The organism is Saprospiraceae bacterium (assembly GCA_016717265.1).
Lineage (GTDB): Bacteria > Bacteroidota > Bacteroidia > Chitinophagales > Saprospiraceae > Vicinibacter.
Map to the genome: position 1 here is coordinate 1,153,427 of JADKFX010000001.1, position 57,671 is coordinate 1,211,097.

40 protein-coding genes and 1 tRNA gene (2 of these 41 running past the window's edge) are annotated in these 57,671 nt (G+C 34.1%); 25 read left to right on the forward strand and 16 right to left on the reverse strand.

Translation table 11 applies throughout. From position 1 onward, the window contains the following. The 4 genes from IPO86_04555 to IPO86_04570 form a co-directional block, all read left to right on the forward strand. Positions 1–426: the 3' portion of an isoprenyl transferase gene (locus IPO86_04555; protein MBK9727374.1), read on the forward strand. Its footprint begins 318 nt before the window's first position; only the last 426 of its 744 coding nucleotides appear in the window; its start codon lies off the left edge, out of view; the stop codon is at positions 424–426. Positions 427–795: 369 nt separating this feature from the next. Beyond that, on the forward strand, positions 796–3,330 hold the full coding sequence (bamA, locus tag IPO86_04560; GenBank protein ID MBK9727375.1) for an outer membrane protein assembly factor BamA: 2,535 nt from the start codon (positions 796–798) through the stop codon (positions 3,328–3,330). A 136-nt stretch (positions 3,331–3,466) separates the two neighbouring features. Next, entirely contained in the window at positions 3,467–5,581 is a 2,115-nt protein-coding gene (ligA, locus tag IPO86_04565; GenBank protein MBK9727376.1) for an NAD-dependent DNA ligase LigA, read from the forward strand. A 103-nt stretch (positions 5,582–5,684) separates the two neighbouring features. Then, complete coding sequence (locus IPO86_04570) at positions 5,685–9,338, forward strand: T9SS type A sorting domain-containing protein (GenBank protein ID MBK9727377.1); 3,654 nt, start codon at positions 5,685–5,687, stop codon at positions 9,336–9,338. A 195-nt stretch (positions 9,339–9,533) separates the two neighbouring features. Here the strand turns inward: IPO86_04570 and IPO86_04575 are convergent, their stop codons facing one another. After that, a complete protein-coding gene (locus IPO86_04575) occupies positions 9,534–10,523 on the reverse strand; it encodes a GSCFA domain-containing protein (protein ID MBK9727378.1) in 990 nt (329 codons plus the stop codon). Between the two features lie 113 nt (positions 10,524–10,636). Here IPO86_04575 and IPO86_04580 point away from each other — a divergent pair, with 113 nt between their 5' ends. From IPO86_04580 to IPO86_04615, 8 genes are all read left to right on the forward strand, one after another. Beyond that, positions 10,637–11,950, forward strand: coding sequence for a hypothetical protein (locus IPO86_04580; GenBank protein ID MBK9727379.1), 1,314 nt, complete (start codon positions 10,637–10,639; stop codon positions 11,948–11,950). Further along, the gene (locus tag IPO86_04585) at positions 11,947–13,026 is read left to right on the forward strand and encodes a trypsin-like peptidase domain-containing protein (protein ID MBK9727380.1); all 1,080 of its coding nucleotides are present in this window, start codon (positions 11,947–11,949) and stop codon (positions 13,024–13,026) included. Before IPO86_04580 ends, IPO86_04585 begins: the two co-directional genes overlap by 4 nt. A 102-nt stretch (positions 13,027–13,128) precedes the next feature. Then, complete coding sequence (locus tag IPO86_04590) at positions 13,129–14,193, forward strand: PorP/SprF family type IX secretion system membrane protein (protein MBK9727381.1); 1,065 nt, start codon at positions 13,129–13,131, stop codon at positions 14,191–14,193. Between the two features lie 116 nt (positions 14,194–14,309). Next, positions 14,310–14,738: a polymer-forming cytoskeletal protein gene (locus IPO86_04595; GenBank protein ID MBK9727382.1), complete on the forward strand. Its 429-nt coding sequence runs from the start codon at positions 14,310–14,312 to the stop codon at positions 14,736–14,738. A 14-nt stretch (positions 14,739–14,752) separates the two neighbouring features. Next, a complete protein-coding gene (locus IPO86_04600; protein MBK9727383.1) occupies positions 14,753–14,968 on the forward strand; it encodes an AtpZ/AtpI family protein in 216 nt (71 codons plus the stop codon). Continuing rightward, on the forward strand, positions 14,965–15,345 hold the full coding sequence (locus IPO86_04605; GenBank protein MBK9727384.1) for a hypothetical protein: 381 nt from the start codon (positions 14,965–14,967) through the stop codon (positions 15,343–15,345). Before IPO86_04600 ends, IPO86_04605 begins: the two co-directional genes overlap by 4 nt. Before the next feature lie 141 nt (positions 15,346–15,486). Continuing rightward, positions 15,487–15,741 carry a 30S ribosomal protein S20 gene (locus IPO86_04610; protein ID MBK9727385.1) on the forward strand — a complete coding sequence of 85 codons (255 nt, stop codon included), beginning with the start codon at positions 15,487–15,489 and terminating at the stop codon, positions 15,739–15,741. 96 nt (positions 15,742–15,837) lie between these two features. Beyond that, complete coding sequence (locus IPO86_04615; GenBank protein ID MBK9727386.1) at positions 15,838–16,398, forward strand: TetR/AcrR family transcriptional regulator; 561 nt, start codon at positions 15,838–15,840, stop codon at positions 16,396–16,398. Between the two features lie 35 nt (positions 16,399–16,433). Here IPO86_04615 and IPO86_04620 read toward each other — a convergent pair whose 3' ends face one another. The 6 genes from IPO86_04620 to IPO86_04645 all read right to left on the reverse strand — a co-directional run bounded on the left by IPO86_04620 (position 16,434) and on the right by IPO86_04645 (position 23,536). Further along, on the reverse strand, positions 16,434–17,174 hold the full coding sequence (locus tag IPO86_04620; GenBank protein MBK9727387.1) for a glycosyltransferase family 2 protein: 741 nt from the start codon (positions 17,172–17,174) through the stop codon (positions 16,434–16,436). Positions 17,175–17,226: 52 nt separating this feature from the next. Then, positions 17,227–17,643 carry a DUF5606 domain-containing protein gene (locus IPO86_04625; protein ID MBK9727388.1) on the reverse strand — a complete coding sequence of 139 codons (417 nt, stop codon included), beginning with the start codon at positions 17,641–17,643 and terminating at the stop codon, positions 17,227–17,229. Between the two features lie 6 nt (positions 17,644–17,649). Beyond that, complete coding sequence (locus tag IPO86_04630) at positions 17,650–19,635, reverse strand: dehydrogenase E1 component subunit alpha/beta (GenBank protein MBK9727389.1); 1,986 nt, start codon at positions 19,633–19,635, stop codon at positions 17,650–17,652. Between the two features lie 292 nt (positions 19,636–19,927). Further along, on the reverse strand, positions 19,928–20,641 hold the full coding sequence (recO, locus tag IPO86_04635) for a DNA repair protein RecO (protein MBK9727390.1): 714 nt from the start codon (positions 20,639–20,641) through the stop codon (positions 19,928–19,930). Between the two features lie 46 nt (positions 20,642–20,687). Then, positions 20,688–21,911: an OmpA family protein gene (locus IPO86_04640; GenBank protein MBK9727391.1), complete on the reverse strand. Its 1,224-nt coding sequence runs from the start codon at positions 21,909–21,911 to the stop codon at positions 20,688–20,690. A gap of 428 nt (positions 21,912–22,339) precedes the next feature. After that, positions 22,340–23,536 carry an acyl-CoA dehydrogenase family protein gene (locus tag IPO86_04645; protein ID MBK9727392.1) on the reverse strand — a complete coding sequence of 399 codons (1,197 nt, stop codon included), beginning with the start codon at positions 23,534–23,536 and terminating at the stop codon, positions 22,340–22,342. Positions 23,537–23,607: 71 nt separating this feature from the next. On the opposite strand from IPO86_04645, the gene IPO86_04650 reads away from it, so the two are divergent. The 9 genes from IPO86_04650 (at position 23,608) to IPO86_04690 (ending at position 37,133) form a co-directional block, all read left to right on the forward strand. Continuing rightward, entirely contained in the window at positions 23,608–23,967 is a 360-nt protein-coding gene (locus tag IPO86_04650) for a dihydroneopterin aldolase (GenBank protein MBK9727393.1), read from the forward strand. Positions 23,968–24,280: 313 nt separating this feature from the next. Then, positions 24,281–29,866 (forward strand): hypothetical protein, encoded by a 5,586-nt coding sequence (locus IPO86_04655; protein MBK9727394.1) that lies wholly within the window; start codon positions 24,281–24,283, stop codon positions 29,864–29,866. Between the two features lie 211 nt (positions 29,867–30,077). Beyond that, complete coding sequence (locus tag IPO86_04660) at positions 30,078–31,097, forward strand: T9SS type A sorting domain-containing protein (GenBank protein MBK9727395.1); 1,020 nt, start codon at positions 30,078–30,080, stop codon at positions 31,095–31,097. Positions 31,098–31,177: 80 nt separating this feature from the next. Then, positions 31,178–32,317, forward strand: coding sequence for a cystathionine gamma-synthase (locus IPO86_04665; protein ID MBK9727396.1), 1,140 nt, complete (start codon positions 31,178–31,180; stop codon positions 32,315–32,317). 81 nt (positions 32,318–32,398) lie between these two features. Continuing rightward, entirely contained in the window at positions 32,399–33,088 is a 690-nt protein-coding gene (locus IPO86_04670; GenBank protein ID MBK9727397.1) for a succinate dehydrogenase cytochrome b subunit, read from the forward strand. 8 nt (positions 33,089–33,096) lie between these two features. After that, entirely contained in the window at positions 33,097–35,100 is a 2,004-nt protein-coding gene (locus IPO86_04675; GenBank protein MBK9727398.1) for a fumarate reductase/succinate dehydrogenase flavoprotein subunit, read from the forward strand. Positions 35,101–35,270: 170 nt separating this feature from the next. Then, entirely contained in the window at positions 35,271–36,014 is a 744-nt protein-coding gene (locus IPO86_04680; GenBank protein MBK9727399.1) for a succinate dehydrogenase/fumarate reductase iron-sulfur subunit, read from the forward strand. Between the two features lie 55 nt (positions 36,015–36,069). Beyond that, positions 36,070–36,146 (forward strand) — tRNA-Asn (locus IPO86_04685). Positions 36,147–36,200: 54 nt separating this feature from the next. Next, positions 36,201–37,133, forward strand: coding sequence for a sugar kinase (locus IPO86_04690; GenBank protein MBK9727400.1), 933 nt, complete (start codon positions 36,201–36,203; stop codon positions 37,131–37,133). A gap of 140 nt (positions 37,134–37,273) precedes the next feature. Here IPO86_04690 and rlmN read toward each other — a convergent pair whose 3' ends face one another. After that, entirely contained in the window at positions 37,274–38,323 is a 1,050-nt protein-coding gene (gene rlmN / locus IPO86_04695) for a 23S rRNA (adenine(2503)-C(2))-methyltransferase RlmN (GenBank protein MBK9727401.1), read from the reverse strand. A gap of 91 nt (positions 38,324–38,414) precedes the next feature. Between rlmN and IPO86_04700 the strand changes: the two genes are divergently transcribed. After that, the gene (locus IPO86_04700; GenBank protein MBK9727402.1) at positions 38,415–39,437 is read left to right on the forward strand and encodes a DUF3089 domain-containing protein; all 1,023 of its coding nucleotides are present in this window, start codon (positions 38,415–38,417) and stop codon (positions 39,435–39,437) included. A gap of 266 nt (positions 39,438–39,703) precedes the next feature. Here IPO86_04700 and IPO86_04705 read toward each other — a convergent pair whose 3' ends face one another. From IPO86_04705 to rpoN, 7 genes are all read right to left on the reverse strand, one after another. Continuing rightward, a complete protein-coding gene (locus IPO86_04705; GenBank protein MBK9727403.1) occupies positions 39,704–41,455 on the reverse strand; it encodes a PKD domain-containing protein in 1,752 nt (583 codons plus the stop codon). A 132-nt stretch (positions 41,456–41,587) separates the two neighbouring features. Continuing rightward, positions 41,588–43,294 carry a T9SS type A sorting domain-containing protein gene (locus IPO86_04710; GenBank protein ID MBK9727404.1) on the reverse strand — a complete coding sequence of 569 codons (1,707 nt, stop codon included), beginning with the start codon at positions 43,292–43,294 and terminating at the stop codon, positions 41,588–41,590. Beyond that, a complete protein-coding gene (locus IPO86_04715) occupies positions 43,291–43,686 on the reverse strand; it encodes a T9SS type A sorting domain-containing protein (protein MBK9727405.1) in 396 nt (131 codons plus the stop codon). Before IPO86_04715 ends, IPO86_04710 begins: the two co-directional genes overlap by 4 nt. Further along, complete coding sequence (locus IPO86_04720; protein MBK9727406.1) at positions 43,679–44,917, reverse strand: ABC transporter permease; 1,239 nt, start codon at positions 44,915–44,917, stop codon at positions 43,679–43,681. The genes IPO86_04715 and IPO86_04720 overlap by 8 nt, the downstream gene beginning before the upstream one ends. A gap of 84 nt (positions 44,918–45,001) precedes the next feature. Next, positions 45,002–45,799, reverse strand: a complete 798-nt coding sequence (locus IPO86_04725) for an inositol monophosphatase (GenBank protein ID MBK9727407.1) — start codon at positions 45,797–45,799, stop codon at positions 45,002–45,004. A gap of 316 nt (positions 45,800–46,115) precedes the next feature. Beyond that, positions 46,116–47,018, reverse strand: a complete 903-nt coding sequence (locus IPO86_04730; GenBank protein MBK9727408.1) for an alpha/beta hydrolase — start codon at positions 47,016–47,018, stop codon at positions 46,116–46,118. A gap of 21 nt (positions 47,019–47,039) precedes the next feature. Further along, positions 47,040–48,596 carry an RNA polymerase factor sigma-54 gene (rpoN, locus tag IPO86_04735; GenBank protein ID MBK9727409.1) on the reverse strand — a complete coding sequence of 519 codons (1,557 nt, stop codon included), beginning with the start codon at positions 48,594–48,596 and terminating at the stop codon, positions 47,040–47,042. A gap of 174 nt (positions 48,597–48,770) precedes the next feature. On the opposite strand from rpoN, the gene IPO86_04740 reads away from it, so the two are divergent. Beyond that, positions 48,771–50,564, forward strand: coding sequence for an aminopeptidase P family protein (locus IPO86_04740; protein ID MBK9727410.1), 1,794 nt, complete (start codon positions 48,771–48,773; stop codon positions 50,562–50,564). 208 nt (positions 50,565–50,772) lie between these two features. On the opposite strand, the gene IPO86_04745 is transcribed toward IPO86_04740, so the two are convergent. Beyond that, entirely contained in the window at positions 50,773–50,967 is a 195-nt protein-coding gene (locus IPO86_04745; GenBank protein MBK9727411.1) for a hypothetical protein, read from the reverse strand. 308 nt (positions 50,968–51,275) lie between these two features. Between IPO86_04745 and IPO86_04750 the strand changes: the two genes are divergently transcribed. Both IPO86_04750 and IPO86_04755 read left to right on the forward strand, forming a co-directional pair. Then, a complete protein-coding gene (locus tag IPO86_04750) occupies positions 51,276–54,713 on the forward strand; it encodes a hypothetical protein (GenBank protein ID MBK9727412.1) in 3,438 nt (1,145 codons plus the stop codon). Positions 54,714–54,845: 132 nt separating this feature from the next. After that, positions 54,846–57,671 carry the 5' portion of a gliding motility-associated C-terminal domain-containing protein gene (locus IPO86_04755; protein MBK9727413.1) on the forward strand. It continues 1,809 nt past the right edge of the window, so the window shows 2,826 of its 4,635 coding nt (coding positions 1–2,826); its start codon is at positions 54,846–54,848; the stop codon falls past the right edge of the window.

Sequence of the window (57,671 nt, forward strand, 5' to 3'; positions counted from 1 at the left end):
ATTGGGGATCTTTCGATGTTGCCTAAAAGCACCCAGGATGCTTTAAATGCAGGCATGGAAAAGACGAATCAAAATACCCGTATGGACCTCATTCTTGCATTAAATTATAGTTCCAGGTGGGAAATTTTGAAGGCTGTTAATTTAATTGCTCAAAATCTAATGGAAAACAAGATTCAGGCACCAATAAATGAATCTCAATTTTCGTCCTTTTTAAGCACACATGGGATTCCAGATCCCGAATTATTAATAAGAACAAGCGGGGAACACAGGATTTCAAATTTTTTACTTTGGCAATTGGCATATACCGAACTATACTTTACACCGGTTTTTTGGCCTGAATTTAAAAAAGAACATCTTTATGAAGCGATTTTAGATTATCAGGGTCGACAACGAAGATTTGGTAAAATTTCCGAACAATTAAGTTAATTTAAATATTGTAAGTTATTGAATATCAGTAATATAATGTATATTTAAGTATTTTAAAGATTTGAAATTATAGTAGCCATCCTTAAAATTTGCATACTAATCATGAAATCAAGCGGCTCGGGTAATACTTAAAAATCCACCTTAAATATGATATGAATGCAACATTTAGCAGGTTTTTTAATCTTTTCTACAGATCTTTTGAAATATTCACAAAAAATTTGATTTCCGAGAGGTCTGTTACTGTTTTCAGTAACTTAGAACCTAAGATGCTATAAACTTCTTCTATAACAATGACCGTATTAATTACCTTTGCGCCCACAATTCAGTTTCATCTGGATACGTTTAACAACACAGATCTGATCAAAATATATGAGTAAGTGCCTTCTTGTCGTTTTTGGAATTCTATCTCTTTCTTTAAGTTTGAAAGCTCAAAATGAAGAGTTTTTGCCATATGATAATAAATCGTATGAGATTTCAGGTTTAAAAGTTGTAGGTAATCAATTTAGTGATGAAAAAGCCATCATAGGGATTTCAGGCTTGAGAGTTGGTCAGAAAATCAATGTTCCCGGACCCGATATTCCAAATGCGATAAAAGCAATTTATAAACAAAGATTATTTACCCAGGTAGAAATTAAAATTACCAATCAGGTACAAGATGTGATTAGCCTTGAAATTCAAGTTCAGGAAAAGCCAAGATATGCAACGCATTCTTTTAAAGGGGTAAAGAAATCAGCACATGAAGATTTGAATGTAATTGTATCCAATCATCTACCAAAGAATTCTGTGTTTACAAATGAAATAAAAGAGGCATTAATCTCTAGTCTTCAGAATTTCTATATTGAAAAAGGATATCTGGATACAAAGGTTGAAATTCTTGAATTTCCGGAAGATAAAAAACCGAATTCTATTAAAATTTTATTTGACATTAATAAAGGCAAGCGTGTAAAAATTAGCAATATTACATTTTCTGGAAACAAAGAGGTTACTGCTAGAAAATTGCGAAAACAAATGAAGGACACCAAACGGTTTTGGCAAATTTTTAGCAAGTCAAAGTTTTTGGAAGATAAATATGCAGTAGATAAAGATAATATTATAAATTATTACAATAGTGTAGGTTTTAGAAATGCATCGATTTTAGGAGATTCTATTTGGAGGGCTTCCAATGGTAAATTAAAAATTCATATCGATGTGCATGAAGGAAATCGTTTTTATTTTAGAAATATTGCAATTAAAGGAAATTCATTATATCCAGAAAGCCATATTAAAAATGTTTTAGGGATCCAAAAAGGAGATGTTTATAATCAGGAACTTCTTCAAAAAAGATTGAGCTTTGCCCAAGATGGCCGGGATGTGAGTAGTCTTTATATGGATGAAGGGTATTTGTTTTTTAAAGCAGAACCTATTGAAGTTGCTGTGGAGAATGATTCTGTGGATATTGAAATCAGAATTACGGAAGGGCCACCGGCTACCATTGATAAAGTTATTGTAAGAGGAAATGAGCGCACAAATGAAGAAGTTATCAGACGAGAATTGAGAACTCGTCCGGGACAAAAATTTAGTCGCTCCGATATTATTCGATCCCAACGTGCAATTATGGCCTTAGGATTTTTTAATCCGGAAGCACTTGGAATTAATACACCTGTTAATCCACGAAGAGGTACTGTTGACATTGAATATGCAGTAGAAGAAAGACCATCAGACCAATTAGAATTATCTGCTGGTTGGAGTGCATTCGGTTTGATTGGAACATTAGGCGTAGTATTTAATAATTTTTCAACGCGTAATTTTTTTAAAAAATCTTCCTGGAGTCCTTTGCCACAAGGAGATGGTCAAAAACTATCACTTCGCGCACAAGCAAATGGAAGACAGTATCAATCTTATAATTTTTCATTTACAGAACCCTGGCTAGGTGGTACGAGGCCTACATCCTTAACGATTGGAGCAATCTATAGTAGAATAGACAATCGCGCTTTTTCAGTTAACGGGGGACTTTTATCCATTGCTAGAATTAGTGGGGCTTTAGGTTCACAACTTACCTGGCCAGATGATAATTTTGCAGTTTCAACATCTTTAAATTTAGAGCGGATCCGCTTAAATAATTATGCTGGTTTTTCTGCAGGTTCGGTGAATGTTGATAATGGAGATTTTTATAATATAAGTCTTAAAAGTACGGTGGTAAGATCGACTGTTTCAGAACCTTTGTTTCCAAGATCAGGGTCGAGATTATCACTTTCATTGCAATTAACTCCACCGTATTCTTTATTCAGAAGTGGTTGGAATCCAGATAGTATTGGTCCTAGTGAAAAATATAGATGGGTTGAATATCATAAATGGAGAATAGATGGCGAATGGTATTTAAATTTAGTTGATAAATTAGTTTTGGCTTTCAATGCCAAAATTGGAATTTTAGGTTATTATAATAGTAAATTAAAAACCCCACCTTTCGAACGATTTGTTTTAGGAGGTGATGGTTTAAATAACCAATCTTTTACGGTCACTGGTAGAGATATATTTGCGTTGCGGGGTTACGAAGTGGAAGATGTAAAAGCTAAAACCATTGAGGAAAAAATTCTAATTGACCGGAATATAATAAGTACTGAAGATGCAACTATATTTAATAAGTTCACTATGGAATTAAGGTATCCTCTTTCATTAAATCCAAGTGCTACAATTTATGGTGCAATATGGGCACAAGGAGGAAATTCATGGAATTCCTTTAAAGATTATAATCCATTTTCTTTAAAAAGATCGGTTGGTGTTGGTGTCCGGGTATTTTTACCGATGTTTGGTTTGCTTGGTTTTGATTATGGTATAGGCTTTGATAAACCTTGGTTGGATCCTAAAACAACAAGCGTTAAGGATTATGCTAAATTTAGTTTAGTGCTCGGTTTTGAACCGGAGTAATTTAATTGAAAAATGGTAAGTCTGAATTCTTAGATTTTTTAAAAACATCAAAGAACCATTTCTATGGATAAAAGGCAGTGCACATTTTTAAAATGAATTGCCATCCTTATCTTTGCAAAATTCAGATACTGGATTCATGAAATATTCTACAGCCGAAATAAGTGATTTAAATCATCAAACGAAAGCATTATTAAATGGAAAGCTGATTGCAAATGCATTGGATCTGGAAGATCTTCGTTCTATTATTCGATTTCATGAATGGCAATATTACGTCCAAGACAATCCGTTGATTTCTGATTATGAATATGATGTTTTATACAAAATTCTTGAAAAGATAGAAATTCAACATCCAGCTTGGATAACACCAGATTCGCCGACACAAAGGGTATCCAGTGATCTTGTAGATCAATTTCAATCGGTTGAACACTTAAGTCCAATGCTTTCATTAGAAAATTCCTATAATTCACAAGATCTTAATGAATTTGATAACAGGGTAAAGAAGCTTTGTGGTTTGGTTTTAGAGAGTGCTGTGAGTTACTTTGCAGAACCTAAATTTGATGGTGGAAGTATCGCTTTAATTTATGAGAACGATTTTTTAATTCGAGCAGCTACCCGAGGTGATGGGGCCCGCGGTGAAGACATTACACAAAATGCAAGAACCATCCGTTCGGTTCCATTAAAAGCGGAATTTTCAAAATTTGGAATCCAAAAAATCGAATTGCGTGGAGAAGCGGTAATTAGCAAATCCATGTTTCATAAAATTAATGAAGCACGCGAAACAGAAGGTTTGGCTTTATTAGCGAATCCAAGAAATGCTGCAACCGGCGTATTAAGAGTAAAAGATGCCGCCGAAACTTCAAATCGCGGATTGGATGTTTTTATTTTTCAGGTTTCGTTTGTTCTTGGCAAGGATGGTGAAAACGCAATGATGAATCAAAAAAACCATTCTGATTGGATGAAAATTTTGGATTCACTTGGCTTTAAAGTGGCATTACACGAACGAAAGATCTGCAATAATATCGATGAAGTACTAAAGTATATCAATCATTGGGTTGAAAAAAGAGATGCATACACCTATGACATTGATGGGGTTGTAGTAAAAGTGAATGATCTGAAACTACAAGAGAAATGTGATTATACCTCGCATCATCCAAGATGGGCCGTTGCATTTAAATTTCAAGCAAAACAAGCAAGCTCTACTTTGATAAATGTTGAATTTCAAATTGGAAAAATCGGATCTATTACACCGGTTGCAAAAATTGAACCAGTCCAATTGGCAGGTGTTATTGTTTCATCCGTTTCTTTACATAATGAAGACTTTATTAAAGCCAGAGATATTCGATATGGCGATCAGGTTTTAGTAGAACGTGCAGGGGATGTAATCCCTTATATTGTAAAATCATTTACAGAATTAAGAACAGGAAATGAAATGCCAATTGAATTTCCTAGCAACTGTCCTGCTTGTAAAACAAAATTAATTCGCGAAGAAGATGAATCTGCCTGGCGTTGTCCTAATTTTTTATGTGAAGCGCAAGTTGTTCAACGATTAATTCATCATGTTTCAAAAGATGCTATGGATATTGATGGATTTGGAAAGTCTTTAGTTGAACGATTCTATGAGTTAGGTTGGTTGCATACAATGGCGGATATATATAAATTAGATTTTGAAGCAATTGCTCAACTTGACGGTTTAGGGAAGAAGTCTGCTGAAAAATTACAACAGTCTATTGAAAAAGCAAAACATAATCCTATTTATAGATTACTACATGGTTTGTGCATTCATCACTTAGGTAAAAAAGTCAGTAAACTCATTGCAGAGCATTTGGATTATTTGCCAGATCTTGCCAATTGGACTCTTGAAAACTATACTTCTATTAAAGATGTAGGTCCCGTTGTGGGACAAAATATTATAGCATTTTTTTCACAACCGAAGAATGTTGCGATGATCCAGGAAATGGAAACCTTGGGAATTAATATGAAACAGACTGATGAAGATAGACCTAGAATGGTTTCAGAAAACGCCGCACTTTCTGGAAAAAGCATATTATTCACAGGTACTCTAAAGCAATTAGATAGAAAAGAAGCTCAAGGAATAGCAGAAAAAGCCGGAGCCCGAATTTTATCGGCAGTCAGTTCAAATCTAAACATCCTGGTGGTTGGGGAAGATGCAGGTTCAAAACTGACAAAAGCTAGAGCTTTGGGAACCGTTGAGATCTGGACAGAAGAGGATTTTCTTCAAAAAATCGGATGATCTTTGTTAAAATCTGCTAATCTTCTAAAATTCTAAAGGGATCCACCAACGTTTGCCTAATTTTGTCGTTATTAAAGGTACCATAGTAGGTAATATATCAATCATGAAAACAAGACTTTTAGCTACCCTTGCCTTTTTGGCGTTTGCGCTCAATATGAACGCTCAGAAATCATTTTGGTCACTTCCGGCAGATCAACCTGAAATTTCCAAAACCAGTTCCTGGAATCAACTCTCTAATTATCAGGTATTTCAAATTGATCATAAGTCGTTTAGAGACTATCTTTTAAATAATGTGCCATTTGAAAACAAGGCAAACCATGGATTTCCAGTTCAATTTCCAATGCCGGATGGCACTCAACGTACGTTTTACTTGAGCGAATCTCCGGTTATGGAGCCAGAATTAGCAGCAAAGTACCCAGAAATCAAGACGTATAAAGGTACTGATGGTATAAATTATATGAGAATGTCTATTTCGCCTTATAGTTTTCAGGCATTTATCCTTACTCAGGAGGGCGATATAGTTATAGAAGCAATTCATAAATCAAATTTGAATTTATATGGCGTTTTTAATGCTAAAGATTTAGTAATCCAGGATCCATTAAAATTAAGTTGTGGAACTAAAGAACTAGCCAAATTATCGGCCACAGAAGAGCCAGACTTGAATCAAAAAATGCAGTCTAGAAGTAATTTGGGCGCTGGATTACCTGTTGATTTACGCACGTATAGATTAGCATTGGCATGTACAGGAGATTGGGGTCAACAAGCAAATCTTGGAGGAGGTACTTTAGCCACTGCTCTGGATAAAATGGTGGCTTCTCTAAGTTTAATTAATGCTGTTTATGAAAAAGATGTTTCAGTACATTTAAATCTTATTGCAAATAATGATCGATTAATCTTTTTAGATCCTGTTATAGATCCATATCCAACGCCTACTTCCGGTGGCAGTACTTTAGGTATTAATACAGACGTAATTACGGCAAAAGTTGGGAGGGGTACATATGATATCGGCCATGTTTATACGATAACTTGTTCTGATGTTGGAGGCATTGCTTTTCTTGGAAGTGTTTGTGGCGGAATAAAAGGTGGAGGGGTTACCTGTTGGTATACGTCTGATATCGCATATGTAAGTCAACGTATAACTTGTCATGAAATGGGACATCAATTTGATGCATCCCATACGTTTTCAAACTGTAATGGAAATGAATCTGCAACTTCTTATGAACCCGGTAGCGGTACTTCCATTATGTCCTATAGTGGATTATGTGGAGGTGGTTTAAATGTGGAATCAGGAAATTTGCCACATCCAAATTATTTTCATGTAAATTCAGTAGAACGGATTATAAATTTTACAAGAAAATTTGATGGTAGTACTTGTGGAATTTCCACACCAACAACAAATACATTTCCAAATCCAGAAATTTTATTTCCAAGTGGTTTATATATACCTATCAGAACACCTTTTAAATTGTCTGGGAAAGCCACAGATATGGAAAATGATTCTCTTACTTATAATTGGGAACAATATGATGCTGGAGGTTATGGCCCAGTGCTTGGTGAACCAAGTTTGACGGAAGAAGGTCCGCTATTTAAATCTTTGTTTCCAGGTATCAATCCGATACGAATCGTTCCAGCCTGGCTCACCATACTAACGAAAGCTAATTTTGAAAGGACAGAAGTACTCCCTACGATAAATAGACAAATAAATTTCAGATTTACAGCAAGAGACAATCATGCAGGTTCAGGTGGAACTGCATGGAAACAAACTTTTTTTCGGGCAATTCAATCCGCAGGTCCTTTTAGTGTGACCTATCCAAATGATTCACAAACAGACACCCTTTTTACCAATGTATGTAATAAAGTAAGTTGGGATGTTGCAAATACAGATAAATCTTTAGTGAACTGTCAACGGGTAAACATCTATTTGATGCCAAACCGTTTAATTACAAATAATTTAATTCCTTTAGTATTGAATACAGAAAATGATGGAGAAGAATTAATTACAGTACCAGATACTTTAGTGGGCGCTTCCAGAGCAAGAATTTTAGTAGAATCAGCAGAGAATATTTTCTTTGATGTTTCCGATGCAGACATTAAAGTGAGAGCTTCTACTTCCCCTAAATTGAATTTTGGAGTATCTCCAAATAAATTAAAATTTTGTGTCCCGAATTCAACAGATATTGATATCACAGCTTGTGCAACAGCAGGTTTTGGTGGAAATGTCCGATTATATGTTGAAAGTGGCCTTCCGGATAAAGGATTATACCGATTTGAAAATAATACGATCGGTGTTGATGGTTCAACAAAATTGCACCTGGATTTTTCAGAGGTCCGCAACCCAGGTATTTCTAATTTGGTTGTTGTAGCAATTAGTCCAAATGGAGATACCTTAAGAGAAGAAATTGAATTGGACTTAGTGAGTATTGATTATTCAGATTTGAAAACGGTGTTCCCGGCGAGTGGTTTGGCTGGACTAAGTCAAGCCATTGAATTTAAATGGACATTAAGTCAGAATGCAGTTACTTATGAGCTTGAGGTGGCAACTTCTCCGGCATTTGGTAATACTATTATCTACAGTATTAAAGGGATCACTGGATCAAGTTTTAAACCGAATATTTTATTTAATGAAAATCAATTATATTATTGGAGAATTATTCCTGTGAACCGATGTGGCGCAGGATCACCAACGGTTCCATCTCCATTTCATACCATCAATAAGTCTTGTGTTACCACGGAATATCCTGGAAATGTTTTGAGCAGAAGAGCAAACCAAACAGGAAATATGATCGTTCCTATTAAGGATGCCGGAATCATCAGTGATGTAAATTTAAAAGCCTTTAAAGGCTCGGCGATTGGGGTTAATAGCGTAAGCCTTACCTTAGTGAGCCCATTAGGAACCAGAGCAATTTTATTTGATAAAAATTGTGGCGTTACGGATCAATTTGATTGTTCGTTTGATGATGATGGTAGTTTTACTGTTACAAATGGCTGTCCACCAATTCAAGGTAAAATTATAAGACCCATTGAATCTTTAACAAAGTTTAATAGTGAAAATAAAAAAGGAGATTGGAGATTAGAAATTTCAACAGATAATCGATTGAGTGGTTTTGCAGAATTCAATACGTATTCATTAGATATTTGTTCAGAAATCTTAGTTAATAATCCGTTTCTTATCAACAATGTTGGATTGCAATTGAATCCTTCAGAAACAAAGTCCATAGGTCAGGATTTATTGTTATCGCAAGACAATGATAATACGGCAGCTGAACTTGTTTACACGATTGTTTTGACACCTCAAAGAGGTGATTTGTTGATAAAAGGTGTGGTTGCTACGGATGGCTCAAGCTTTAATCAAAAAGATATTAATGATGGTAATTTAAGTTATCGTCATCAAGGTGCCGCCATGGAGTTGGATGGATTTTTATTTACGGTGAAAGATGGTACTGGAGGTTGGTTTGGTTCTGAATTTTTTAGAATTCAAATTGGAACAGTGTCGACAGATGATAAAGAAAAGGAACTTGAAATCAATGTGTATCCAAATCCTTCAAAAGGTTTATTGCAAATAGCGGCAGCTAAAATATTAGATAAAAATGCAAGTCTGCGGATTTTAAATTTGCAGGGCAAGGTCTTATTGCGTAAGAACATTGGCTTGTTAAAAGCAGAACAAGTTAATATTGAAGAATTTTCAGATGGCATTTATATTTTGGAAATACGTTCAGGAAGACATTTTTCTGCTACGAAGCTTGTGTTGAAGCGATAATATTAGAGTATTTATTTTAAGTTCGCTTTAAGAAATTCTTTAAGGTAGTTTGAATCGCATTTTATAAAGTTTGATGATCGCAATGATCTCAAATTTTGAAATTTTGTTACCTGAGTTATTTTGAAATATTTATTGCTGAAAACTATTGGTTGAAATCATTCAGTTTAAATATTTTATGACTTTTTACCATAAATTTTAATGTTCGTTTTGTATATTCTCAATGAATAATTTTTCTGTAGTAAAATCAAATTCCGGAAATCGAACTTGCAATGCTTTCAAACTGGTATCTAGTTTTTGAAGAAAAACGGGAAAGGAATCTGCTCGTTTATTTAGAATTTTATGATGTAACAATTTATGAAATTGATCTAATTCATGAATTGCTTGATGGGTAGATGAACTTAAATAAGATTTTTCAAAGTATGTCCAGATATAGTCGATAGCCATTTTATTTGGATGTACTAAATCTTCTTTAACATATCTATAATCTCTTAAGTCATCCATAAAAATTTCATATGCAGGAAAATAGCTGACAAAATCAAATACATTGCATAATTCTTCGCAGCACAAATGCAGCACCGCTTTGCTTCTGTTGTTTTCAATTATGCCATCTTTAAAATAGCGAACCGGACTGACGGTTAGTATTATTTTAATATCCTTGTTGATTTTTTTTAATTGCGCGAAAACGGCTTTCATAGCTTCCAGGATTTCATCAATTTGAGCTCTTTTTTTTTCAAAATGAGAGGCCGGAAGTTTGTGACAGTTTGCAGCGATCTGTAAATTATTGGTATCCCTGTAATAATGTGCCGATCCGAAAGTAATGACACAAACAGTACCCGAAGCCAATGCGTTAAATGCAGATTCAAGTGGAGGGTTTATAGATTCTAAAACGATGCTTTTGTCGGCGTTTGAATAAGCACTATGGTGGTCTAGTGAGTGGTAAAGTCCATCATTAAAAACTAAATCATCCAAAGAATAATATCGTTGATTTATAATGTGTTGCAATTGGGAAGCAATAGAAAGCGGGTTAAAAACAATCCCAAATGGATGTTCGTGTACTTTAAACTTATAGGTTTTTAAACGGTTCGTTAATTCTTCTGCAAAACAACTTCCGCAGGTATATAGTGTATCCTGGTGGGCTATCTGTATGGGGGCAGCTAAAATTGGAAAAGTTATTTTTGTATACATATTATTTCGATCTCAAAATTAAAGAAATTTAAACCCAAATAAGATATTTATTATATTTTTAAAAAGTATCCTGAATACATCCAGAGGGTATTACCTTTAACACAATTTTTAAGATGAGTTTTTGGGATAAACTATTGGCTGCTAAAAAGCCTGACAAACCTTTGATTTCATTCGGACGTTTTACGGATGCATATAAATCTAAAGATCAATTGGATGCATGGGATCAAAGTTTGAAATTATTTGAAGAGGGAAATCCTTTGGATTCTGTAAAGCGATTAGTAGATTATTTGAGAAATTCAGCATCCGACAATATAATAGTTGAAGCAGCGGAACCTGATTTAATATTTTTAATTTATCATGGGTCAAAGCAGATAAATTGCACTTTGGATGCTCGTTTATTTAAGGCAGAATCAAAAGTAGCTCATTGTAAAGAGTTAAATGTTGGCTTTCTTAGAAAGGCCGTTGAGTATAATTACAATTTGAATTATGCCCGATTTGCTTTAGATAAGGAGAATAATTTATGTTTGTTATTTGACAGTGTTATATCTGAAGCATCACCTTACAAATTATTTTATGGATTGCGAGAACTCGCACTTCAATCAGATAAAGAGGATGATATATTATTAGATGAATTTGAAAATTTGGAACCGCTCCAAAATCAGCATATAAAAAATTTAAGTCCTAAGATTCTTGAAACTAAAATTTCTTTTATTCGTCAGAAAATTCGGTCCATAACGGAGCCGGATGTTTTGGGCAGTTTGAATGTTCAGCGATTTCAAGGTACGTTAACCTATGTATATCTGGCTGCATTTTATGGTTTAGATTATTTGGTAAAGCCGGAAGGTGCTTTGATGGAACTGATTAGTAATTTGCATATTCAGTATTTTGCAACAGCACCGGCTAATACAGAAGCCAAAGTTACCCTTTTAGAACTTGGGATAAAGGAAATACAGGAAATGTCAGATGCAGATTTGCGAAAGGAACTCTATGAAGTGATTTCCACTTTTGGCATTACAAGTCCGGCAAATCAGGAAACCATTGGGCAATTTATTGAGTCTGAAATAAAAGCAATAAATTGGTATGAGGAAAATAATCATGAAGAAATTTGTATAGCAATCTGCAATTATATTGCGGGTTATTGTTTATATAGTTTTGCAATGCCAGCCGTTACCAGAGATTTATTCCATTTCTACTTTGAAATCGTGGAAGCAAACTATTTTAAATCTTTAGGATTTGAAAATAATTATTGGCAAAGTAATCTGAAGACACTTCAAATGGAAGCTATTAATACGGAAATTGAAGGAATTTTTAAAATCCATAGTGAACGATTTCTTAAACTTCCTAAGGCGGTTAATTTTACGGAGACAAGGCCTCATGTATTCTTGAAATCTTATCTTTTATTTATAAAAAACCTTGTAATATCTTGAGAAGTTTGATAGAAAAATATCGGGATGTAGTAATTCAAATTGCCACCCCTTTTTCCGTCGGGACAGGATTTTATTTGAAAGACTATGATTTAATAATTACCAATGAGCATGTTGTGCGAAATAATAAGGATGTTGTCATTGAAGGAAAGGGGGTGAATAGGCTCTTAAGATCTGTACGATATCTGGATCCTAAATATGATCTTGCTTTTATACAAGGACCAGATAAAAGTGCATTATCAGCTGTTAAATTGCATGAAACCGAAGATTTTCAGCAAGGAGATCTTGTAATTGCGGTAGGGCATCCTTTTGGCTTGAAATATACGGCTACACAAGGTATAATTTCTAATACCAGCCATCAGCAAAACGATCTGTTTTATATACAACATGATGCAGCATTGAATCCTGGAAATAGTGGAGGTCCTTTAGTAAATGAAGGTGGCGAAATATTAGGTGTTAATACCTTTATTATTCAAAATGGTCAGAGTATTGGTTTTTCACTTCCTTCCCGGTATGTAAAACAAGCATTGGAGGATTTTAAGGCCGGGAATAAGAATTTAGGGGTTCGATGTTTTTCCTGTGCAAATATTGTTTTTGAACCAAACCCTGAGAAAAAATACTGTCCCTTTTGTGGAACCCGGATCCAAATGATCTCTCAAATTGAAGATTATGTGCCAAAAGGTATCAAAGCCGAAATTGAGGATTGTTTAAAAACTTTAGGATATGATATAAATCTGACCCGGCGAGGTCCTTATAGCTGGGAAATCAACAGAGGATCTGCAAAAATTATGTTGTCATATCACGAAGAAACTGGAATGATAGCAGGAGATGCTTACATTTGTTCTTTGCCAAAGCTAAGAATTAAAGAAATATATATCTTTCTATTGCAGCAGAATTACGAGTTAGAGGGTCTTTGCTTTAGTATTCAGAATCAAGAGATCATTTTATCATTTCAGATTTTCGATCATTATTTCAAACCGGAATCAGGAATTGAATTATTTCAAAAATTATTCGACAAAGCAAATGCATTCGATGATATTTTGATAAATGATTTTGGCGCAGTAATCCGTGTGGATTAAGGACTTAGACATAGTATTTTTTAAAATTTGTTAAAAATTATGAAAATGGGAATGTTATTTGGAGGAAAGGTCATAAATTTATGCACTTATAACGTAGTAGGTATGAAGCACATCGCTATTTTTCTATTGTTTATGGTTACTTGGGGAGCCCAATCTCAGGATATCCATTTTTCGCAATTTTATATGTCACCAACCAATCTTAATCCTGCATTAACAGGGGTTATGAATTGTAAAATGAGGTTTGTGGCAAATTATCGCAATCAATGGGCACCGGTATTAGGATTTGCAAATTCTTTTAATACCTATAATTTATCTTTTGACCAGAAAGTTCCAGTTGGAAGATATGATTATTTTGGATTTGGAGGCACCTTTTGGGGTGACAAAGCGGGTTCTTTGGACTTTAGCACCCTTCAATTTAAATTGTCGGGATCCTATAGTAAACGAATGTCAGGTTCCAGAACTTCTGCAAATTATTTAGTTTTTGGAGCAGAAGCCGGTTTAAATCAACGAGGAGTTAAATTTCACAATGCTATTTGGGGCACTCAAATCAGTACGAATGGAATTGATCCAAATGGAACAAAGGACCCTGCTATTTTTGATCCTAGTTTCCTTTTTGCAGATGTATCTGTAGGCTTATTATGGTTTTCCGTTTTGGATAAATACAGCAATTTTTATGTAGGTGGTGCATTTAGCCATTTGAATGAACCATTGCAAAACAATATTCAATCAGGAACACCAGGATATATTCCTGCACCATTATACTCTAAATTGACAATTCATGGTGGAGGTGTGTTCGAATTAAGTCGTAAAAACAGTATAAATCCAGGGATCGTAGCTTTTTTCCAAGGCCCTTCGTTTGAGTTAAATGCCGGAACAAGTTTTCGATTTGGATCTGGAACAAGCCGCACAAATGAACAATCTTTTCAATTGGGACTTTGGACTCGTTTAGCGAATAAATATAAAACCGCTGATCAAACTGGAATTCATATGGATGCTCTGATTTTGTCAGCGCGATTTGATTACAACAAATATGGCTTTGGTTTAAGTTATGATGTAAATACATCTTCTTTGAAAAAAGCGAATGCAGGTAATAATTCTTTTGAGCTTTCATTTATCTACAATGTTTGTGGACCTGAAAGAAGAGGAATTTATTGTCCTAATTTCTAAATTATAATTGACATAATAATAATAAATGGTGTTCAATAAAGGACACCATTTTTGTTTTATTTGAAAGCTTATAAAAGGATATTTGTAATTTTGTTACCCACCAAAAACAAAAGGATATGTTTGGGAATAAGAATTCAGTAAATGAAGCAGCAAAATCCGCTGCTGGACCCCTTCCACAAGGAGCATTAAACAGTTTAGTGGTTGGCACACAAGTCGAAGGCACAATCACAGCAGAAAGTGATATTCGCATCGATGGCTTTTTAAAAGGAATCCTTTTATGTAAGGGGAAGGTCATAATCGGTCCTAAAGGCACAATAGAGGGGGAAATAAGAGCTCAAAATGCTACAATAGAAGGGCGTTTTAAAGGTATTTTGCAAATTGAAGACCTACTTCAGGTCAAAGAAACTGCAATTGTGGAAGGAGAAATTAATACCGACAAATTGGCAGTGAGTCCAGGAGCTAAGTTTAATGTTACGAGTAAAATGACCACAAATCCAAGATCAAATACTCCTCCGATCATGAAACCGGAAACGATAAAGATGTAATTTCGAACTCCTTGATGGCTAAATTTGATCTAAAAAGTAATAAAATTCTGAAGTATTCCGGACTAGCTACCCAGATATTTGTTTCCTTAGGCTTGGCCGCTTTTTTCGGAAGATGGTTGGATCAAAAATTCGAGTTAACAAAACCCTTATTAACAGCGATTTTACCGATATTAATGTTGGTTTTATTAATGTTTTGGCTTAATTATGATCTTAAAAAATTGGAAAAATGAATTCTAGCAAATTTTATTTGTGGTTAATTCTAACATCCATTTTGAGTTTATGCATCTCAATTTTTGCAGTTTCTGGGCCTAATATCTATGAACTTAATAAGGCGAGTTATATCCTCATAGCTTTTTTTATCTTCTTTACGATCGTCATATTCATGTTTTCAAATCAGGCTGTAAAATCTAGTAATCCATTTCTATTTACGCGTGTTTTTATTATAAGTATAAGTTTGAAATTATTATTCTTATCTATGTTGGTTGTCCTTTTTGTTAAGTTTTTAGTTATAAAACCAAGAGAATTAGTAATTCCATTGCTTTCAAGCTATTTATTATTTACGATTTTAGAAACCTGGGTGTTGATGAAACTGGCAAAAACAAGCTAATTTATTATTATATTATATTAATTTATATGTATAAATTATTAAAAAACAATGACATAATTTAAAATTGCAAAATATTGTTAATTGTAGTTTAAGAAAACCAAGTCTGTATTATCTTTGCAATCCTTAAAAAAATAATATTTTATGGCAAATCATCAGTCAGCTTTAAAACGCATCAGACAAAATTCAGTGAAAAGAATCGCGAATCGGTATTTTAAGAAGACCACCCGAACTGCGATTAAGAAATTAAAAGAGATGTCCGCTAAAGCTGATGCTCAGAAATATTTATCCAGAGTGATAAGTATGATTGATAAATTAGCTAAGAAAAATACCTGGCATAAAAATAAAGCTTCCAATATAAAAAGTAGCTTAATGCGCCATATAGCAGGTTTAAATTAAGACCATTTTAAAAAAAAATATAAAATCGTGCATTGTGTTCTCAATGCGCGATTTTTTTTTGAATTTTGGGTAAAATTAATTTAGAAGCTTCAACTTATGACTAAACTACGAATAAAGGAAGCCGCAGTACGACTATTTTTTGAAAAGGGATATGGGTCTTGCTCTATGCGGGATTTAGCATCCGCAGTTGGCGTCGAAGCGGCGAGTATTTATAACCATTATCCTTCTAAGGAAGATATTTTAGCGACCATTTGCCTGGAGCTCATGGAAAATCAATTAAAAGGTCTTCACAACATTATTCATTTAAGAAGAACGACCGTAGCACAACTTGAACAATTTATAAGTTATTATCTGAAATTTCAAATCGATAACTGGCTAGCTTTTCAAGTGACCCATACAGAGAATAAACATTTGGAATCAAAGCATGAAGCTACATTCAAAAAATTGAGAAAATCATTTGAAAACCAGGTTTTGGAATTAATTAATCGAGGAATTCAGGAAGAAAAATTTTATTCCCTGGATTCAGAAATCGTATTAAACACATTATTATCAGCACTCAGGTGGAGACAAAATTCACCTAAGAAGTTAGAAAAACTGTATCAAAATAAGCTGAATGAAATGTATCAGGTGATTTTAAAAGGAATTGTAAAAAAATAAGTGCGTAAAATTCAAATTGGAAATACAATTACCAATTATTTATACATTTTAAAAGATACTAAACCTATGCGTTGTATAAAATGTATTATGCTCACCATTAAAACACCGAAACCATATTTCAAACTGCGTTTAAAGTTAATTGAAGAAGCGTCATCAAAATATTTTGTTGGACAACTAATTTCTGCTATTTGAAATTTTTTATAAATTATTTGTGATAGCATTTCATTATCAAAAACAAAATCGTCGGAATTTGTATTGAAGGAAATATTTTCTAAAACATTTTTTGAAAAGGCCCGATATCCCGTATGATATTCTGAAAGTTTATAATCTACAAGCCAGTTTTGTATCAATGTTAAAATTCGATTAAACACAAATTTATAATAGGGCATACCACCTTTTAATGCTCCTTTACCTAATATTCTGGATCCTAACACTACAGGGTATAATTCTTCACCAATAATATTAACCATACTTGGGATCAACTTTGGTGTATATTGATAGTCTGGATGAAGCATAATAATAATATCGGCTCCTATTTCAAGTGCTTTATTATAAAGTGTTTTTTGATTTCCACCATAACCTTTATTTTTTTCATGCCGAATACAATATTTGATTCCTAATTGTTTGGCTAATTCAAAAGTAGAATCTTTACTTGCATCATCACAAAGAATTAATTCATCTACCAAATCCATGGGTATTTCATCTATTGTTTTTTTTAATGTTAAGGCAGCATTATAGGCTGGCATAACAACAACGACTTTTTTATTTTTATACATGTTTGTTAAATGGATACCAGGGTTTCAATAAATTTATTTCATGAAACCGAATTTATTCTTCTTCATGCAGGCTCTCTTCTGTGAGTTTAATAAAGCCAAGGGCTTTAAGTTGATGGTACCATTTGGTGCATTTCTTCATATCTTTTACATGTACGCGATACCGGTCATATTCAGGAATAGAAGTTTCAAAAAAACTTTTGTAATCTGAATCCGATGTTTCGGCGTTTGGAACAGGATCTGTGACTTCTTTATCAAGAAACCGTTGATATACATCTTTCAATGGGATATTATCTGAAAGCGTATAAATTCCTATGGATTCAAGCGGTGAGAATTGATATGTTCTGGATGAAAAGAAATTTGATTTTCCATTTATTAAGTCCTCCAGGATGAGTCCGTTAGGTCTTGACGCTACCAATTTGTACAAAGTAGGTTTCCCGCTTACTGCAATAATTTGATCTATTTGTATCATGTTCTATTAATAGGATTGCAAATATCTAAGTTTTTCTTCTAAATTTGAAAAGGCAAGGTATTGATCTTCTAATCTTTTTACAAATGGTATGGGTGTGTCTAAGGAAGCACAGCGAATAACGGGTGCATCAAGATATTCAAAACAATGTTCATTAATCCATGCACTGATTTCACTGCCAATACCACAAAATAAATTGTCTTCATGTAGAATACAAACCTTACCAGTTTTCAAAACACTCTTCCGGATGGTTTCATAATCCAAAGGTACGATGGTTCTCAAATCAATTAAGTCGGCCTGAATTCCAGTCTTTAATAATATATCTTGTGACCATTTGACACCGAGTCCATAGGTAATTAAGGTCATTTCTTCACCGACTTGTAAAAGTTTAGCACTGCCAAATGGGATGGTATAATATCCTTCAGGCACTTCTGCTTCTATAGATCGGTAGAGTGCTTTATGTTCAAAAAACAAAACCGGATTTGGATCTTCAAAGGCAGTCAATAAGAGTCCTTTTGCATCATATGGATTCGAAGGGTAGGCAATTTTTAAGCCTGCAGTATGTGCAAACCAGGCTTCGTTTGTTTGCGAATGGAAAGGTCCTGCTTGCGTCGCTCCACCACAAGGCATTCGGATGACCACATCCGCATTTTGCTGCCATCGATAGTGTATTTTTGCTAAATTATTAACCACTTGATTAAATCCACTACTCACAAAATCGGCAAATTGCATTTCCACCATGGATTTGATGGATTTTAAGCTAAGGCCTAATGCAGCTCCAAGAATTGCACTTTCACAAATAGGGGTATTGCGAACTCTATCTTTTCCAAATTCATTTACAAAACCTTCTGTAATTTTAAAAACTCCACCATAGTCTGCAATATCTTGTCCCATCAAAACAAGATGGTCATGCTTAATCATAGCTTGATGAAGCCCATCTTTAATGGCATCAATGAAACGGATATTTTTAGTATTTTTTATATCTGTTACCGGCGTTTCCATAAACTTAAATGGAGCAAAAACGTCTGCAAGTTCTTGTTGAGTAGATACCGGTTCATCATCCCATGTAAATACAGATTCTACCTCTTCTTGAATTTGTTTTTTGAATTTTTTACGAATCGTTTCAATTTCTGCAGCAGAAATTATTTTTTCATTTAATAGCCAGGATTCATAATTATTTATGGGATCTTTTGCTGTCCATTCCTCGATCTGTTTTTTTGGAACGTATTTTACGCCACTTGCTTCTTCATGTCCACGAATTCTAAATGTTAAACATTCAATTAAAACAGGTCTTGGATTTTGTCGGATGCTTTTTGAAATTTCTAAAATCGTAGTATACACTTCAAGTATATTATTTCCATCGATAGTAATTCCTTCCATGCCATAACCTATTGCCCGATCCGACAAATTCTTACATGCATATTGTTCAGAAGTGGGTGTTGACAATCCATAACCATTATTTTCAATAATAAAAAGCACAGGCAATGACCATACCGAAGCAACATTTAGTGCTTCATGAAAATCGCCTTCGCTGGTACCTCCTTCCCCAGTAAATGCAAGCGCAAGTTTGCGTTCGTTCTTCAAAATGGAAGCTAAAGCAGCACCATTGGCTAAGGTAAGTTGAGGCCCTAAGTGAGAAATCATGCCAACAATACCATGTTCCAAACTACCAAAATGAAAAGAACGATCTCGTCCTTTAGTATAGCCTTTCGACTTGCCTTGCCATTGAGCAAATAATCGATCTAAAGGCATTCCTCTAGAGGTAAAAACACCTAAATTTCTATGGAGTGGAAAAATTAGCTCATCTTTTTCTAATGCTTCTGTACAGCCCACAGAAATGGCTTCTTGTCCAATACCTGAAAACCATTTAGAAATCCTCCCTTGTCTCAATAATAACAGCATTTTCTCTTCAATTAATCTAGGGTAGAGTAAGGCATGATATAATTGAAGCAATTTGCTATCGGGAAGATTTTTTCTATTATAGTCTATTTTCAAGTTTAATAATTTTATGAAAACTGATGCAAAGATGCATTTTGATTTTCAGAAATCAATTAATAATTTATTAAATTACCGTTTAATGGAATCATTCTAATTTAACTAATTTATTTATTTTAGCTATAAAATTTTATATCAAATTATGATTTAAAAATTTTTTTGAATTTGATCCATAACTACCAATCCAGGAATTTGATCATTTAATATTTTTGTATATTTTAAAAATGTCAATTGTATTTTATAAGTTTGATTCTATTCTCTACTTTTGTTTCATTGCGATGCTCCTTGTTATTTAAAATATTCCTTTAAATACTTCAATGGATTTAATATCCTTGAATTGATCAATATGGTGTTTGTAATACAAAATAAGGATGTCTAATATTCTTCTTTTGTCTTCAATATGTTTAATGAATTCCTGCGGTGTTTGTTTTCTAAATAATTGAATTAACAGCGCGCTATCCTTTGGATTGATAATATGCAAAGCATTGCGTTCATAAGGCACAAAGGAGCCATTGATGAGATCAAAGGCATCATTATTTTTAGAATAATTATCTAATGGATTGAATCCAAGGAAATTTGAAAACTCCAATAAAAAATTAAAATGAAGAAATGGATCCAGTATTTCTGTCTGATCAAGTTGAATAAAACTATTTTTGATAAATTGAAATAATTCAGGATTCGCTTGGTGACCTTTAATGGATTTTCTACAAACCTCAAGGATGAATGTTCCGATTGCAGATCGACGAATATCAAATGGAATTCTTTGATACAGGATAGATGGATTTACTTCTTTAATTCTATGAATTTCTTTGTTTTCATTAAAATATACTAATAAATCAACAAGGTTCATTAATTGAAGTATGGAAGCAAGTCGTTGGCTGGATTTACTAAAAACTCCATTTGCAATAAAGGATTGCAAACCTTGGGCTTCTGTATAAATATCTAAAATCAAACTGCTTTCTTTGAATCTGGTAATGCGAAAAACGATGCCTTCAGTTTTTAACATGACATAGGATTCATACAAAATTTATTTTGAGTGCCGCTTTCCAATATTATCCTGCTATACTGAGGATTTTAATTTCAACTCTTTGATTAAGTTGACGTCCATCTTTAGTTGAATTTGAAGCCACCGGATTTTTACCGCCATACCCTTTACAAAGCATACGCTTTGGGTCAATTCCTTTTTCAACAAAATATAATTTTACAGCTTCTGCCCTTAAAAGAGATAAGCGTTCGCAATATTTTTCAGCACATTTATTATTAGTATGGCCACCAATTTCTACGCGAATCTTAGTATTTTTATTCAAATAATCATAGAGTTCATCTAATACTGCATAGGATTCTACTTTGAATGTAGCGGAATCTGTTTCAAAGTACAATTTTTCAATTTTAAAAACCTGACCAACGGTGACTTTTGTATTATCTAAATATTTTAAAATTCTTTCTTTTGGTTTTTTACCAGAATTTGCAACATCGGTTGCAGGCGTTTTAGGTTTTTGATTTTCTTTTGGTTTTGAAACGATTACTGTATTTTTTTGTTTGTTTCGTTCTTTATCCTTTTTATATTTTGAATAACTAGAATCAGCCGGACAAGGAATTATGCTTAAATGAGATGCATTATCAAGCAAAATATTTCCATTATATGGAAAGAGTACAGGTGTTTTATAAAAAGCTTCTAATTCAAGATAATTGAGATCGTATTTAGGTTCAAATTCAAATTCAAATTTTTTCCAATCAGTATTATCCACCAAGGGAGATTCTGCTAAAAGTTGTTTTTGATTACAATATGCTTCACCTCCCCAGATTCTTAAGATTACAGGTTCCGTAAATTGTTTAAGATCACTGGGTTTATCTTTGTTGGATGCACTTAAATAAGTATCAGAACGACATAAATAAATACTAAAAGAATAACATTTACCTTTTAGAAGTGGTTTTATAAGTCGTTGGGCAACGCGTTCATAGGTTTCATTTTCACGCACGACCATCCCGAGATAAGTATTTCCTTGAAATGCAATTTTGGTTACACTAAATAAAGGTGTATTCCCATTGCCTAAAGCAGGTTGAATATCTGGAGGCGTTTCCCCTTTATGTCCACAATCAACCCAGCCATTTGGAGCTTGACAACATTGTGGACTACCTTCAAAAGAGCCATTTTGAAGAAAGATATCATTGGAATTTTGAGCGTGTATTGTAGAAAGCAAGCAAATAAAAAGTGCTGTATAAAAATAGTTTCGACTTTTACAAAAGAAGTTTAAAAGTTCTTTTTGGTTTAGCATTTTATATGTTTTATTTCCTCTCAAACAGACTAAATTTATAGAATTTTTTGTTTTAACGAATCTGATTTCGGAAAGTTTATTTTTTATGATGTTAATTTATTTTATAAAAGTATTTCTGATTTCAATTTATTATTTCTTAACTAAATGCTATTATTTCTAATGTCCTGATTCATTTTGCATCGTTATTTATGGAATTCTTATAAACTAAAACAGGACAATTTATTTAAAGAAATTTCAATCTTCCTTGATTTTTTAGAAACGCAAACGAATTTTGAATTTGTCAACATGGATTAAAACTTACTGTTTTTTCTGCTTAACGGATTATTGATTTTATAAATTGTAAATAAAAACATAAAAAGCCGATAAATTTAACTACATTCTTGGAATTAGATGAATAAAAAGTAGCCTTATTAACAAGTTATTTATCCTTATTCACCAAATGCATTCAATCCGGTAATATCCATTCCGGTTATCAGCAAATGAATGTCATGGGTTCCTTCATAAGTTAAAACGGTTTCAAGGTTCATCATGTGGCGCATGATTGGATACTCATTGGTAATTCCCATGCCTCCTAATATTTGACGCGCTTCGCGGGCTATAACCAAGGCAGTGTGTACATTATTTCGTTTAGCCATTGAAATTTGAGCAGGTGTTGCTTTACCAGCATTTGCTAAAACTCCCAGTCTCCAGGCTAATAATTGAGCTTTTGTAATTTCGGTAATCATTTCCGCTAATTTCTTTTGGGTTAGCTGAAATGCTCCAATGGGTTTGTTAAATTGGATACGTTCTTTTGAATACCTTAACGCGGTATCATAGCAATCCAATGCAGCTCCAATAGCACCCCAGGCAATGCCATATCTCGCTTTTGATAAACAAGAAAGCGGACCTTTGAGGCCTTTAACATTTGGGAAAACATTGGCTTTTGGCACCCGAACATCTTCAAAAACCAATTCTCCTGTAATGGAGGCTCTCAGGGACCATTTTCCATGAATTTCTGGTGCGGAGTATCCTTTCCACCCATTTTCTACAATCATACCTAAGATTTCTCCGGCTTCATTTTTTGCCCAAACAACTGCAATATCTGCTACTGGTGAATTTGTAATCCACATTTTAGCACCATTTAAAATATATGCATCACCATCTTCTTTAACCGTACTTACCATGCCCGCTGGATTAGAACCATAATCTGGTTCTGTTAACCCAAAACAGCCTATAAATTCCCCAGAACCTAGTTTAGGTAAGTATTTTCTCCTTTGTTCTTCAGATCCCCATTTAAAAATTGGGAACATCACTAAAGAGCCTTGGACAGATGCCATGGAGCGAATTCCTGAATCTCCACGTTCTAATTCCTGCATAATGATCCCATATGCAATTTCATCCATTCCACCCCCACCATATTCTCTAGGCAAACTAGGACCATAGGCCCCGATTTCTGCCAATCCTTTAAATAAATGTTTTGGACATTCGGCTCTATTTGAAAAGTCTTCAATAATCGGGCTAACTTCTTGCTTAACCCAAGCCCTTACAGCCTCCCGGGCTAATAAATGATCTTCCTGTAAGAGTTCATCAATCTGATAATAATCATGCCCTTCGTAACGGTCCAATCCTTTTGTTTTAGATGTCATGGCTTTTGTTCAATTTTGCACAAAATTAAGGATCAAAGATGGTGCTTATTGAAACAGCTTGTTAATAAATTATGGAACCAGAAAAAATTATTAAAATTGAACTCCTGGGTATACGATTTTTTGGATCGTATGGACTTTACCCGGTGGAATCTCTTTGGAATTCTGAGTTACTTATGGATTGTACCCTGACTTTTAATATAAATTCAGAATCTGAATTGGAATTAAAGGATACCGTAGATTATCAAATGATTTATACAGAATTGCAGTCGGAGCTTCAACAAAAGCATAAGCTGCTTGAAAATATTGCCATTCGATCCATAAAGCGAATCAAAAATATGGATTCAAGAATTCGAAGTTGCAAAATTAAAATTTATAAAAAACCACAATTGAATGGGCCACTTTTGCACGTTGCCGTTGAATTAGAATTTTAAATTTTAGCTAAACAGATTATCTAGTAGTAACATTTGTTTCATTTTAATAAAGTGCTGATTACATATTTTTATAAGTATGATACTTTAGCATATTTTGAACTTTTCATTTGTAATTATTTCCCCAAAAGTTACAAAAAAATGTATTGAAAATGTATCTATATATTTTTTTTCATTTTGTATAATTATCAGCACTAATTAGCTATGAATGCAATTAAAAAATATTAGTGCAATCTGTTTTTGATACTAGAATTGTTTATGCAAGATTAAATACTTTTGTTTTAGCGAAGCCGCAAATCAAGTCAAAAACCGAAGCATGTATTCACTATTTAATTTAGTGAGAAATTGTATAGTTGTATTATTATGTATAACCATTTCTCAACTTGCAATGTCAGCAAGGCATAAGATTTTGCCGATTGCATTCGAATTCAAGGGTGTTCATCCTGGAGTAGCTTTAGATTCTACGAGTATTATTTTTAGTGACAATCCTAAATTCAGTTTTTTAGACCCTTTAATCATTCATTGCCCTTCTCAACCAACAACGATTTATCAATGTAGAACTGCAGTTCCAAATGCAGCTATTGACACCATTCAATTCAAACTACTAGGTGGAAGTATTATTAGTTTTTGTGATTCCTTAAATATAAGTAGTGTAGATAGCTGGAACATTGGTGGCGGTTGCGCCTTTGATACCTTGAAATTGACGAGAACTTATAAATTAAAAGATTCTAAGGATTCTGTTTTATGTGCTTTGATTTATTCAGTAGTAGATACAACATCTCCTACTGTGACTTGTCCACCGAATATCACCTTAAGTTGTGAGTCTTTTAATTCACCTGTTGTGACAGGTATGGCAACGGCAACAGATAATTGTTTTGGTTTTGCAGCAAGTATATTACATCATGATTATATAGAATCCGGTGACTGTGTAAATAGTTATTTCATCACCCGCACCTGGACCGCAAGAGATATTTGTAATAATAGCAGTAACTGTGCACAATTAATTACAGTAAAAGATACTACGCCGCCATCCATAACATGTTCTGCTGGAACAAACCTGAGTTGTACTTTAGAAATTCCGATTCCTAATTTGAATAGTGTTATAACTTCTGATAATTGCGCTGGGACGGTTATGGTAAGTTATATTAAAGATTCTATTGCAAATCAAACATGTACAAACCGATATTCATTAATCAGAATTTATGAGGCAAAAGATATATGCGGTAATAAGAATAGGTGTACACAAACATTCCAAATTAATGATCAAACTGGCCCTGGTATTAATTGTCCTTCTACAGTAAATATAAGTTGCGCTTTTGAAGTACCAAATCCTACACCAAATAATGTAATTTCAAATGATTTTTGCGGTGGACCTGTAACTGTAATTCATTTAAAAGATTCCATATTTAGTCAAACATGTATAAATAGATACACGATTCGAAGAACCTTTCGTTCCACAGATATTTGCGGTAATAGTTCTACTTGTAATCAGACAATCCGGGTTATGGATTTCGTAGCACCTGTATTGACCTGTCCCATCGATGTAGTAGTTACCTGTGCAAATGATGTTCCGGTAGCAAATATAAATGAAGCCATTGCGGATGATTTTTGTGGTCAGGATGTTAAATTAACGCATCAAGGAGATCTCATAACAAATCAAACAGGTGAGAATAAATTCTTACTTATCCGTACTTATCGCGCAAGAGACACCTGTGGTAATTTTGTAGATTGTGAGCAGCAAATAACGGTATTAGATGATACTGCACCAACCATAACATGTCCAGCAGATTTAACTGTGAATTGTGCCGGTGAAGTGCCCACTCCTGATGAAGATTTGGTTTTTACTACAGATAATTGTAGCGACACTTTAACTATTGCTTTTATAAGTGATGTTGTTACAAATATTATAAGTCCTAATCAGTATGAAATTACCAGGACCTATAGATCCACAGATGGAAGCGGCAATTCAATAACCTGCCTTCAAACAATCAATGTATCAGATTTTACTCCACCTGTAATTACATGCCCGAATAATCTTAGTTTTAAATGTGCATCTGAAGTTCCAATAGCAGATGTGAATGGGATTGCAGCATTTGACAATTGTCTTGGAGCAGTAAAAGTAGAGTATGGTGGGGATGTAGTCGCAGTACAAATTTGTCCAAATCGATTTAGTATTACCAGATCTTATAGGGCCACAGATGTAAGTGGTAATGTAAAAACCTGTGTTCAAACCATTACGGTCTTTGATCAAATTATTCCATTAATTACCTGTCCAATTGACCTAAATGTTGACTGTAGTGCAGATATTCCTGTACCAAATCCAGGAACCCTCGTTGCTTCAGATTTTTGTTTAGGTATTGTTACCATTGCGCATGTGGGAGATTCCATAATTAACCGGATTTGTAAAGATCGGTATACTGTTTTCAGGACCTATAAAGCAACAGATGTTTGTGGAAATTTCGCACTCTGTACCCAAATCATTCAAGCAGATGATCGCATTGCACCAAGCATTGTTTGTCCTCAAAATCTTACCATAAATTGTCACGATAGTTCAGATCCTGTAGCTACTGGTATGCCAATAACAAATGATCATTGTGGCGCTTCAGTCCAACAAAATTTTACAGATCAAAGAACGAATGGTAATTGCCAGGATCAATACCTGATATCAAGAACCTGGACTGCTACCGATAGTTGCGGAAATGTAAACCGTTGTGTTCAATCTATTACAGTACAGGATACAAATAGGCCTGTAATAAATTGCCCTATAAATATTACGATCCAATGTCAGGATGCGAATGCACCTGCAAATGTAGGATCTGCAACTGCAACAGACCTTTGTTCTCCATTTCCATTAGTTATAAACTTTAACGATATTATTATTCCTGGGAATTGTTCTGGAAATTATATTATATCAAGATCCTGGACTGCAACAGATCGTTGCGCTAATGCAACTACTTGTATTCAAGAAATTGCCGTAATAGACACTGCGAAACCAATTTTAATTTGTCCATTAGGTGTAACAATTAATTGTGAACAAAGTACAAATCCAGTAAATACCGGAAATGTAACAGCTACTGATAATTGCACACCCTTAATTACAAATATTGTATTTCAGGATAATATCGTTACAGGAATCTGTGCCAATACCTTTACGATTCAAAGACGCTGGATGGCAACTGATAATTGTGGTAATAGTAATTTTTGCATACAACAAATTAATGTTCAAGATACCACCCGTCCAAGTTTTGTAATTCCTCAAAATATTACCATTTCATGTGCTGATGATATTGATGATCTTGCGATTACAGGGAATTATTTATCTGCAGTTGATTTATGTAGTGCAGTGACTGTTGATTATACTGATAAAATTGATTTATCTGGATGCAATGGTTCAGGTGAAATTCGGAGAAGCTGGACAGCAACAGACTTATGTGGTAATGCGAATACTCAAGTTCAAATTATCACAGTTTCTTGTCCTAAATTTGATTTGGCATTAAGGAAAACTCAGGTTTCATCGGGGAATGTAAAATATGGCGATACCATTCATTTTAAAATTACAGTGGTAAATCAAGGTTGTGAATCTGCACAAGATATATTGATTACAGATTATATGACTCCTGGATATACATTTCTGCCAGCAATTAATTTAAATTGGCTTATTCACGGTGATTTAATGCAAACCACAATTCCGGGGCCGATATTGCCAAATGATACCAGTTTTGTAATTATCAAATTAAGAATTAATCCTTTAATAAATACGGGTGCTTTGAGTTGGGTAAACATTGCTGAAATCTCAAAAGCTAAAGATATTAACGGATTAGATCCAGATGACATTGATAGCAAATATGATACGATTCCAGGAAATGACATGGGAGGAATTCCATTCTCCAGTTTCGATGATTTTTTAGATGGAAATGGATTGGATGATATTGATGCATCAGATATACAACTTCCGGTAGTACAAGATATTGCCTTAAGAAAAACAATTGCCAGTGCAGGTCCTTTTTTAACTGGAACAGATGTACCTTTTGAAATTACCGTTTTTAATCAGGGGAATGTACCGCTAGATCAAATAGTGATTGAAGATTATTTTCCAAATGGATTTTCATTTGACAATGCAGTCAATTTGGATTGGACAAAACTCAATGATTCTACTTTAAGGACTACCGTAAATTCAAGTTTATTGCCTGGTGAAAGTGCTATTATTCCATTAATTTTAAAAGTCATTCAGCCTTCTGTAAAGCATTCAAAGAGTTGGTTAAATTATGCAGAAGTAATAAGTGCAATTGGTTTTGGTGGTATACCAATAGTTGATGCCGATTCAAATTTAGGTTCTAATTCATCAAAGGAAAAATCACTCTTGCAATCTTCTGTAGACAACAATAATATTTTTGGCAATGCTAAATTGAATAATTCTGATGAAGATGATCATGATGTTGAAGGATTTAGTGTTGGAACCAAACTTGGAGATTTTGTTTGGTTGGATTTGAATGATAATGGAATACAGGATCCTCTGGAACTTGGAGTGCCAGATATTAAAATTAACTTATATAATGATGAAGGAATTTTAGTTCGTAAGGATACTACCGATGCAAATGGATTTTATGAATTTGATGAACTTGATCCAGGTCATTATTTGATTTTAGTAAGTTTAGGCAGTTTGTCAACTACCCATTATTTTGGGAAGCGAGATATAGGATTAAATGGAGCGTTGGATAGTGATGTGAGCAGTGCAGGAACCAGTGGAATCATTGATCTTCAAGGTGGCGTGGTTTACGACAGCCTGGATATTGCCCTAGTACCATTTACACAGCTTTGTGGATTAGTTTGGAATGATAAAAATGTAAATGGGATTCGGGATCCGGGAGAGGAGTTGATAAAAAATGTAGTGGTTGCATTATTTGATGCTAAAACAAAACAACAATTAAAAATCACGCTGACTGATGGAAATGGAAAATATATTTTTCCAAAATTAAAAACTGGTTCTTATTATATTAAAGTCACACCTCCAACAAATTCTAAATTTACCCTGCCCAATGTAGGTAGTGATCTGACAGATAGTGATATTGATCAATCCAATGGAATCTGCACAAGTACAAGTTTGGATTTAAAAACAGGACCTACGCCAGGGACTTTAGATGCAGGTATATATTATTGCTCTAGCATCACGGGGATAGTTTGGAATGATGTAAATTACAATCATGTTTTCAACCTTGGAGAGAAAGGTATCAATGGTTTGAATGTTCAGTTATTTAATGCACTCAATAATCAATTAGTAGCCTCCACAATTACAGGTCCAAAGCCGGGAACGCCCTCTGATGATGGGTATTATATTTTTGATTGTATAACACCCGGTAGATACTATGTTAAATTTTGGAGACCTGTAAATTACTATTTCGGACAAGCATACAAAACGAGTAATCCATTATATGATTCCGATGTTACCAAAGCTTTTGGTACGGGCACAACAGATGCTCTGAATTTAGCGCAAGGGACGATTATCGTCGGGATTAATGCTGCACTGAGCAGAAACCCGGGTGGTGGAGGATTGATTAAACAAGATGATGGTAATTTGTTAAATGATTTTGCTACTTCAGAAAATAGTGATTCTGATATCATAACAGCGGAGGATTCAGAGCATGAAAACATGTTACTTGAAGTATATCCGGTGCCTGCAAATAATGAATTATTTATTGGAATTCATCAAACAAAGTCATTTCCTTTTGCGATTCGAATTTATGATTTAAATAGCAAACAAGTTTATTTTAAACTTATACGGAATGAATCAGAATGTCAGGATTTGAAACGATTTGATTTAAGTTCTTTTAGTCCGGGACAATACCGAATTCTAGTTCAACAGGGATCTACGAAATTGAGTAAGGATTTTATGATCGTCCGATAGGGCGTGGCTGGTAAATCGTTAAGAATTTCTTATCTACATCAAATTTTGCTTCATTTCAAGAAATAGTCAGATATTTGCGGTTTAATAGAAGCCGTAAAGCATTGAATTTTAATAGTATAGCACCTCAATGATTCGACTTTTTAAGAAAAGCGTATTATTATAAGCTATATTTTGATTTTTTATTTACTTTTTATAATTTTAATAATTGTATATGAAACCATTTTTAACACTGTTAATAATTTTTATCTCTTGGGCAGTTAATGCACAGATAGTTTATACGGAAAATGACGGACCAAGAGTCGGGCACCAAACTGAAAACAAAGTACTTGAAAGTCTTGATGGAATAGATCTTAGTCAACTTAAGTTGGCGGGTGCAAATCGTTCCTGGAATATTACAGGCGAAGCCTCTGATTTTGACAAAATTGCTTATGTTGGTGTTTCTGATTTATCTTTTAAATCTAAATTTCCTGGAACGAATTTGGCTCAAATCAATTTGCCAAATGATGATAGTAGTTACACGATGCTAGAAAAGAACAGCTCTGGAATTTATTGGTTAGGTTTTAGAGATACGTCTACTACCGTAGTATTTAATTCAAAATTTACATTATTACCTTTCCCATTAAGCTTTGGGAAGAATTTTCAAAATAATGTGGATGCTGATTTTGTTGCAGATACGCTGCTATTTAAAATTGAAATTCAGACAAATTCAAATGTTGATGGATGGGGAATAATCACTACAAATACAGGAAGCTTTCCAGCACTTAAAGTAAGAACAAATCAAATTACAGAGATTACTACGATTGGTATTCCGATTGGTAGTTCAACCATTGAATCTCATAATTGGTATGCATCGGGTTATTCAAATCCTGTTGCTACCTTATTATATAATGAAACGGAGTCTCCATTTGGATTATTTAATGACACCACAATTACCTATTTGCATAAAGAAGAATTAGTTGCAAATGAAAATGTTCAAAATTCAAATTTGAAATTATGGCTTTCTCCTAATCCTGCACAAAATTTATTAAATATTCAAGTAACGACAGATGTTAGTTTTAAATCTGGTGTGTATGAAATTTTTAATGCAGAGGGTAAGCGTGTACTAAATGGTGAAATTAAATCCAGCGATAATTTTCCTTTGGATGTTCAACAAATACCAAGTGGGAATTATTTTATTCAACTTATTTTGGATAAGAAAATTTTACTGTTTGATATTTTTACTAAAAATTAATAAAGGTTTTTTAAAACAGTTGTTTAGCAATTATTTTTTAGCTGTCTTTATTTTAAGAGAGCAAATTAAGTAGTCGAATCATGAAATTTAATACCAAAGTAATTCATGCTGGCATTCATCCAGATCCATCAACAGGTGCTATCATGACTCCTATTTTTCAAACATCTACCTATGTTCAGGATGGGCCAGGAAATCATAAGGGCTTTGAGTATGCCAGAACACAGAACCCAACGCGGCAAGTGTTAGAAGAAAACCTGGCAGCTCTGGAAAATGGTTATGGTGGTATTTGTTTTGGTAGTGGGTTGGCGGCTATGGATGCAGTTATTAAATTGCTTAAATCTGGTGATGATGTGTTGGCGACGAATGATTTATATGGAGGATCTTACAGATTATTAGTCCGTATTTTCAGTCAGTTTGGGATCGAGAGTCGATTCATACCAATGCAAAACATAGAATTTGTAAATTCCCAAATTAAAAGCAATACAAAATTAATCTGGATTGAAACACCGACGAATCCATTATTAAGCATTATTGATATTGCTGCAATCTGTAAAATAGCCAGGGATAAAAATATTTTGGTATGTGTTGATAATACGTTTGCATCGCCTTATTTGCAAACTCCTTTGGATTTAGGAGCAGATTTGGTTTTGCATTCTGCAACTAAATATTTAGGAGGCCATTCAGATGTTATACATGGAGCATTAGTAGCGAAATCAAAGGATCTTTATGAAAATTTAAAATTCATCCAAAACGCTTCTGGTGCAATACCAGGTCCTGTAGATTGTTTTCTCATACTAAGAGGAATCAAAACTTTGCATTTGAGAGTGGAGAGATCTTGTCAAAATGCCCGAATCATTGCTGCTTATCTTTTAACGCATCCCAAAGTTTCAAGAGTTTTATACCCGGGTTTTGAAACGCATCCTGGTCATTTAATAGCAAAATCACAAATGAAAGATTTTGGAGGAATGATCTCTTTTGATTTAAAAGATGGTCTCTTTGAATCTGCTAAAGACATCCTTTCTAAGACTCAGCTTTTTGCCTGTGCTGAATCCCTGGGAGGGGTTGAATCTTTGATTGGTCATCCGGCAAGTATGACCCATGCCTCAATTCCAAAAGAAGACAGAATGGCTAATGGATTGACAGACAGCTTAATACGATTAAGCATTGGCGTTGAAGATGTAGATGACCTCATCGCAGATTTGGATCAAGCGATTGCGTAATAATTAGCTCATATTTTTAATGTTTTAGGCCTACATTTTGCGTTCCTGTTATAGCTTTGCCGCAGATTAGCGATTCCTCTTATGAAATGGGTATTAGATTTTTTATTCAAGTCCTCAATTGGCCGAAAAGTGGTCATGAGTTTATCTGGTTTGTTCCTTATATTATTTTTAATGGTGCATCTTTTAGGGAATCTTCAATTGTTGAAAGATGACGGCGGTATGCAATTTAATTTGTATACTTATTTTATGACCCATAATCCACTTATTAAATTGGTGTCTTATCTTTTATATCTCACAATTTTAATACACACATTTCAAGGGATTTATCTGGCTTGGAAAAATAGACAAGCGAAAGGAAAAAAATATGCTGTTACGTCAAATACGAATGGAAGTTATTTTGCTAAATATATGATTCATTTAGGGGTTATAATTTTAATTTTTATACTGATTCACTTATATCAATTCTGGCTTCAAATGAAACTTGGAAATGTTCCGGTTGTTGAATATCCAGGTTATGAACATACGTTTCAAGATCTTTATACACCGGTTGTTGACGCTTTTAAGAATATTGGATTTGTTATATTTTATTGTCTTTGTATGATCGTAATGGCCATGCACTTAATCCATGGATTTCAGTCCGCTTTTCAATCTATTGGATTAAATCATAAAAAATACAATGCATTCATTCGGTTTTTAGGTTGGGCATACTCTATATTAATACCGCTTGGGTTTGCCATTCTTCCTATATATATTTATTTAACGCAAGCCTGATTCTAATTATGAGTACAATTAATTCAAAAATTCCTGCAGGCAATTTAGAACAAAAATGGAGCAACTATAAATCTAAGGTGCCATTAGTATCTCCTGCAAATAAACGCAAAATAGACATTATCGTCGTTGGGAGTGGATTAGCTGGTGCTTCAGCTGCTGCAAGCTTAGGCGAATTAGGTTATAATGTACATTGTTTCACCTTCCATGATAGTCCGAGAAGGGCTCACAGTATTGCCGCTCAAGGCGGAATTAATGCTGCAAAAAACTATATGAATGATGGTGACAGTGTGTTTAGATTGTTTTATGATACGATTAAGGGGGGCGATTATAGAGCCCGGGAGGGCAATGTTTACAGACTAGCAGAAGTAAGTGCTGCTATAATTGATCAAGCCGTTGCACAAGGTGTACCATTTGCCAGGGAGTATGGCGGACTTTTAGAAAATCGTTCTTTTGGAGGTGTGCAAGTGAGTCGGACATTTTATGCAAGAGGTCAAACCGGACAACAACTTTTAATCGGAGCATATCAGGCATTAAGCAGACAGATTGCTTTAGGAAATGTAAAAATGTATAACCGGCATGAAATGCTGGAATTAGTCTTGGTGGATGGAAAAGCCAGAGGTATCATCGCTCGAAATTTATTGACCGGGTCTTTGGAACGTTTTGGTGCACATTGTGTAGTATTAGGAACTGGAGGTTATGGAAATGTATTTTACTTATCCACCAATGCAATGGGTTGTAATACCAGTGCAATTTGGAAAGCAGTTCGAAAAGGAGCTTATATGGCGAATCCATGTTTCACTCAAATTCATCCTACCTGTATACCGGTTTCTGGCGACTATCAATCCAAATTAACCTTAATGTCGGAATCTTTGCGAAATGATGGAAGAGTCTGGGTACCTGCGAAAAAAGAAGATGCTGAAAGTATTCGTTCTGGAAAGAAAAAAGGCGATGAAATTCCAGAATCAGATCGAGATTATTTTTTGGAAAGAAGATATCCTGCTTTTGGAAATTTAGTGCCTCGGGATGTTGCATCCCGTGCTGCAAAAACAGCATGTGATAATGGTTTAGGTGTAAGTCCTACAGGCCTGGCCGTATATTTGGATTTTACAGCAGCCATTCTACGGTATGGAAAATCCAAAGCGAATGTATTAGGAAATCATAATCCAGACGAACAAACGGTTCGTAAATTGGGTGAAGAAGTGATCGAAGAAAAGTATGGCAATTTGTTTGAAATGTATGAAAAAATTACGGGTGAAAATCCTTATAAAACACCTATGAAAATTTATCCTGCAGTTCATTATACGATGGGTGGATTATGGGTAGATTATAATTTAGAGACCAATATTCCTGGTTTATTTGCTACAGGTGAAGCCAATTTTTCTGATCATGGAGCAAATCGTTTAGGTGCATCCGCATTGATGCAAGGACTAGCGGATGGTTATTTTGTGCTGCCGTATACCATCGGTAATTTTTTATCCGAAGATATTAGAACGCCAAAAATGGATACGAAAAATACTGCTTTTGATCTGGCAGAAAATGAAGTAAGGCAAAGACTAAATCAATTATTACAGATTAAAGGAAAAACTACGGTAGAAACATTTCATCGTCGTTTAGGAAAAATTATGTGGGATTATTGTGGCATGGCAAGAAATGAAAATGGTTTAAAAAATGCCAGACAATTAGTAAAAGAATTAAGAGCGGAATTTTGGAAAGATGTTTATATACCCGGTACTGCCGATGAGTTTAATCCGGAGTTGGAAAAAGCTGGAAGAGTAGCTGATTTTTTAGAATTGGGTGAACTCATGATTGTAGATGCATTAAATCGCAATGAATCTTGTGGTGGACATTTTAGAGAAGAGTTTCAAACAGGAGAAGGAGAGACCTTGCGGGATGATGAAAATTATGCATATGTCGCTGCATGGTTGTGGGCTGATTTAGATAAGGAACCAGAATTAATAAAAGAAAATTTGGAGTTTGAGAATATTAAAATTGCAAGTCGGAGTTATAAATAAAAATTTGCAATTTTATGGAAATTTAATCTTGTAGAAAAAGTAGGAAATGAATTCAGATTATGAATCGGTTTCCAGAAAAATTTGATAGATAAAATAATTTTAACAAAAGTTTCCAAATGGTAAATTTACAAAATTGCTAATTGTAAACTGTCAACTGAAAATTTGTATTTATGAATTTGCAACTTAAAATATGGAGACAAAAAAATGCTGCTGAACAAGGAGCTTTTGAATCTTATAATGTTAAGGCTAATGAGCATATGTCATTTTTAGAAATGCTGGATGTTTTAAATGAAAATCTTATTGAAACAAAGAAAGATCCGGTAGCATTTGATCATGATTGTCGGGAAGGGATTTGTGGAGCATGTAGTATGGTTATCAATGGAAGGCCACATGGGCCAAATGGAGGTACCACAACCTGCCAATTGCATATGCGATTTTTTAAAGAAGGCGATCAAATTACAATAGAACCATTTCGTGCAAGATCTTTTCCAGTTATTAAGGATTTAGTGGTGGATCGGAGTTCTTTTGATCGAATTATTCAGGCTGGAGGATTTATATCTGTAAATACAGGTCAGGCAATGGATGGAAATGCTATACCGGTGCGTAGAGAACAGGCATCCAAAGCGTTTGATGCAGCTGCTTGTATTGGCTGTGGTGCATGCGTAGCAGCTTGTCCAAATGGTTCTGCTATGTTATTTACAGCAGCAAAGGTGTCCCATTTAGGCCTTTTACCTCAAGGAATCATAGAACATCCAAAGCGTGTACAAAACATGATTAAGCAAATGGATGACGAGGGCTTTGGTTTTTGTAGCAATGTTGGCGCCTGTGAAGCTGAGTGTCCAAAGGAAATAAGTCTTGAGAATATAGCCCGATTAAATCGTGGCATGATCGCTGCTGTTTTAAGTTCTGAATAGAAATAATTTTCTGGATTGATTTATAGAATATATATTTGCAGTCCGTTTTAAAAATGCCTCCTTAGCTCAGTTGGTTAGAGCGTCGGACTGTTAATCCGCAGGTCCTTGGTTCGAGCCCAAGAGGAGGCGCCAAAAGCCCAAAGGGATTTTCCTTTTGGGCTTTGTTTTGTATATAATATATTGAATATGAGTATTTTAACTATTGGGACCATGGCTTTTGATAGCATCGAAACACCCTTTGGAAAGGCTCCAAATGTAATTGGTGGCGCCTGTACATACATAAGTTGGTCTGCATCTTATTTATATAATCAGATAAATCTTGTTTCCATAATAGGCGAAGATTTCCCTCAAGATGAAGTTCAGGCACTTATAAATCGCGGTGTAAATGTAGATGGATTGGTTAGAGTACCCGGAAAAAAATCTTTTTATTGGGCAGGCAGATACCATTCTGATATGAATGGCAGAGACACTTTGGTTACCGATTTGAATGTATTGGCAGATTTTAATCCAATACTTCCAGAGTCCTACAAAACAAGCGATTATGTAATGTTAGGAAATTTGACCCCAGAAATTCAACTTTCAGTCTTAAATCAACTTACGAAGCAACCTAAGCTAATTATTTTGGATACTATGAATTTTTGGATGAATAACTCCTTAGAGACGCTATTGAAAGTTATTGCCAGAGTTGATGTTTTAACTATAAATGATGAAGAAGCCAGGCAATTATCCGGAGAACATAGTTTAGTAAGAGCTGCTGCTAAAATCCATGAAATGGGTCCGGCGTTTTTAGTTATAAAGAAAGGAGAACATGGCGCCCTTTTATTTCATAATGGCCAAATTTTCTTTGCACCAGGCTTGCCCGTTTCAGATGTAATTGATCCTACGGGTGCGGGTGATAGTTTTGCCGGTGGAATGATTGGTTATTTAGCTAGGACCGATGATGTTAGTTTTCAAAATATGAAAACAGCCATTATTTATGGATCAACCATGGCTTCTTTTTGTGTTGAAGATTTTAGTTTAGAGAATCTTCGAAACTTGACCCAAGCACAAATTCATGAAAGATTAAGACAATTTGAACAATTATCTACTTTTCAAGTGAAAGAATTGGAAATATTGTAAGTTGATAAATTGAATTTGTGAATAAACAGATGGCAGTATTTTATTAAGAATTATGAGCCATTTTCTATCTCAATTATAAAAATTTCTATTGCCTTATTTATCAAAAAAAAATAATTTTATTTTTTTAATTTTAGAGAATTTCATACTTCCAAATTAGCCAGCTGACCACATGCAGCATCAATGTCTTTTCCTCTACTGCGACGAACAGTTATCATAATGCCATGTTTGAGTACTTCTTTTGCAAATTGATTTATCCGATCCGTAGATGACTTTTCAAAATCTAAACCGCGGACAGGATTATATTCTATTACATTTACCATCACAGGAAATTGAGAACAAAGCCTCACCAGGTTTTTTGCATCAGAAGAATGGTCATTAATTTCATGGAAGGCAATATATTCGAAGCTCACACGATTTTTTGTTTTTTGGTAATAATATTTTAAAGCCTCCATCAAACTTGCAAGATTGTTAGTTTCATTAATAGCCATTATTTGATTTCTTTTCTTATCATCTGCTGCATGTAATGACAAAGCTAAATTAACTTTTGACTGATCATCGGCTAATTTTTTGATCATTTTGGCAATTCCAGCAGTAGAAATTGTGATCCTTTTTGGAGCCAGATTTGGCCCTTTTCCGGAGGTCAAGCGTTCAATACTATGGAGTACATTTTTATAGTTAAGTAAAGGCTCGCCCATACCCATATAAACTACATTTGTTACCGGTTTTCCATAAAGTTCCAGACATTTTTGATTCACAATAAAATATTGATCAAAAATTTCAGACGCAGTCAGTTGTCTTAATAAACCCATTTGTCCGGTAGCGCAAAAAGCACAGGATAAACTGCAGCCTGCTTGCGAAGAAACACAGACAGTAAACCTATTTTCATCAGAAACAGGAATTAAAACGGATTCAATAAAATATCCATCGTGTAATTTAAACTTAAACTTTAAAGTACCATCATTGCTAGTTTGCATTTTTTCAACTAAAACAGAAGGTATAAAAAAGTGTAAATCCAACAATTCACGTTGGTTCTTTGACAAATTACTCATTTCTTCAAATTGTCGTACCCCATGTTTCCAGAGCCATTCTTCAATTTGTTTTAATCGATATTTCTCCCACCCAAGCTTTGATAAAGATTGATATAGTTGTTCTTGATTCAGGGCTAATATGTCTGTTTTGTTGATATTCATGGAATCACAAAAATAATACTTAAAAATTCCCAATTCATAAAACAATAATTTTGTTTACTTCGTATATTATTCTGGTATCCTAATTTGACCTATGAAATCGTATTTATCCGTTTTATGTATTAGTTATTTTTGTGTTTTAGGCTGTAGTCCGACAAAACCAAAAAGCGACTTTGAAAGCTATCAAAGGCCCCAAACACCAGATTATAGCCTTGAAAAATATTGGGCAGCTTTACCCCAAAAATTAGATTCAGCAGATCGGGCACCAGCAGGTTTGAAGGATCAACAGATGCTTTCTCAAGCTGATGTATTTTTCTTATATCCAACTAGTTTCTTAACAAAAAAAGGACATAACCAATGGAATGCAGATGTTAATGATACTGAAATTAATCAAAAAACAGATGCGTCAGCAATTTTGTATCAGGCTAGTTTATTTAATGAGGTTGGTAAAATTTATGCACCGCGGTATCGTCAAGCACATATTTTTGCATTTTTTTCGGAAGATACTGTTTCTGCCGCAAAAGCTCTTGATTTAGCTTATTTGGATATTAAAAATGCGTTTGAATATTATTTAAACAATTATAATCAGGGTCGACCAATAATTTTGGCAGGTCATAGTCAAGGTGCGGCACATTTGATCCGTTTAATGAAGGAATATTTTGATAATAATGAATTGCGAAAAAAACTTGTCGTCTCCTATGCAGTTGGATACCCAATACCATTGGAAGCATATAAAATTCTAAAACCTTGTAAAAATGAATTCGAAACAGGGTGTATTTGTAGTTGGAGAAGTTTTAAAAAAGGCTACAAAGCAGAATTTCAAGAAGCAGAAAAACCTGTTGTTATTACAAATCCATTAATTTGGACTACAGAAGAGAATATTTATGCAGATAAATCTAAAAATCTAGGTTCGGTATTGGATAATTTTTCAAAAGCTCCTGTTCCGAATATTTCTGGAGCGCAAATTTATAAACATATTTTATGGGTAGATAAACCAAAATTTAAAGGCAGTTTCTTGTATCCATTTTCAAATTTTCATCGGGGTGATTTTAATATTTTTTATATGAATGTTAGACAAAATGCCATGCAACGTTTAAATGCATTTTGGAAGCAATGATTTATTTGTTGCAATGTTTGGAACCTCCATTAGTATTAAGATTTTAAGTTCATTATCTATTGCCTATTGTCCATTGACTATTGTCTATTATTCATTGCCTATTGTCTATTGACTTTTGACTATTATCTATTGACTTTTGCCTATTGCCTATTGCCTATTGCCTATTGTCCATTGACTTTTGCCTATTGTCAATTATCTATTGACTTTTGACTATTGTCCATTGCCTATTATCTTTTGCTTATTATAATTCCAGTTGTATGAATTTATTAAATTCTATTAATATTTTTAGTCAATTGCAATCGCCCATTTTCAAGGATCGAAATAAAATAGATACCCGGAATCAAATCATCCATTTCTATTTTATTTACCCCTTGATACAATTTAACAGACTTAAGTTTTAATCCCATTTGATTGTAAATATGCGCTGTCATATTTTGAGGATTGTAATTGCTGATTTGTATTTCAAGAAATTCTTTACAAGGATTGGGTGCTAATAAAACACTTGATTTTATATCTATTTGAATGCCATTATCTTCAGTTCCAACCGGACCGATTTGAATGTCTTTGCATAAAGTATCTGAGCCGTGTTTATTTTTTGCAATTAAACAAACCGGGTAAATACCATTTTTTGTAAAAATATGTTCCGGATTTTTTAGTGCACTGGAATTCTTGACACTCGTTGGATCTCCAAAATTCCAGGTCCACTCCAGAATATCGGTATAACTCAGATCTGTAAAATCAAAGCGAAGGTAATTGATGCTATCCTGGGCATATCTCCATCGGGCAACCGCAGATTTGTCGATGCCCAGGGTATCGCAAGGACTGTCGTCCCAATCGAAGATTCTAAAATGTGGAAAATTGGGCATGGATTGAAAATATGTGGATGGCAGTAAAATATCGTGCTGTTTTAAATTGCAGGCTTTACCGGGTAAATCCGGATTGTGAATGACGTGTAAGAAATTGGATTCACTGTTGGTTATGCCATAAATTTTATGATCAGGAGCCAACATCAATTGATAGAATGTTGAAAAAAAAGTATATGGTAATTTATAATGATCAGTAGTATCGATTAATGTATAGGAGTTTGAAATATCAGGTGCATCCAGATTGTATTGATATAAGGAAAAATCTGCAGAAACATAAAGCAATTTGCTATTGGGAGAAAAACAAACACCACGGGGATAATTTCGATTGTCGCTGGCTGGATGATTCAAAGATTTGTAATCAGACAAAATACCAGTACATCGATCAAATCGAAATAAATTCACTCCATTGTATTCTGATACTAAGGCATACCAATTGCCATCCAGAGAAAATGCTGCTTGAGCAGTCCAGTATTGATGAGTCCAGGTATTCCCAATGGCTTGTTTAATAGGGCCTATTATTCCAGCTGGAGTGAAAAGGTATTTGATAAAATTATTACTCGATGATTCATGCATTACAATCCACCAATCGCGACCATTACCATGTTTAATTGCCTGAATGCCGTCAGTAATAAAAGATGTATCAATAACATTACTTTTATTTGATATCTTATAAGAATCATAATTTACTGCTGTAATTGTAGTTAAATTTAGTTTTCCTAAGTCAAAATTGTCAGTTAATCCACCATGAAAGATGCTAAATGTATCCTTACTAAAAGGCTGTAGAATCAATGTTGAAGATTTTGTTGGGTATGCTTCTAAAACACCTTGGCAATAGTCAATATTAATTTGTCCTAAATTTAATTTATCTGAATTTGGAATTACCAAATGATTGTTATTAAATATAGCACAATTATTTGTATATAAACACAATTCTCCTAAATTATTACAAATAGAGCTACAATCAAACAACCTCGTATTTATATTAAAGTATTGTACATAAGGAAATTCGCTAGAAAAATCAATCATACTCCCACCAAAATGATCAACCGGCCTATTTGGGCCATGTCCAAATAACCAAATGTTATCTTGTTTGTCTTGTGCAAATATATTGGTCAATAGAAATACTAATATAATTACTCTTGCACATTTCATATACTCGAATTTAAAAAATGCCTGGCTATAAATTGATTTATAACCAGGCTTTAATTATAACTATTGTTTCAAAATTTTCTTAAATAACCGATTGACAAGCGTACTAATAAACAAGTTTAAATAAAATTGCCATTAAAATTTCACCAACTTCTCACATTTTACCTCAATTCTTTGCTCCATAATTTTAACAATATAAACTCCATTAGAAATAGAATTTAACTCAATCTCATTACTTCCTGCATACAATCGTTTTGTTAGTATTAAATTTCCGTTTACATCATACAAATAGAGAAACATCTTTTCTGGATTATAATCCAAGACATTGAGTATAAAATAATCTTTACAAGGGTTTGGAAATATTTCGATCTTAATTTGATCTTGATCATCGATTGTCGTAGTTGTTCCTATATTCAAAATCTTGCATAGTGTATCAGCTCCATTCTTATTTTTTGCAATCATACACACTTCATATATACCATTTTTGCTATACCGATGGATTGGACTTTGTGAATTACTCGTCATCCCATCTCCAAATCTCCATTCCCATTCAGTAACTTCATAAGCACTAAGATCTGTAAACTCAAAATTTAGATAATCAGTCGTATCTTGATCATGTCGCCACCATGCCCATGGGATATTATCTATTCCTAATGTATCACACAAACTGCCATCAAGAGGGCCTAGGCGATAGTTTGGCATATTGGGAATTCCGTAACCTCCCAGAGTTTTTAAGGCAAAACTATTAGATCGTGGTATACAAGCCTTTCCAGGCTCATTCGGTTTATTGATACGGTGCATCGCGAAATTACTGTATGCATTAGAAATGTATATTCTACCATCAGGACCAAGTTGATGTAGGTTGTATTGTGAACCCCATTGAGTTTGACTCTCAATAGTGTCTATTAATTCAGGAGAATCAAAGGATTGCAAATTTTCTAAATCCATTTGATATAGATTCTTTTGTTCACTGTAATATAAATATCTTGAATTTGGAGAAAAACTTATTCCTGAAAAACTGGAGGTTGGATAATTATCCATCCTTATAAATTCAATTTCTCCAGTACATCGATCAAATTTATAAAGCTTTATATATAATCCTTGTCTGAAATCAATGGCATCCAATAATGCAAAATACTCTCCATTAGGAGAAAAAACAACTTGGCCATATCCTTCTTTTATATTTGGACCAATATTTTGTGAACTAATTAGAATAATGCCCTCTGACGTTAATAAATATTTATAAAATAAATTTGTATTTTCCTTATTTAAAATTATCCAATAATCTCTACCATTAGCATGCTTACAAGCGGTTAAACATCCACTATTTATGGTGTCATGAACGACATTTCCTTTATTAATGACTTTTTCTGAGAATTTATCAATTAATAAGTAATTCAAATCAAGTACATGAAAATGTGGGGAATTTAATACAATATTAATATAAAATAAATAATAGCTCGAATCTGAATTTGGATTATTTAAAAATAATACACCTTGAGGTTCATGAAGTCCATCCCAATACTGAATCCCTAAATTAGTAGCTCCTAGAACTTTTTTAAAATTTGCATCTTCTACATCATAACCATTGGTATAGTATAATAAATTCCCTTCCTTATCTGAAATGGATGCATTGGCTTCAAAAATAACCATCTTTCCTTGTGGTGCAAAACTTACCATTGGATTACCGCTATTAAAATCTACTAATGTAGTTCCAAATCTTGGGTCACCTTTACCTCCATCATATCCAAAAACCCAATTAAAATCATACCGTTGGCTATAGCCAACGGTATGATTTAATAAACCAAGGACAATTATTATAGTTCTTGTTATTCCACTCATTCGATTAATAATTTTTTTAATATGACCTTGCCATTTAAACATTCAACCCTCAAAAAATAAATGCCACATTTAAGATTGTCTGTACTTAATTTAATCAGATCTAATGATTTTGTATTTAGCTCATTTTGAATATATCGACCATGAATATCCAATACTTCAATTTTTAGAATGCTAGTCTCTCTATTTAAATTTTCAAGGATAACCCAGCTTTTGGTAGGATTAGGGTATAATCTGATTCCATTTTCATGGTCTATATTTTTAGAACTCATTACTACCGGCTGAGAAGGAGGACAAAGTACATCATCATTGAATTCATAATCAATCGTCTTAGCATATAACATTCTTGCAACAGATACAGCGTAGGAATTCTGACGATTTACAATTCTATTCATATCTCAAAGCTTCCACCGGGTCTAAGTTGGCAGCTTTTAAAGCAGGGTATAAGCCAGACAAAATACCGACGATCATACAGACAACTAAGCCTAATATAATCCAGGCCCAAGGAATAAAAAATGCACCTCCAACAATTAATGTTACGATATTTCCAACAGGAATGCCTATTAATATACCAAGGATTCCTCCAAACTGACAGATGATAATTGCTTCTGTTAAAAATTGATAAATAATATTTCTTTTCGTGGCACCTATAGCTTTTGCAATTCCTATTTCTCGGGTTCGTTCTGTTACAGAAACTAACATGATATTCATTAAACCAATGGCAGCGCCTAATAATGTCATTAAACCTATGGCAATGGCAGCGGCCCGAAGTTTGACTGTATTTTCTTTTAAAAACTCTACAATACCATCACTTTTAAAAATTTCAAAATCGCTTTCTTCATAAGGTTTTAATTGCCGAATTACTCTCATAATTCCAGTAGCATCTGATATCGTATTTTCCATTTGCATTGCGTCGGATACCGCAACATCTAAATCGTAATTTGCATCTGCATAACCATAATCAAATTTTGCTCTTAAAAGGGGAATAAAAATTCTCCGATCAGCACCTTCATTCATACTTGCTCCTTTTGATTTTAAAACACCGACGATCTGATATTTCTGATTATTGATAAGGATGGTTTGATTAATTGCTTTTTCGGCCAAATCATTAAATAATCGCTTTACTATTTCAGCTCCAATGATTGCTCTCGGACTACCATTTTCCAATTCATGATTTGAAAAACTTCTTCCATTTGAAATTTCATAACCGGTGACTTTGAAATAATTTTCATCGATTCCGCGAATTCTTGTGGTAGGATTTGTTTTCTGATTTTCAAATTGCACTACAGCATTTCCACTTGCTCCAAAGGATACAGTCACAAAGCCTTTATTTATAAACCGTTCTTTAAATTCAATGACCTGAGTATATTTTAGAGGTGGAGATTCCTTGTAATTTTGTCCGCTGCCATGTCTGCGAAATTCAGTTGATTTTCGATCAATACTAAAGCTATTCGCCCCTAAGTAGGAAAAATTGCTACTCATACTGTAGATCATACTATCGATAGATGTCAAAATACCTACCAATGCCATGATTCCTAAAGCAATTATCAAAAGTGTCAAAACAGACCTTAATAAATTCGCTTTGACATTGGAAAATGATAAAAGGAATATTTCTTTATATTTCATATTCTATTTCAAAGATAAGCGGTACTTAATCAACCGACTTCTTTTTTGTATTGAAGCGGCTCACTTTTCGACGAATTGGAATTATTAATCGAGGATAGCAGTTTGACTTAAGTTAAGCAAATCATTATGAATAAACGAATTGGATGCTATGATATGATGTGAATTTAAAATGTTTTCGGTCTCCCCATTAAAATTTGTGACACGACCACCAGCTTCCCGTATCAATAATATTCCTGCGGCCATATCCCATGAATTCAAACGAGTTTCATAATAACCATCAAAGCGCCCACAGGCTGTATATGCAAGATCAATAGCAGCAGAACCTAATCGACGAACGCCTCTGGATTGATTTAATACAGCAACCAGGATTTGAAGAAGATTATCCATCCACTTTCTTTGATATGGAAAGCCTGTTGCAATGACAGATTCATCTATACGTTTTACCGCACTAACACTTATTTTTTTTCCATTGCAATAAGCTCCTCCATCCTTCCATGCATAAAAACATGCATCTTGCATGATGTCGTGCACAATACCAATTAACAATTCATTCCCTCTCACTAAAGCAAGACTAATTGAGAAGATTGGAATCCCTTTTAAAAAATTCGTAGTGCCATCTAAAGGATCAATAATCCAGGTATATTCACTTACCAGATCAATTGAATGGGTTCCTTCTTCTGTAATAAAGCTACTTTTCGGAATTAATAAGGACAGTTCAGAAACTAGTTTTTTTTCTGTTTCAATATCAACATACGAAACTAAACTATGTTTCTCTTTTTCTTGAATCTGTTCATCTGTCACTTTACCCAATTCTTCTTTAATAAAAACAGACGCAGCTTTAACAATGCCTACTGCTTTGCAGCAAATTTCCTCAATAGCTATGGTGTTATTCATATAAATTGTATTCTGTGTAAAGTTACATTAATTTTTAACCTTCCAATGAGTTGCAAAGTCTGTTCTGAATTCATTTACTACCATTTGCTGTTTGAAATCCAACAATCCATATAGGTGGATTTTAATTTACCGGAACTTTGTTTTGAATTGCTAAGTATTTTCGAACACTTGAATTTAAGTCAGCTCATAAGCCCAAGGCGTATTGAAAGTTGGATTGTATTAATAATGGATGCTTATTGAATTTTAAACCAGAACTATTTTTTCAAATAATCCCGGCTTGTTATATTATAGCTTATAAGGATCCTTATTTTTTTAGTATAAATCGTATAGGAATTGAAAATCGATTACTCCATGAATTTTCACTATGATCGTCTCCTTTGAAAATTAAACTTTTATAATTTATTTCGGTGTAATTATTTTCTTTGAAATACTGATCCGCTTGTAATTGGTATACCCGATAATTTAAATCCGATCCTAAAGTGCCATAATCAAAATAAAATCGATGTGTTTTTGAATCCGGGATTTTATTTTTGAGATACATAAGGATATAGGGTGCAATATTTTCATTTTTATTTTCTAATCCAACAGGCCAATGCGTGGACATACAAATTGCGCTTGAAAAAATATCCGGGTATTCACAAACTGCATACAAGGAAATCAAAGCACCCATACTAGATCCTGCAATAAAAGTATTTTCTGGTTTTGTTAGGGTAGCATACGTTTTATCTATAAAAGGTTTTAGCTCTTTAACTAAAAAGGAAAGATAGTCATCTCCTAAAAGCTTATTTTCAAGTCTGTTTTTAATAAAATATGTGCTTAGTGCTTTTGGAAGATAACGGATTGCTTTTTCAGGACAATATTCAGTTCGCCTGAGTTTGGAGTCATTCCAAATTCCCACGACAATGCAGGCTTTGATTTCTAATCGATCGATAAGTTCTGTAAGGGTTTCATCTATCTTCCATTCCTTGTGATTCCAGGAATTTGTTGAATCAAACAGCATTTGTCCATCTTGCATATAAAGGACCGGGTAGCGTTTAGTGGTGTCGTAGTGCGGAGGTAACCAGACATCTATATTCCGAGCTTTTACAAAAGTTGATTTGAATTTTTCATGACGAATAATTTTTCCGAATGCAACCACTGGTTTTTGAGAAAAGCTGTAAGCTGTACAAAGTAGCATCAGGAAGCCAGATAAAATCCATTGAACCATAGTTTCCTTAAAGTATCTTTATTAGACTAATTCTTTTCTTAATCGTGCAACTGGAATATTCATTTGTTCCCGGTATTTTGCAATTGTTCTTCTCGCAATATTATAACCTTTGCGCATCAAGAGTGACTTTAATTTTTCATCACTTAAAGGTTTGCGTTTGCTTTCATTCTGAACAAGGTCGGAAAGAATTTTTTTAACTTCTAAAGTAGATACTTCATCTCCTTCTTCATTTTGCATAGATTCTGAAAAGAAATCTTTTAAGCGCTTTGTGCCGAATTCAGTTTGAACAAATTTGCTGTTTGCAACCCGTGAAATTGTAGAAATATCTAAGGATGTTATTTCTGCAATATCTTTTAAAATCATGGGTTTGATTTTTTTCTGATCGCCCGTCATGAAATACTCTTGTTGATACTGCATGATGGAATACATCGTACGGTATAAGGTGTCCTGACGCTGTTTAATAGCATCTATAAACCATTTTGCACTTTCTATTTTTTGTTTTATAAACAATACAGCTTCTTTCTCTTTCTTATTATTTTGTCCTGCTTTTTTATTGTCTTTATAATGACGCAACATATCTAAATATTGATCATTAATTCTTAAGTCCGGAGCATTGCGACTATTTAAAGACAGTTCGAGTTCTCCATCGCGATTTGTAATCGTAAAATCAGGTACAATAAAATGGCCAGCAACTGAAGACGTTTGTAGCTGATCGACATAACCGGAAGACGGTTTCGGATTTAATTTAAGAATTTCATTTACAGCTACCTTCAACTGTGCTTCTGTAAGGTTGAGTACTCTTTGTAATTTAGTGTAATGCTTTTTTGTAAACTCATCAAAATATTTTTCAAGTATAAATTCAGTTAACCTTAAAACTTTTAATTGAATTTTAGTGGTGGTTAATTTAAGTTTCACCCGAATTTGTAAAAGTAAACATTCTTGTAAAGACCGTGCGCCTACACCAGGCGGGTCAAAGGATTGAATTTTACCTAATATTTCAAGAATTTCTTTTTCTGTTACGGTAATGTTTTGAGAAAATACTAAATCATCAATGATAGCGTTTGGTTCTCTTCTTAAATATCCATCATCATCAATACTTCCAACAATTTGTAAGGCAATTTTAAATTGATCTTCATTTTTAAGTTTTAGGAGACCAATTTGCTTTCTTAAATGATCGTGAAATGTATTTTCAACAGCAATTGGAACGGAGCGATGTTCTTCCTCCTGGGCGCCATAATCATCGCCTTTATATTTATAGGAAGCGGTATTATCATCCATATAATTGTTGAGATAATCATCGAAACTATCACTACTCATGAGATCTTCCTGACTATTATTGTCAAGCCGATCCCGGTCTTCTGTTTCAAAATCATATTCTAAATCCGAACTATTATCCTGCTGATCCTGATCATAGGGTTCATCCTGATCATTATGTTCATCCAGAGCCGGGTTGGATTCCAATTCTTCCTGAATCCTTTGATCTAATATGGAAGTAGGAATTTGCAACAACTTCATTAATTGAATTTGTTGAGGCGATAATTTTTGTAAAAGACTCTGACTTAAATGTTGTTTAATCATGAATGAGGACCTTAGAAATTAAAACAATAAAAGCTCCGGCTTGGTTCTGGCATAATCTCATGAAAAATCCATGTAAATATTTTCAGATCGTCAGCTTTGGGAAACTTCGTAACATTGCAAGGCAAAAGTAATTAAATTTTACTCATATTATAAAAATATTTAATATATAATTTTATGTCAAGTCCAATACCAAAAAGAATTGCCGGTCTTAGATCGGCTATGTCCCGAGCTGCTATTGATGCCTACATCATTCCTACTGCAGACCCTCATCAAAGTGAATACGTCCCTACTTATTGGGGTACCCGGGAATGGATTACAGGGTTTACAGGTTCAGCAGGTTCGGCAGTAATTACTGCAAATCATGCAGGTTTATGGACGGATTCCAGGTATTTTCTTCAAGCAACCAGTCAATTAAAAGGTACTGGCGTGCAACTTCATAAGTTGGTTGCACAAGCCCAAGCAGAATATATTGACTGGATTTGCAGTCAATTAAAACCGGGCCAAACAGTAGGTTGTGACTTTTGGTGTTTTTCACTGTCACAAATTCAAGCTTTTGATAAGAAATTAACGGAAAAGGGCTTGCTTCTAAAGGATTGTGGTGATTTATTAAGCGAAGTCTGGGAAAATCGCCCGGAACTTAGCAGAGAAGTTGTTTATGAACACTTGGTAAAATTTGCTGGTAAGACCAGAGAAGTCAAATTAAATTTTATTCGGGCTGAAATGAAAAAGCTTCAGGTAGAATATTTTCTTATAACAGCACTAGATGAAATTGCTCATTTACTAAACCTTAGAGGAAAAGATGTGCATTGCAATCCAGTTTTTATAGCTTACCTACTTTTAGGACCCGAACGTTCTGATCTTTTTATTGCTGAAGGAAAAATAGATCCATCATTAGAATTGAAATTAAAAGAAGCTGGAATTGAGTTAAAACCTTATGAGGAGATCAATTCAGCCATCAATTCTATAAAAAAAGGTAATCGGGTACTCATTGACCAATCTACTTTGAATGCTAAGCTTGCATTGCAACTTCCAAAAGGATCCTTAGTGAATGAGGCAAGTCCGGTTATGAAACTGAAAGCAATAAAAAACAAAGCTGAAATTGGGCATATTCGAAAAGTAATGGAAAAGGATGGAGTCGCACTACTCAAAGCATTTATGTGGCTTGAATCCATCTTGAAGAAACGAAAAAACTGTACTGAATATGAATTTGCTCAAAAAATTGGTGAGTTTAGAGCGGCCAGACCAAACTATGTAGGTGAAAGTTTTGATGCAATTGTAGGGTATCAAGAGAATGGAGCCATCATCCATTATAAGCCTGATGAAAAAAATTCAGCTACTATTAAGTCAAAAGGAATCTTATTAGTGGATTCAGGTGGGCAATATTTGGATGGCACAACCGATATTACCCGAACGATCGCGTTAAGTAAGCCGGGTCCTGAAGTTAAAAAGCATTTTACTGCAGTTTTGATGGGACACATTGCTTTAGCAGATGTGGTTTTTCCAGAAGGGACAAAAGGAATCCAGTTAGATGTCCTATCCCGCCAATATTTATGGAAACAATCCTTAAATTTTGCTCATGGTACCGGTCATGGAGTTGGTTATTTTATGAATGTACATGAGCCACCTCAAGGCTTTGTTAGTGCCTGGAATCAAAGAGGACAAACGGAAATGATGGAAGGGATGCTGACATCTAATGAACCAGGATATTATAAAGAAGGCTCCTATGGGATTCGAATTGAAAATTTAGTATTAAATGCATTCCATTCTAAGGGTCCTACAGGCAGATTTCTAAAATTAGAGACGGTAAGTTTATTTCCTATTGACCTAAATCTAGTTTATACTCCTATGATGAACCGGCAAACAGTAGATTGGCTAAATGCCTATCATAAAGAGGTTTATAAGCGTTTATCGCCACACTTGGATGCAAAAGAGAAGAAATGGTTAAAACAGAAGTGCAAAACATTATAAAAATGGAAGAAATTGATGGGCTTTACCTTGCAAAACAAGCATTTTTGATTTTACTTTGCAGCATTAAAGACAAATCATGGAAATCCAACAACTGAAAAAGGGCAGCAAAGGAAGATGTTTTGTATTCTTCCTGGTGTTTCTCTTCTTATTTATAAGCCTCTTAGTATATATCTATAATAAGAACTTTCAACTAAGCTTTTAAACGAAATTAGTCTTCTTCGTTTTCAAAGAGTAAGATCGTAGCAATCTCGTATTGACCTTCTTTTACATAAAGGTCAGCTGCGGATTTATTAATAGGTTTATTCATAACCATTGCTTCAATTCCGTTTTTTAAAAGTTGAAGTCTTTTAATTTCGGCCTTATAAGCATCGGCCAAGGACATGATTTTTTTCCAACCTTGCATGGTGTTTAGTTTTACATAAGAACAAATTTATATATGTTTTTTTATTAATATGTAATATTATTTAAATTATTTTCATAAAAATGCATTTTTTTCCTATTTTTTATAGGTTTAGCTATTTTTCAAGCAGTTTATTTAATTTATACTACATATTTTTATTTTATTTATGGCTAATTCGTTGAAAAATTAAAGACATATTTTGCTTCAAAATATATCATTTCATAAAAAAAGGAACTTTATATTCTAATCATTCGTATAGAAAATCAGATCTTTACCTTAATTCAAACGATAATATCATCTGCATGCATTTAATGAAAAATAGCTGCTTTTATGGCCTGATTATTTTTTTAACAACTTCTAGTTTAATCGCCAACCCAGGAAGCAGGATTTGGAATGAATTTCAACAAATTCAAAAACAAAGGCAAAGTTTTAAAAATTATAGCTTCCTAAAACAGGAGTCACAACAACGTTCTAATTTATTTCTGGATAAAGCTCCCAAGTCAAGTTTCTGGAATCTGGATTTATCGGAACTGCAAAATATCCAAAAGGAACAACCAGAGTTTCTATTAATTGATTTAAAAGATTATCAACAAACTGAATTTCAATTACTTCTAATAAAGCAAGTAATTTATAGTGAAGATGCCAAGGTAATTACTTCTGATGACCCTAATAAGGGTGAGGTTTTGAATCAAGGGATTCACTATCGTGGAATTATTAAAGCTTATCCAGGATCCATCGTTGCCTTGAGTATTTTTGGAGATCAAATCATGGCAGTCTTGTCCACACCGGATAAAGGGAATATCGTCTTTGGAAAAATGAATGCTGAAAGCCTTCATGCCGAACAGGATTTGCCACATGTACTCTATTATGAAAATGATTTACCCGTAAATTCTGGTTTTCAATGTGGAACTTCAGATGTACATCCAACAGATATTGAGGCGGTTTCGCTTGTTGCTCCAGATACTATTTTCAGTAATCATTGTAAGACCATTAAAGTTTTTTTGGAATGCGATTACCGTTTATATACCGATCGAAATAGCCAGAAAAATCAAGTGACGACTTACATTTCTGGATTATTCAATGTTGTAAAAACGCTTTATTATAATGAGTTTGTCAATATTGAGATTTCAGAAATCATGGTTTGGACGACACAAGATCCTTTTTTGCATACCGATCTTCAATCCATTATTTTTAATTATACCAATTATCGCAAAAATAATTTTAATGGAAATCTGGCACAATTAGTTACGACCTACCCACCTCAACAACAAGGGGGTATCGCTTGGTTGGCAACACTTTGCCAGCCGTATAATGGGCAATCAGGTCCACATTCGTTTGCATATATTTATAATTCATATAGCAGTTTGCCAACTTATTCCTGGAGTGTTGAAGTGATGGCTCATGAAATGGGCCACAATATGGGTTCTCCTCATACACATGCCTGCTATTGGGGGCCGAATAGAAATACAGCCTTAGATAATTGTCAGCCACCAGAAAATAATGCTTGTTCTGTTGGTCCTCCAGCAACTGGAGGTGGCACAATTATGAGTTATTGTCACCTTACCGGGTATGGTATTAATTTCAGTAAAGGATTTGGAGATGAACCTGGAGATTTAATTCGTGCAAGTGTAGAATCTAAATCATGTTTAAGTGCAAGGTACACTCCGATTATAGTACCAAATATAGTAGGCCCGTATTTTGAAGGTGACACGATTACATTGAAAGCAAGACCAGGAAAGTCTTCTTATGATTTTGATTGGTTTCATTATGATTACCTAATGCCTTCTCCAAAAGATTCTATTTTAAAACCACTTTATAGTGGTATTTATAAAGTAGCGATCTCTGATCGGTGTACAGAATATTCCATTCCTGATACCGTTCATATTTCAGATTTTTTTGTAAATCTTGGCTGTCCGGTAATTCCTGGAAAACGCGATTCCTTTGTGGTTTCATTAACGATGAATGCAGATCAAGGAAGTCTTAGAGACAGCGTCCAGATTCCAGATAGTTTATTTCAAAATATTCCAGCAGGAGTGCGGGATGTATTAATAGAACTTCAAACTAAAATTGCACCCCAAGGAAGTTCCTGGACGCGGGATGTAATAACAGCCTATCAAAGCCCTGCAAATATAGGTATCTTGAATAGCCGTTATGTTCCTAATGCAGCTGAACCTGCATTATTTAATGGGGTTAAAACCTATAAGCGAATCCTCGGTCGATTTAACCCAAAAGGTACCTGGTATTTTACTACGAATGATAATAAATTTGACAACGGTGTCGATGCTAAAGTTACATTTTCTATTGTGCTGTCGTGGCGAGAAAAGGATTCTGTAGCAGTTTGTGATATTCCTTTATGCAATGGTGTGCCCAGAAACTTTGATGCAGCTATAAAAAATGCGAAATATAAATGGTCTACAGGGGATACCGCCCAAACAATAAGTGTGCAATCTACAGGGCCTTTAAGTGTTGAAGTAAGCAGAGGAAATAAAAAAACTTCACACACGATTAAGCTCTATAATTATATAACAAATTATCAACAACAATTTACGATTTGTGATGGAGATACCCTAAAAGTGGGCAAGAAAAATTATACCAAACAAGGAATTTACAAGGATACTTTAAAATCTTTTAATGCATGTGATAGTATTCTCGAGACCACAGTAGCGATATTGCAAAAGAAGAAGACCTATGTGGATACATTTATTTGTTTTGCTGATACATTTAGAGGCATGTCGTTTATTAAAGATACGATTTTAAACTTTCCTTATTTATCTGCAGATGGATGTGATAGTAACTATATTGTAAATTTAAAAGTAAATCCACCCTTTGTTATATTAGCAAATTCTATTGCGGCATGTCCAGAAATTGGTGGATCCTTAGAAGTTTTGGTCTCTGGTGGTTCTGGAAGTAATTACCAATATGAATGGTCTCATGGGGAGCGAGCTTCATTTATAGATAGTTTGCAAGCAGGAATCTATACCATAAAGGTAGTTGATTCAAGTGGATGTTTTGTGCAACAAGAAGTTGAATTAAAGAATTTGGATTCAGTTGGATTCCTAAGTCTTGTAACAGATGTAAGTTGTTTTGGCAAAAATGATGGTCGAATTTCTATTGATTTTATTTCTGGTGTTTCGCCTTTCAATATTAGTTGGAATAATGGCGCAACTACACAAGAATTATTGAATTTGCCAACTGGTAAATATACTATTTTTGTCAGAGATGCTCAAGGTTGTCAGTCTCAACGCGAAATTAGCATAGGATCTCCTGAATTGTTATTTGTAAATTTAGATTTAACAGGAAGTACAGGAAATGACGGTACCGCAAAAGCTACTATAACAGGTGGTATAAAACCTTATATTTATTTATGGAGTACTGGAGAAACAGATGCTGAAATTAAAAATTTAAAACCTGGAGATTATTGGCTTTCTATTATGGATGAGAATGGTTGTGAAGTTCTGAGTCAATTTACAATTCAGCAAATTATTGCAACCACTAAATTGGATATTGGAAAGGCTATAAAATTTTATCCAAATCCTGTCAATGATCAGCTTTTTATTGAATTTAATAATTCTGGCAAAGATCCATTTATTGCATTTCAAATTTTAGATGTATATGCAAGGCCATTGCAAAAGGGTAATCTAAAAGAGGGAATCAATGTTATTGAAGTTGGAAATTTGCACACCGGAGTTTATATTTTGGAATTCCGCCTGGCCTCTGGTTTGATCAGGAAGACGTTTGTAAAAGTATAAGATTAATCTCTGATTAAGTATTGTATAGCGCCTTTTTTTAGCTTTCTTTTTGCTGGTTTAATTTAATTATGAACCTTTTTAAGTGCATCGTTTTAGTAAATTTCGTATCTTGTTAAATATATAATGCTATCAATGATACAAAAATTACCCTTTTTTGTAATTCTGTTTTTATTTAATACGTCTTTAAATGCGCAAACTCTTTGTGCCTTTGACGAACTACATTTAAGTAGATTGGCAAAAGACAGTCTTTATAAAAAACAGGTAGATCAAATGGAACAATCCATTTATCAATATACCGTATCTCTTAAAAACCAAAAAATATCAAATCGTGCCAAGGCAAATTATATTTTGCCTGTTGTAATACATCTCATTGTGCCACCAGGGACAAAAATAGGACAAGGAAATAATCTTACGGATTTGCAGGTAGAGCAAGGCTTAAGTTATCTTAATGAGGCATTTTCAAATTCGGGTGCATTCCAAGCAACAAATGGAGTGGATGTTGGTATCCAATTTTGTCTTGCGCGAAGAGATCCCAATGGGCAACCAACAAACGGTATTACCCGCAATGAAAGTAATCTCGTCAATGAACCTATGTGCAGTCCTGGTACCGATGCATCAAGTGATGGGCTTATTAAACAAATTGTAAATTGGGATTGTAGTCAATATATTAATATTTGGTTGGTTTCAGATTTGTTTAATGCAAATTTCGGATGTGGACTTGCGGGATATGCCTATTTTCCTGGTGCGCCTTGCACAGTGGATGGAATCGTTCAGGAAAGTCGCTACTGGAATTCTATTGGAGGCACTGGGGTGACAGCTCATGAACTTGGCCATTATTTTTCATTAAATCACACATTTAATGGTGGATGTACAAATGGCAATTGTTTATTCGATGGTGACCGGGTTTGCGATACCCCACCAGATAATTCAGCATCATTTGCTCCTTGCAATACAAATTCCTGTAATACAGATGCACCAGATCTGGCCGATGATAATACCAATTACATGGATTATTCTTCTTGCGGACCAGTTCACTTTACAGATGGACAAAGAGTGCGGATGATTGCTGCACTGGAAACAACAAGAAAATCTTTATTGCAGTCCATTGCTTGTGTACCTCCTGGTGATTTTGATGCTTCAGCATTAGGACTTTCAGTTGCAAAGGATTTATGTCAAGATACTTTATGTGCAAGCTTGCGTTTTCGAAATGAAGGTATTAAAAGCTTTAGTTTTGTATTTATTGATTATTCCATAGACGGGATTCCTCAAACTGGTTTTTTATGGAATGGTTTATTAAATCCAAATCAATCTGTAAGCATTCCAATACCCTGTATTCCAATGAATCCTGGTAAGCATCAGTTAGATGTTAGAATTGGCAATCCAGATAATCAATCTGATTTTTATTTATCCAATAATTCAATAAGTTTAATATTTGAATCCTATCCTGAATTAATCCTAACAATAGATAGTATTACGCCTACTCATTGTATTAGTGATGGAACCTTGACAGTGCATGCTTCAGGTGGAACGGCACCCTACATTTATAGTATTACAAAGCGGGCTTTTTCTCAAACAGATCCTTTTTTTCAATTGTTATTAAATGGAAATTATACCGTTAGCGTGCAAGACACTAATTTATGTCAAAGTTCCCTCAACCTAACCATTCCAGATAGCTGTAAAAGCATTGCAAATAAACGTTTTATCACCAATCGGGATGCCAGACAATTAGGCAATGATTGTTATTTATTAACCGAAGAACTAAATTATCAAACGGGATCTATATGGTATGAAGATAAAGTAAATCTCAATCAAAGTTTTGACATTTATTTTGATCTCAATCTTGGCTGTATTGATCGCAATGGCGCAGATGGTATTGCATTTGTATTTCAGCCTATCTCCACATCTATTGGAGTTTCAGGAGGCGGACTTGGTTATCAGGGTGTTTCGCCAAGTCTTGCAGTAGAATTTGATACCTGGGAAAATGGAAATAACACAGATCCTTTTTATGATCATATGTCTATTATGCGAAATGGGAATGTGGATCATCGATTGCCAGATAACCTTGCAGGCCCGGTGGGCATTTTTCCGGGAAATGGAAATGCAGAAGATTGTAAATTTCATAAAGCTTTAATCCGATGGAATGCAGTTAAAAAAACTATGGATGTTTATGTTGATTGTAATTTAAGATTAAGTTATACAGGAGATGTAGTGAAATCAATTTTTAATGGCGATCCAAATGTTTTTTTTGGATTTACTGCAGCAACAGGAGGTTCTATCAATGTTCAACAAGTTTGTCTCAATTATATTACAGGCATAAATAAGCTTCCGGACTATACCATTTGCGAAGGAGAATCCATTCAAATTTCCGGCAGTCCAAAATTTGAAAAATATCTTTGGTCTCCAATTATCGGAATTGATAAAGTAAATATTCAAAACCCAATTTTCAATCCAGATTCTACAACAAAATATTATGTCCAATATAAAGATTTTTGTGGATTTGATTATCGGGATTCATTAACCGTTTTTGTTAAAAAATTAAAGCTCAACTATGAACTTCGCTTATTAGATAGTTGTGGTTCTTTTTCTGGTGCTTTATTGCATATTCTGAGTGGGCCCACAGATACCGGTGTTTTGTATTCTATAGATGGTTCCAGATTTTCAGAACAAACTTATTTCGAAATACCATATTCTGGAAACTACACAATTTATAGCAAAATTGGAAATTGTATAATTCCACAGATCATTGAAATCGGTGAATTCAAGCATAAATTGAGGGATAGTATTTTATGGATTCAAGGTTTAAATTGTAAAGACTCCGGAAGAATCGTAATCACGGGACTCGATGGAATTCCACCTTATCAATATCGTATCAATGGAGGTATATGGAATTCGGAAGGGACGTTTAATGGATTAATTCCGGGACAATATACAATAGACATTAAAGATCAATCTCCGTGT

Coding starts and splice junctions, on each gene's coding strand:
- IPO86_04730 (MBK9727408.1), bottom strand. CDS start 47,018: ATGGTTCAATGGATTTTATCTGGCTTCCTGATGCTACTTTGTACAGCT.
- IPO86_04620 (MBK9727387.1), bottom strand. CDS start 17,174: ATGTATAAAAATAAAAAAGTCGTTGTTGTTATGCCAGCCTATAATGCT.
- IPO86_04615 (MBK9727386.1), top strand. CDS start 15,838: ATGACTAAACTACGAATAAAGGAAGCCGCAGTACGACTATTTTTTGAA.
- IPO86_04580 (MBK9727379.1), top strand. CDS start 10,637: ATGAGTTTTTGGGATAAACTATTGGCTGCTAAAAAGCCTGACAAACCT.
- IPO86_04650 (MBK9727393.1), top strand. CDS start 23,608: ATGGAACCAGAAAAAATTATTAAAATTGAACTCCTGGGTATACGATTT.
- IPO86_04570 (MBK9727377.1), top strand. CDS start 5,685: ATGAAAACAAGACTTTTAGCTACCCTTGCCTTTTTGGCGTTTGCGCTC.
- IPO86_04595 (MBK9727382.1), top strand. CDS start 14,310: ATGTTTGGGAATAAGAATTCAGTAAATGAAGCAGCAAAATCCGCTGCT.
- IPO86_04745 (MBK9727411.1), bottom strand. CDS start 50,967: ATGCAAGGTTGGAAAAAAATCATGTCCTTGGCCGATGCTTATAAGGCC.
- IPO86_04710 (MBK9727404.1), bottom strand. CDS start 43,294: ATGAGTGGAATAACAAGAACTATAATAATTGTCCTTGGTTTATTAAAT.
- IPO86_04740 (MBK9727410.1), top strand. CDS start 48,771: ATGTCAAGTCCAATACCAAAAAGAATTGCCGGTCTTAGATCGGCTATG.
- rpoN (MBK9727409.1), bottom strand. CDS start 48,596: ATGATTAAACAACATTTAAGTCAGAGTCTTTTACAAAAATTATCGCCT.
- IPO86_04600 (MBK9727383.1), top strand. CDS start 14,753: ATGGCTAAATTTGATCTAAAAAGTAATAAAATTCTGAAGTATTCCGGA.
- IPO86_04605 (MBK9727384.1), top strand. CDS start 14,965: ATGAATTCTAGCAAATTTTATTTGTGGTTAATTCTAACATCCATTTTG.
- IPO86_04640 (MBK9727391.1), bottom strand. CDS start 21,911: ATGCTAAACCAAAAAGAACTTTTAAACTTCTTTTGTAAAAGTCGAAAC.
- IPO86_04680 (MBK9727399.1), top strand. CDS start 35,271: ATGAATTTGCAACTTAAAATATGGAGACAAAAAAATGCTGCTGAACAA.
- IPO86_04655 (MBK9727394.1), top strand. CDS start 24,281: ATGTATTCACTATTTAATTTAGTGAGAAATTGTATAGTTGTATTATTA.
- IPO86_04665 (MBK9727396.1), top strand. CDS start 31,178: ATGAAATTTAATACCAAAGTAATTCATGCTGGCATTCATCCAGATCCA.
- IPO86_04575 (MBK9727378.1), bottom strand. CDS start 10,523: ATGTATACAAAAATAACTTTTCCAATTTTAGCTGCCCCCATACAGATA.
- IPO86_04660 (MBK9727395.1), top strand. CDS start 30,078: ATGAAACCATTTTTAACACTGTTAATAATTTTTATCTCTTGGGCAGTT.
- IPO86_04625 (MBK9727388.1), bottom strand. CDS start 17,643: ATGATACAAATAGATCAAATTATTGCAGTAAGCGGGAAACCTACTTTG.
- IPO86_04690 (MBK9727400.1), top strand. CDS start 36,201: ATGAGTATTTTAACTATTGGGACCATGGCTTTTGATAGCATCGAAACA.
- IPO86_04720 (MBK9727406.1), bottom strand. CDS start 44,917: ATGAAATATAAAGAAATATTCCTTTTATCATTTTCCAATGTCAAAGCG.
- IPO86_04700 (MBK9727402.1), top strand. CDS start 38,415: ATGAAATCGTATTTATCCGTTTTATGTATTAGTTATTTTTGTGTTTTA.
- IPO86_04675 (MBK9727398.1), top strand. CDS start 33,097: ATGAGTACAATTAATTCAAAAATTCCTGCAGGCAATTTAGAACAAAAA.
- IPO86_04715 (MBK9727405.1), bottom strand. CDS start 43,686: ATGAATAGAATTGTAAATCGTCAGAATTCCTACGCTGTATCTGTTGCA.
- IPO86_04670 (MBK9727397.1), top strand. CDS start 32,399: ATGAAATGGGTATTAGATTTTTTATTCAAGTCCTCAATTGGCCGAAAA.
- ligA (MBK9727376.1), top strand. CDS start 3,467: ATGAAATATTCTACAGCCGAAATAAGTGATTTAAATCATCAAACGAAA.
- IPO86_04590 (MBK9727381.1), top strand. CDS start 13,129: ATGAAGCACATCGCTATTTTTCTATTGTTTATGGTTACTTGGGGAGCC.
- bamA (MBK9727375.1), top strand. CDS start 796: ATGAGTAAGTGCCTTCTTGTCGTTTTTGGAATTCTATCTCTTTCTTTA.
- IPO86_04645 (MBK9727392.1), bottom strand. CDS start 23,536: ATGACATCTAAAACAAAAGGATTGGACCGTTACGAAGGGCATGATTAT.
- recO (MBK9727390.1), bottom strand. CDS start 20,641: ATGTTAAAAACTGAAGGCATCGTTTTTCGCATTACCAGATTCAAAGAA.
- rlmN (MBK9727401.1), bottom strand. CDS start 38,323: ATGAATATCAACAAAACAGACATATTAGCCCTGAATCAAGAACAACTA.
- IPO86_04750 (MBK9727412.1), top strand. CDS start 51,276: ATGAAAAATAGCTGCTTTTATGGCCTGATTATTTTTTTAACAACTTCT.
- IPO86_04610 (MBK9727385.1), top strand. CDS start 15,487: ATGGCAAATCATCAGTCAGCTTTAAAACGCATCAGACAAAATTCAGTG.
- IPO86_04705 (MBK9727403.1), bottom strand. CDS start 41,455: ATGAAATGTGCAAGAGTAATTATATTAGTATTTCTATTGACCAATATA.